Raw genomic sequence first — 57,671 nt, forward strand, 5'->3', positions numbered from 1 at the left:
AGTTTGAGATAGAAAATAAGGAAGTTTTTGATAGGATACATAACGATCCCAATAAAACTTTGCTGTTTTTAGGGTTTCATTTTCATGCTTTAGAGATTGCTGGTAGATATGTTGGTAGTCAATATAAACCTTTTACTTTAGTCTATCAAAAAAATAGAAATGAACTTCTTGAGGAAGTAATTACTTCTGCTAGAAAAAAAAATATTACAGAATGTTATGAAAGAAAGAGTTTGTTGCCAATTATAAGGAGTTTAAAAAAAAGGATAACTTTATGGTATGCTCCTGACCAAGATTTTGGTAATGAGCATACTGTTTTTGTTCCATTTTTTGGTAAAGAATGCTCTACTTTGGTAGTAACCCCTTGGTTGGTTAAGAAGACAGGAGCGACGGTTGTGCCTATTTATTACATAAGAAATGATGATTTATCAGGTTATAAGGTTATTATCTCTGATCCTATAGAAAATTTTCCCGAAGATGAGGTTGAGGGTGCCAGATTAACGAATGAGATTCTGGAAGGTTTTATTAAGAAATTTCCTGAACAGTATTTGTGGCAACATCGTCGTTATAAGACACGACCTAATGGTGTTAGAGATATTTATTAGGTTCTCTTGATTTAGCTTTTATGTTTTTTGTGAAAAAATTAAGTTATATGTGTTAAAATAGGTTTCAAGTTTTTTATAAAAATGATTTCGATGAATAAAAGGTATCTACTTCCTAGATATTGGACTACGTGGTTCGTTATTGGTTTAATGAGGTTTATTTCTATTTTTCCTTATAAATTTCAAATATATTTTACTTTAGTGATAGGCTTTTTTGTAAAACCTTTTTTGAAAAAGAGAAATCTAATAGCAAAAATTAACCTAAGAATAGCCTTTCCAGATAAAACAGAAAAAGAAATTGAAACGTTAGCTAACGAAAGCTATAGGTCTATGGTTTTAGCAGGTGCTGAGGCTATGATGGCTTGGTTTATGTCAAATAAAAAATTTAAAAAAATAAATTTTGAAAAAGAAAATTTTGAAGTTTTTGAAAAGCTTCATTTGGATCCAAATAAAACAGTGATAGTTCTTGGATTTCATTTCCACTGTATAGAGGTAGTAGGTCGTTATATTGGGCAGAATTATTATCCATTTACTGTGATGTATCAAAAAAATGATAATGAGCTTATAGAAGAGCTTATTAAAAAGTACAGAGAGAAATATATATATAAATGTTTAGATAGTAAGAATTTTATTTCTGTAATAAAAACCTTAAAAAAACATATTTCTATGTGGTATGCTCCTGATCAAGATTTTGGATTGGAAAGCTCAGGAGTAGAGAATTCTGTATTTGCACCATTTTTCGGTAAACTTTGTTCTACATTAACAGTAACTCCATGGCTTGCTGAAAAAACAGGTGCGATAGTTGTGCCAGCTTACTATGTTAGATTACCCAAGTATTCTGGGTATAAAATAGTTGTTGGAGATCCTTTGGAATTTACTGGTGATGATTATAAGGATGCTGAGATGACTAACAAGTTCCTAGAGGATGCAATAAAAAAATATCCAGAGCAATATCTGTGGCAACATAGAAGATACAGAACGAGACCTAATGGTGAGAGCCAAATTTATTAATTTATGGATTTTAATGAAAAAGCATACAGGATTTTCTTTAGTTGAACTTATGGTAGTAATAGCGATTGTTGCTATTTTAGCAACGGTAGCTGTACCCTTGTATAGTAATTATGTACAAAATAATAATAGAAGAGATGCTACCTCTGCCTTAATGGCAGCTTCTTTAGCTGAAGATAATTTTTTTATAAGGAATGATGAGTACTCTTCTGATTTGTCAGCAATATATAGAACTACAACAGATGGTAATTTTTACACTCTTTCAGTTTCTCTACCTAATTTAGAGGCAGATCCTCCAGAGAATTATGATTATAGGTTAACAGCAATAGCTATCGGCAGTCAGCAAAGCGATACAGAGTGTGCTACTATTAGTTTAGAGGTAGATGGGGCAATACAACGTAAAACACCAACAGCTTGTTGGGATACTTATTAAATTTAATATTATAGGACTAGATATGGCGAGTTATAGTACGAATGAATTTAAGGGTGGTTTAAAAATATTGATAGATGGTAACCCTATGACCATCGTTGAAAATGAATTTGTTAAGCCAGGGAAAGGCCAAGCTTTTAATAGAGTTAAGCTAAAGAACTTGATTAATGGTAGAGTGGTTGAAAAGACATTTAAATCTGGTGAGTCAGTAGATGCGGCAGATGTAGAGGAGTTAGAAGCTTCATATTCTTATTTTGATGGGGATAACTACGTTTTTATGCATCCTGAGACTTTTGAACAATATACTATTTCGGAAGAATCTCTTGGAGATGCTAAGAAATGGTTACAAGATCAAGATACATATCAGATAACTTTATTTAATGGTCAGCCAATTTCAGTTACTCCACCAAACTTTGTGAATCTTGAGATAGTTGAAACTGATCCTGGTTTGAAAGGCGATACTGCGGGTACAGGTGGTAAGCCAGCAACATTATCTACAGGAGCGGTTGTAAGAGTTCCTTTATTCGTGCAAACGGGTGAGATAATAAAAGTTGATACAAGAACAGCAACTTATGTTTCTAGAGTTAAATAATGCAATCTGAAAATAATCTCGTATGGCTTGACCTAGAAATGACGGGTTTAGAAGTGGATTCATGTCGTATTATAGAGATGGCAGTAATTATCACAGATAAAGATCTTGAAATTGTTGCTGAAATGGAGCCGATAGCTATTCATCAGTCCGAAGATGTTCTTAAAAACATGAATGAATGGTGTATTAAAACTCATGGAGATACAGGACTTACAGAGAGAGTAATTAATAGTCAAATATCTGAGGCTACAGCAGAGAACCAGGTCCTTGATTTTATAAAGCAGTATGTGCCTTATAAGAGTTCTCCATTATGTGGTAATTCTATTTGGCAGGATAGGAGATTTTTATCTAAATACATGCCAAAAATAGATGATTATTGTCATTATCGAGTTTTAGATGTTACAAGTATAAAACTTCTTAATGATTATTGGTCAAAAAATAAAAATTGTTTTGTAAAGAAAAACACCCATAAAGCTTTAGATGATATTAGGGAGTCCATTTCTGAATTAAAATATTATAAAGAAAAGCTTTTCTGCATGGCTTAATAATAAATTTGTTATTTACCTTAAAATATAATTCTATTGTTAATTTTATATGTTGTAATGGTTGGGAAAGTTATTACTCATAATATTAAAATTCTATAAATTTCTTTTACATGGATATATTTAATTGTGATAATATTGAGAATGATTTGCATGAGTGTGAATCATAAACATCAAAAGAAACTTTAAAATAAATAACTTGAGAGGAGTTGTAATGTCAAAGTTTGTCTATGCTTTTAGCGAAGGTAATAAAGAAATGAGAGATTTGCTTGGTGGGAAAGGAGCAAATCTAAGTGAAATGTTAAATAGTGGTTTACCTGTACCTGATGGTTTTACAGTTACAACAGAAGCTTGTCTTAAATATTATGATGATAAACAGAGGCTTTCTGAAAGCTTAAAAGAGGAAATATTTGTTAGTGTTGAGAAGTTGGAGCAAAGAACTGGTAAAAAATTTGGAGGTTCAGAAAATCCTTTATTAGTATCAGTCCGTTCAGGCGCTAGAGTTTCAATGCCAGGGATGATGGATACAGTTTTAAACCTTGGGCTAAATGATGATGTAGCTAAAGCGATGATAGCTAAGACAAATAACGAACAATTTGTTTATGATAGTTATAGAAGATTTATTATGATGTTTGCCGATGTTGTTATGGACTGTGAGAAGCATGGTTTTGACAAAATTTTAGAAGCAAAAAAAGCTGAAAGAAAAGTTGATTTAGATTGTGATCTAAATGGTGATGATTATAAGCAGATCGTTGATGATTATAAGAAGTTATATAAAAAGCTAGTTGGTAAAGATTTCCCATCTAATGCTAAAGAACAATTATTAGCAGCTGTTGAAGCTGTATTTAAATCATGGAATGCTGAAAGAGCAATTATTTATCGTGAAATTAATAATATTTCTAATAACTGGGGTACAGCTGTAAACGTTCAAGAAATGGTTTACGGAAACTCAGGTAATAATTCAGGTACTGGAGTCGCTTTTACAAGAAATCCATCTACTGGAGATAGTGAGCTTTTTGGAGAGTATTTAATTAATGCACAAGGTGAAGATGTTGTTGCTGGTGTTAGAACACCATCGCATATATCTACTCTTAAAGATGCGATGCCAGAAGTTTATGAAGAGTTTGTTAAAATCGCGACTAATTTAGAGAAAGTGTATAAAAACATGCAGGATATGGAGTTTACTATTGAAGATGGTAAGCTTTTTATGTTGCAAACAAGAAATGGTAAAAGAACTGCAAAGGCGGCTATTAAGATAGCTGTTGATATGGTAGAAGAAGGGTTGATAACAAATGAAGAAGCTGTGATGATGGTTGAGCCTCATTTGTTAGAGCAACTTCTTCATCCTAAATTTGATGAAAAAGCTTTGGCTTCTAAAAGAGCCTTAGGTTCAGGATTGGGAGCATCGCCTGGTGCTGCTAGTGGTAGAATATATTTTGATGTTGATTCTTTACTTGATGCTAAAGCTAGAGGTGAAGAAAAAACAATACTTGTTAGGATAGAAACTTCTCCAGAAGACATTGCAGGGATGAATGCTTGTAATGGTATTTTGACTTTACGTGGTGGTATGACTTCTCATGCAGCTGTTGTGGCACGTGGTATGGGTAAATGCTGTGTTTCTGGACTAGAAACAGCAAGAATCAATGAAGAAGAAAAAACCATTACTTTCGAAAGAGGCCAAGTTTTTGGAGAGGGTGATTATATTTCTTTAGATGGTACAAAAGGTAGTGTTTATAGAGGTATTATTAAAACAGTTGATCCAGAAGTTACAGCTGAATTTGAAGCTTTTATGAAGTTTGTAGATGAAGTAAGAAAGTTAAGAGTTAGATGTAATGCTGATACTAGATCTGATGCAGCTACAGCAAGAATGTTTGGCGCTGAAGGAATAGGTCTGTGCCGTACAGAGCATATGTTTTTTGAAGATACGCGTATTTCTTATGTAAGACAAATGATTCTTGCTAAAAATAAAGCAGAAAGACAGAAAGCTCTTGATAAGTTACTTCCTGTGCAGCAGCAAGACTTTGAAGAGCTTTTTGAGGTTATGGATGGCTTAGCTGTTACAGTTAGGTTTATAGATCCTCCACTTCATGAATTTTTGCCAAGAGAATATGAAGAAATTGAAGCTTTAGCAAGAGAACTTAAAGTAAGTGTAGAAGAACTTGAAGGTAGGATTGAGTCTTTATCTGAAGTAAACCCTATGATGGGTCATAGAGGATGTAGACTAGCAGTTTCTTATCCGGAAATTATAGTTATGCAAACAAAGGCAATCATTTACGCAGCTATTTCTGTTAAAAGAATGGGTATAGCAGTAAGTCCTGAATTAATGATTCCATTAGTAAGTACACTTGGTGAATTTAAGTTATTAAATGGAATCGTCAGAGAGACAGCAGATGCTATCTTAGCAAGAGAAAAAATGGATATTGACTATAAAGTTGGTGTTATGCTTGAGACTCCAAGAGGAGCTATAGGTGCTGGCATGCTTGCAGAAGCTGGAAGTGAATTTTTCTCTTTTGGTACTAATGATCTTACTCAGATGACATTTGGCTTTAGTAGAGATGATGCAAATAAATTCATTAAAGAATATCTAGAAAAGGGTATCTTAAGTTTTGATCCATTTGCTAGACTAGACCCTAAAGGTGTTGGTAAGCTTATGCAAATAGCTAAAGAAGGGGTTAAAGCAGTTAACCCTAAAGCTAAGATGGGTATTTGTGGTGAACATGGTGGAGAACCATATTCAGTAGCTTTTTGCCATGATCTAGGTTTAGATTATGTTTCTTGCTCACCATTTAGAGTGCCTGTAGCTAGATTGTCAGCAGCACAAGCTAAGATATATGCAGATAAGAATAATTAATTAACTTTTTATCTCTTATAAGTCTTGACAAAAATTACTTTAAATATATAATTTACCGCATGTCCCGTTCGTCTAGAGGCCTAGGACACTGCCCTTTCACGGCGGCAACAGGGGTTCGAATCCCCTACGGGATACCAAATTTAAATATCTATTCTTATTAATTCAAATTAATTTCATATATAATTCTTTGTTAAAACATTTAATTAATATTTTTATATGTTAGCTGTTGTACAAAGAGTTAGCTGTGCAAGTGTATCTGTAAATGATCAAGTAGTAGGATCTATAAATGAGGGCTTAATGGCTTTGGTTTGTATAGAGCCTGATGATTTACCAAATAATCTTCAAAAAATGGTTGATAAACTAATAAATTATCGTATTTTTGAAGATGAAAATAATAAGATGAATCTATCTGTATCTTCTATAAATGGAGGTATTCTAATTGTTCCCCAGTTTACTCTTGCTGCAGAAACTAAGAAGGGATTAAGGCCTAGCTTCAGTAACGCCTGTCCTCCAAGCAAAGCAGAAGAGCTATTTGAAAGGTTTGTTGAAATTATTAAGTCCAAATATTCAAAAATAGAGACAGGAGTTTTTGGAGCTGATATGAAAGTTTTTTTAGTTAACGATGGTCCTGTTACTTTCAATTTTAAGGTATAAAAATATGAGTAAAAAAATCTGTATAGTTGGTGGTAATGGTGAAATGGGTCAAATGACTCAAAAACTATTTTCAATGTATTTTCCTGATTATGAAGTGACTATTTTTGGAAGTAAGGATTGGGCGAATCCACAGCCTAAATTAGAAAATAAGGATTTAGTCATAATATCTGTACCTATTTATCTTACGAAAGAAATAATAGATAGAGTGGTTCCATTTTTGTCAGAAGGGTGTGTGTTAGCAGATTATACAAGTATTAAGCAAGAGCCTTTAGAGGCTATGTTAAGTGCATATCAAGGACCTGTGGTTGGACTACATCCAATATTTGGACCAACTGTTGAAATTCCTGATAAGCAAGTGATAACTGTTTGTGATGGGAGAAATGAAGAAAAATATAAGTGGCTATTAGATGATCTAGAAAGTATTGGCTTTAGTATAGAGCATATGTCAGCTAAAGATCATGATGATATCATGACGTTTGTGCAAGGTATTGAGCATTTCAGTGTTTATTGCTTAGGTCTTTTTCTTAAGAAAAAGAATATCGATATAGATAGAGTTCTAAAGTTAGCAAGTCCAGTTTATAAAATGGAATTAAATATTGTTGGAAGACTTTTTAGTCAAGGCCCTGGGCTATATGCCGATATAATAATGTCTGATGATAGTAGAAAAGAAATGGTAGCGGAGTTTGCAGAATTTGTTCAACAAAATGCAAAGGGTGTAGAAAAAGGTGATAAAGCAACCTTTATAGAAAACTTTAAACAAGTTAAGAGTTGGATGGGAGATTTTGCAGATAAAGCTTATAAAGAAAGCGATAAGCTATTATTGAAGAAATAAATAATAAATTATTTAGTGTTTGTATGTATAGTACCTACAGAGAATGGGACTAAAGAAGAATCAATACTATTTTCATCATATAATGTTTGTTCAGTATTGCAGTCATCTCCAGACCTTTCTCCAGTAATGCATTCTAAACCATACTCTTTTAAATATACTCTATTATTTTGTATATCATTTAAGCGTTGAGGATTTTGCATTACTGGTAAGTTACTATAACCTGGATCATTTGGGGTCTTTTCCATTTGGTCTGCTGCAATAGAGTAGTATAGACCTCCGTTAGATCTATAGCTTGCCCAGAAAAGACCAACACCTGGTATTGTTATTGAAGGCTGACCAGTCATGGAGCTAGATTGGCCAGAACTTAGAGTTTTCATTGTGCTACCTAAAGAATCTTGATAATAGCTGAAAATTTGGTTATCTCCAATTTCGAAATAATTAATACTATTGTCGCTTGTTGGGACTATTAAAGAGCTACGAGTAGTATCAGATCTGCTCGCCATATTATGCTCTGTTATGTCGGTTACAACAGGCCCTATTGATATAAGCTTTGTTATATATTTACTATTAGGATTACCTACTCGAGCATAGACATATTTCCCAGTATTGATACCTCCAGCAGGATTTGGAGCAAGTAAACTTATTTTATCTTTTGTAAACTGTTCATTATAAGTCGATGCATTTTTGTCGTTAAAAATAGCTGATATAGATGAATCAGATGGCGAAAAGCTATAGAAAACAAGAGTATCTTGAGTTTCACTTGGACCGCCATTAGAATCATTACTGCCGCCGTATATATCCCAAGCTTGTGACCAAGCTGATCCACTACCCGGAGCATAAGCCCATGCAGCACCTTTACACCAACCTGCAACTTTACAAGAATAAAGAGTTTCGTTATTTTTTACTACATCACCATTAGCATAATTTGTTCCTTCAACATATTGAGGGTAGCTTATTGGCTCAGATGGTTCGGGAGCATCGATGGTTTCTCCTCCTAGCGATTTACCAGCAATAAATAATTTAGGAGTTACATTTTCATCGGGTTGATACCATATTGTTTCTAGCACTAATGGAGATGATGGGAAGCTAGAGAAATCTACAGCATCTCCCCAGTTTGGTGAAATAGGTGCTGGAGTGGTTATATTAACTAAAGGAATATTTGTTGTGTAGATTTTACTATTATCATATATAGCTATATAAAGTGTCCATCTACCATGTATAAGATCCCAGCCGAGCGATGTTTTAAAGTCAGCACTTATTCCAGCTGGTGTTGAGATTGTTATATTTCCATTAGTTAATACTAGATTGTTACTTTCATCTTTTTTAAATGAATTAATATATCCTATCTCTGTATCAAGGATACTACCATCACTTAAACGATGGGCTTTCTCAGCATCATCCATATTATTAAAGTTTACTATGGGAACATTTATAGGAATAATATCATCAGTGTATTGATCATAAGAGTTTGGAGCTAGTGCATTGTATCTAACTGTCTTATTGAACATAGTCTTGCTACCTTCAGTATAGTTTTGCTCTATTACATACTGGATATAAGCTTTAGAATTGTAAAGCTCTGCACTATAGTATATAGGTTGAAAACTTGTTACTACTGAGTGAATTGTAATATCTCCCACAGATGAGTCTGGTATAGATTCATTTGAGTATGGGTTGGATAAGCTATTGCTGTCAATTTGGTTATTTAAATTTCCTTTTCTTAAAAGATCACTTTGTAGAGCTTCGTTTACACTCTTGCTTCTTAATAAATTAATTTTAAGAGTATATCCAACTCCAGCTAGAACAATACCTATCGTAGTTGCGAATATAAGAGTAAGGGCTAAGGAGCTACCTTTTTGCTTTCTGAACATGATAAATACCTCCCTTAATTAATTTTTACTGTTGTTGTTGATACATTGCCATTTATAGTTAAAGCTATTTTTATAGCATCAACTTCATTAAATAGTTTTTTTCTATACTGATTTTCATCTGGGTTTAATTGAGATGGAGTTAACCAATCATCATCAGTATTTCCTGTACCTATTTTATGTAGAGTTATTTGCATATCTGAAATACCGCTCATAATTTCTTGAGGCTCAGTCGCTACATTATTTTTTTCATAGCTAAATAAGGAAGATGTTGGAGATCCATCTGCATCTGTACTACTACCTATATAATATATGGTTGCTTGATACTTCCCTATGTAATCACCACTATATACACTCCATTTTAGATTATTAGTAAGTGTTATTGGGCTGATGAGCCTGCCATTTTCTGTAGCTGTTTGATCACTTACTTTTGCTAATGTATAAGCAATGGAGCTACATATAACGACATAATTGTTTGCCTCAAGCTGATTGGCAAAAGAGTTATTTACTTCTAAACTATTTGTTCCTGAAGTAGCATTTGACGTTAGAGTTGAGCTTGTGCTAGCACCTTGTATTAACAAGTAGTCAGTACCTGCTATAGCGTTATCAGGAAGATTTATTGTTGAACCATTTACATTGTCAACGTAAACATCGTGAATGCTTCTATAATTCTCATCACCAAATTCTGGGACATTGTCACCTGTTATATTTTCTATATCATGCCAAGAAAAGTGACCATACTTACAGTCAAATCCAGCATTTGTTACAGCATTAGATAGAGCTAGCCTTACCTCAGAGGCATCAGCAAGAGCTTTTGATTCCATTTCCTCCAGTTGAAAATCTTTTTTTACTGCTAAATAAACTTCTATAGAAATCCCTACAGTAATAATTGTTAGTAGAGAGGCTATTAATAATTCGACGATTGTGAAGCCTTTATTTTTTAAGAACATACATTCACCCCGCTTTCTGTTGTTGTTTGAGTATTTGTACTATTTGGTAACATAGAATCTGATATTGCAAGTAAATCTTTAGAAATATTCATTTCTGTATTTGTTGCTGTAAAAGTATAGATTCTATTATTACTTGAATCATCGCTAGTATTAGAGTAACAAAACTTTATTACGCCATGACGTCCGTCAATAAAATCATTTTCATTGAAGGTTCCTAAGGCATCAAATGTGATTACTCTATTATCCAGCTCATTTAATAATTCTGTTTGAGTATTTTGTAATGTTGCATTTGTAATAAAGTTAGACATTAGTGAAAAAGCAAAAAAAGAAACGAACATGATTATGACTAGTGAAATTAGCGTCTCAATTAGAGCAATTCCTTTTTGTTTACTTTTTCTTTTCATAAGTTTGGAACGATTTTATTATGGTGATTACATTATTGCATAATTTTTATTTTATTTACATGAATTTAAAATTAATTTTTATATTATTTGTAAATATTTTATTTATTCAAGTAGCTATTTTTTGGTAAAAATTATAAATTACTTGGAGGATTTAATTTTATTAAGCTTTAATTAATTAAGGGTTGTAAGTGCTTCATTCTGTGAGCAATAAATCTAAATTTAAAGGGGTTTCATTGATTGAGACTTTAATTGCATTAGCTATATTATTAGCTGTTTTATTTATGTTTTTCATTTTGTTCGATGCACTTATTGCTAAAGACTATAGTTTAAATAAGAAAATTCAAGAATCAGATAATTTACAACAAGCAGCAGCTGAGATGAAAATAGCTGGAGTAGCTAGTGCTGTGAATGTCGGAGCTACAGATAACGGTGATGGGACAAATACAATACAAATATCTTCAAAAGAAAATTCAAGTAATGCTTTATTAAATAGAGTTGTGATTATAGCAAATAAGCCACAAGCAAAATTAAACCTTATAAGTTGTAATAATAAAGAGTGTACTTTGAATGCAGAAGGTTCTATTGCAGATAGTGCATTATATAGTTATAGCTCTACAGGAAATAATGTCATTATTTCTCCTGAGACTACATCTAATGCTTCTCAAAATATAGAAATTCAATATTCAGATTATGGACAGTATGAGGTCACGCTTACTGTATCTGACAAATATGGTATAAAAGATAATAAAACTATCCCTGTTACTGTCTCACCACCACCGCTCCCAAATCCTGTTTTAAACTTTGGAGAGTGTAATGCTTCTAAATGTACGTTTAATGCATCTGGAACAACTATATATACGGATAAAGCTACTTATACTTATAGCTTTGATGGTGGAGCTGATGATATTGTTACTACAGAGATTAATCAGAATGTAGTGGCTCAATATACTTCTTATGGTAGTAAAACAGTTTCTTTAAAAGTTGTTGATGAAGCAGGTCAGGAAGCAATGGTAACTAAAGATATTGAAGTTTATCCTTTTGATATTGAGCTTAGATATCTACCAGACTATCTTAATGGAACTGGCTATGTTATAGATCTTATAGGTCAAGATATAGTGGATGGTACTCCAGTCACTGTTAATGTGATTAACAATGCAAATTCAGAGTATGCAATTGGAGTTCAGAAATGGGATGCTTATGCATCTGGGTGTCAATCTACCTTAGCTGTTAATTATAATTCTTTTATGGATGGGTATGGTAGTTATTACTGTAATGCACTAGGCGGAGAGTCTTCCTATAAAGGTGTGGGAATATTATATGCAGGCCAGAATCCAGTAACTATAGAAGTTTCCTATTTAGGTTATAGTATAACTCAGAGTTTTAATGTTGTGCTTTTTAATGAATAAATATCAGAAAGGAATAACTTTAGTAGAGTTATTAGTATCTATGACTATATCTGTGATAGTTATAGGTAGCTCTATAACAACATACGTTGGTGTTAAAAAGATTTACCAGAATATTAATCAACAGGCTAATGATAATGTAAAAGCTTTGATGGTAAAGCAAGCCTTTGAAAATATCTTAAGTAATATGGGTTTTGCATGTGTGTATGGTTCGCAGAATCAATCTTTTGAAGATAATACTGGAGATAATATGTTAAGTATCTTAGAAAAAGGCGTGGCTTCTGTAGGTAATATGCCTTTTCCTAATGATTATGGTCTGCCTGGTAGTATGGAGGGAGATTGTAGTGGAGAGTGTTTTCAGATTGGAACTGATTATTTAATGATTCAAAGAGATACGGAATACACAAACACGGTATCTGATAGTTCAGGACTAGTATTTACTGTGCCAAAAAACTCTATAAAAGAATTGGCAAGTGATGAGTATATTATTACTTGTACAGCCAATGCCTATAATCTTATGAAAATTTCAGATATATCAACTAATGGAGAGGAGACGAGTATAACGATATCTAATAATATAGATTCTTCTATAGGCAAAGGTGGTTATGTTGGTAAGTATGAGCTAGATATATATTATATACGCGATACAGGTAGACTTGATAAGTTAGGTAATAAAATTTATTCATTATATCTTTATATTAGAGATAGTTCTTCTAGAGGGATGTCATATGAGCTTATAGATGGAGTAAGCAATTTAAAAATAGCGTATGTAAAAACTGAAGATGTTTCACAGGGAAGTAATATAAACTGGAGTAGTATCAGTTCTGCAACTAGGCTGGATAAGAATGTTTCGGGTTTGAAGTTATCTTTTGATATTAATGGACAAACATATAATAGAATTATTCCGATAAATGTTAATTAAATATTCAAAAATACAAAAAGGTTCAGCCTTAACTTATGTGCTAATAATAGCTTTTGTTTTAATGATAGTTATTTCAGGAGCTTCTTATATAAGTAGATTAAATACTCTTTCGGGCTTAGGATTGGATGATTTACTTTCATCAAAATTTTCAGTTGATAGTTATTTAGAAAACTATCTAGGAAATAACTCTACAGTTCAAAATGTTGATGAAACAAAAGGTGGTTTTCGCTACCAGATAACCAAGATTGCGTCTGGTAGTACAATAGCTTTGGGGCCATTTATTAGTGGAGATGTTTATTCAGATGAGCCTGCGATAGCTAAAGTAGATAAGTTTGCATATAAGGTATTTAATGATGATTCAGATGCAAAACTTATTGGGTCTAGAGAGTTCTTGTATAGTACTTCAGTTTTTAAGGATATGACTAAATATTCTCAGTATGATAATAGTTTGATACCAGTTAATGTTCCTTTCATAAATACAAAATTTTTATCTAGCGATGAAAAGGATTTGAGATTAAGTAATAATTCTCTTATTGATTCTGAGGTTGGTTTTATAGGAGCTTTCGAGATTGATGGTACAACTATTAGTTTTAAGTCTAGAGTTGGAGGTTCGTTTGATCTGACTTTGCCTGAAGGAGTTAGTAATATTAGTTCACTGAGTGTGGGGTGGAATTTAGTTAATGGTAGCTGGACTATGTATATGGCTATTGTTATTAACGATGGGTTAGAGCTTTATACTTCATCAACAGCCTTAAGTACCTTGGTTCAAAATTCAGAGCAAGCAAAAACTGATTTATCAAATTGGATAATTAGAACTGACTTTACTAATAACTCAATAAGAAACTTAGCTTGGTCTAATACGCCGGCTCCAATATTATCAATTTTTAGTGAAAATTCTGCATCTCATTGGGAGTATTATCAAGTGAACCTTGAGAATAATTCTTTAGCGGAGAAAATAGGTGAATGCCCTAGTACTGTTTCAGAAAGCTATGGAATACAGACTTCTTCACAACGTACGATGGATTCATTAAATTCAGTAGCTATCATAATAAATAATGTAAATGCTTTAGCTAGTGACAATATGAATGGACTAACTATCAACGGCGTTAGTTATCCAGTTATTAGTAAATACCATTCATCAAACTATAATAAGCTACCATTAATAATGATGGTTGATGGTAGTAGTTATATATATGGAATGGTTAATTCTACTAATCTTGATCATGATGGGAATATTGATTTTTTCACTTATGATGTGTTTGCTGCTAATCAAGTTTTTGATTCTATAGATATCGCTACTGTAGGTTCTATAAACTATAATGGTGAAATCACAAAGTCAGTTATAGTAAGATTTGGATATATATTTTTAATAACAGATAAGAAAATATATATGATTGGTACTGATAGTAGTAATAATATTTCTTTGGCTGAAGATCCTATAAATATTGGGGTTGATGATCAAAATATACAAATATTGTTTGATGAAGATAGAAAACAAATTTATGCAATGCCAAATGCGATGGAGTGTGATTTAGGATTAGAAACTGAATGTGGTGTGGAAAAAAGGATATATTTCTCAAAAGATTTTTCAGACATATTAAATCCGGTTAGTGGACTTTTCTATATTAGAGACTCTGTAAACGTTTGATACTTAATAGTTATAGATACTTAATTTTATGTGGTAATATGAATTTTAAAGTTATTCCTAAACTTATTATTAATGTTTTCAAAATCTTTTGGTAGTGTATTGTTAATTATAGGTACAACTATAGGGGCTGGTATGCTTTCTTTACCTCTTATAGTTGCCTCATGTGGCTTTTTTACAGCAATAGTTTTATTGATAATGTCATGGAGTGTAATGTATTTAATGGCATTGAAGCTATTAAAAGTATGCTCTGAGTATCCATTAGGGGTTAATTTCACAACTATGATGGAATCGCGTTCTTCTAGAGCATATCAATTGTTTTTTACGATTGTATATATGCTACTTTTATATTCATTAATGTCGGCTTACACGACTCAGGGATCTAGCCTTATTGAAGCTATAGGACAAGCTGCTTCAAAAGATACTTCATCTGATATGAATACAGCAGTTAGTGCAATTATCTTTATTCTGATTTTTAGCTCATTTATGTATAGTTATAAGATTAGTGATTATGCAAATAGAACATTTGTATTTTTAAAACTGGTATTTTTTATTTTGTGTTTGGGATGGATGGTTGTATATATTAATCCAGACTATTTGAAAGTAACTCCATTATCTATACTGGCTTTAGTATTTGCGTGGCCAACTCTTTTACCATCATTTGGTTTTCAAAATATTATTCCGGTTTTATATGAATATCAGGAGGGTGATATAAATAGTATTCGTAAGAGTATACTTATAGGTAGCCTTAGTGTTCTATTCATATATATATTGTGGTTACTTTTATGTTTAGCCTTGATTCCTCAGGCTGGGGAGCATAGTTATCAAAGTATTTTTGGTAATGGTAATAGCTTAGGGGATTTTGTGGCTGAAATAAAAATGATAACTAGTTCGGCAACAATACAATTATTTTTAAATGTATTTGTTAACGTGGCGATTATTACATCATTTTTATGTGTTGGAATATCACTTATGCATTATATAAGAGATATTTTCTCAAGATTTAATAGGAAGATAAATCATATAAACGTTAGTTTATTGACTTTTATTCCACCATTGATATTTACAATATTCTATCCAAAAGGGTTTATCCTTGCTTTGCAATATGCAGCTATATTTGCAGTGATCGTATTTGTATTCACACCAATGCTTCTAGATAAAGAAAATAAAATAAGATTGCCAAATATGTATGCTGCAATATTAGGAGGATTGGTAATTGTTTGTCAAATTATCAGCTTAGCTTTTACAATAAATCCATTTGCGAACTTTTTTTAGGCGTTTCTTTTAATATAATGTTTAGAACTCTTCTTAAAGGCTCAGCAGCTCCCCAAAGTAGTTGATCACCAACTGTGAAACAATGAAATATATCATCAGCTATTAGAGATTGCTTGATACGACCTATAGCTATATCTAACGTTCCTGAAGTTGCTTGAGGAGTTAAGTTTTTTAAAGTGTCTTCTTTATTGTTTTCAACGACTTTAACCCATTCGTTACCTTTAGATATTTTTTCTTGGATCTCTTCAATAGTTAGTTTTTTCTTTAGTTTTATTGTAAGTGCTTGAGAGTGAGATCTTAGGCTAGGAACTCTTACACAAACTCCATCAACAGGGATATATGTTTTAGTAGCAAGTATTTTGTTAAGTTCAGTAGCAGCTTTATATTCTTCTTTAGTTTGTCCATTCTCCATAGCAACATCTATCCAAGGTAGTAGATTGTATGCTAGGGTTTGAACAGTTTTTTCCTGAGGAATTAGTGAAGCATTTTTTGACAATTCTCTTAGTGTCTTTTCTCTAGTTAAGATGTCTTTGTTTGCATCATCTTTTTCATTTAAAAGTTTAGTTTGTACCAGTAACTCTTGCATAGCCGCTGCACCAGATCCTGAGATAGCTTGGTAAGTGCTAGAGTTAACCCATTCAACTAAGTCTTCCTTTAATAGACCAGATATTGCTAATGACATTAAACTAACAGTACAGTTACTTCCAATAAAATCTTTCTTACCACTTTGTATAGCTTTTACAATTTGATCATGGTTAAGAGGATCTAAAACTAAAGTACTATCTTTCTCTAAGCGTAAAGCAGATGCAGCATCTATCCAAAACCCTTTCCAGCCAGAAGCTCTAAGTTTTGGATATATTTCTTTTGTGTACTCTCCACCTTGGCAACTTAGAAGAATATCCATCTTTCCTAATTGCTTAACATCATTAGCATCCTGTAATAGTCCATATTTTTCTATGAAACCTGAACCTTTTTGCCCTACTTGCGAAGTTGAAAAGAAAGTTGGTGCGATATTATCAAAATCTTTTGACTCAACCATTCTAGACATTAAAACAGAGCCGACCATTCCTCGCCAACCAATAAAACCTACTTTAAGCATAAAAATCCCCATAATTCTTAGTGATAAAATTTACTGTTAAAGTATAATACAAAACTAGCTAATTTTATATTTGTTAAACATAAGAGTGTGAGTATGATAGTACATAAGTTTGGTGGGAGTAGTCTTGCTACAGCAGAAAAAATAAAAAATGTTTCTAATATTGTAACTTGTAAAGATGAGGCTATAGTTGTTTCAGCATCTGCAAAAACAACTAGAAACCTGCAGAAAAGTATAGACCAAGCTATAGCTGGACAAGATTATGATGAAACTATTAATTTAATTTTTGATCACCATAATGAAATTATTAAAGAACTAATGCCAAATGATGAGGATTTAAGTTCATTAATACTTACAGACTTGCGTAATATAAAACATATTCTAAGTACAATGACTATTACAGGTTTTTGTGCAGACAGCTTAAGATTTTTCATTTTAGGCTTTGGAGAAATCTGGTCAGCTCAGATTTTAGCAGCATACTTAAAGTCAAAAGGTGAAAACTCATATTTTATTGATGCTTCAGAATGCTTGATTGTTAACGATAGCAATTATCCAGTTGCAGTTAATTGGCAGGTAAGTTTAGAGAAACTTGAAGCTATCATAGAAGCTAATCCAGCCGATGTGTATGTAATCACTGGTTTTATTGCTCAAAATAAGTATGGAAAGAGAACTATTCTAGGCTTAAATTGTAGTGATTATTCAGCAGCAATATTTGCAAGGCTTTTACAGTCAAGAAAGCTATATATTTGGACAGATGTTGCAGGTGTATATAGTGCTAACCCACAAGTAGTACCAGAAGCAAAACCTCTTACTAAATTAACATATAAAGAAGCTTTAGAGCTCGCGTATTTTGGAGCATCAGTTGTACATCCTCTTACTATTGCGCCTATGGCTTTAGAGAATACTCCTATATATATAAAGAGTAGTTATACACCAAATGAAGAAGGTACAAAAATAAGTGCTGAAAAAGATGAAGATCAAGGACTTATTAAAGGTTTAACAAGTGTGCCTAATGTTGCTATTGTTCGAGTCCAAGGTGCTGGCATGATAGGCGTTTCAGGTATTTCAGTTAAGGTTTTTGGAGCTTTAGAAAAAGCTAAAGTTTCTGTGATGATGATATCTCAGGCAAGCTCGGAATATTCAATATGTTTTGCAATTGATAGTTCTGATGCTGATAAAGCAACAGAAGCTTTAAGAACTGAGTTTGAAAGAGATATAAAAAGTAATCTTATCGAAGAGATAGTGGTTGAAAAGCATTATTCTTTAATTACAGCTGTTGGTGAAGGTATGAAAGCTAAGACTGGATCACTAGCAAAACTAGTTAATTCACTTAAATTGGCAAACATAAATATTCATGCTATTGCTCAGGGCTCATCTGAAAGAAGTGTGACTTTTGCAGTCAAAGCAGAAGATGAAAATCGTGGTGTTCAAGCTATGCACCGTCACTATAACACTGTAAGTGATGATATTGCTATTGCGATAATAGGAGCTGGAAAAATTGGTAAAGCTTTTATTAAGCAAATGAAACAAACTTATGAAAGTTGGTATGCTAAAGGTGTAAATTTAGTCCTTATTGGAGTAACTAACTCTAAAGGGATGAGAATTGTTTATGAAAATCTTTTATTCGATAATATAGATAATCTGTTAGTTGAAAAAACAGAACCAGTTAATTTAGAGAAATTGGCTGACTTTATGTCTCGTGCATCTGCTACTAAGAAAATTATTATAGATGCTACAGCTAGTGAAAATGTTTCTAAAAGCTATATTAAGTTTTTACAGAAAGGATTGAGCGTTGTAACTCCTAATAAGTATGCTAATTCAGGTAATTATGAATATTATCAAGAACTAAGAAAAGCAGCTAATTTAAATGGAGCAAGTTTTTTATATGAAACGAACGTTTGTGCAGGCTTACCACTTATAAACACATTGCAAAATATGGTTGAGAGTGGAGATGATGTTAAATCTATTAGAGGTATTTTTTCAGGAACATTAAGTTATTTATTCACGCAATTAAATAATGGTGTAGTTTTCTCTGATGCTGTTAAGATGGCATATGATGCAGGTTATACAGAACCAGATCCTAGACAAGACTTATCGGGTATGGATGTTGCAAGAAAAACTACAATCTTAGCAAGAGAAATAGGTTTAAATATAGGTTTAAATGATCTGGTTATAGAGAACTTAGTCCCAGAAGAACTAAGAGAGTGTAGTGTAGAAGAATTTTTTGAAAAACTTCCTACATTTAATAATCAGATAATGAAGCAGATTGAAAATAAAAAACAAAATCTTGCAGGAGTTCATTATGTTGGAACTATCGAAAATGGAAGTGCTAATGTAGGTATCCAAGCGTACGATGAAGGTAGTCCGTTTGCTAATGTAAAAGGCACTGACAATATAGTGATGATAACTACTGAAAGATATACTCAACCTATGGTTATCCAAGGTGCAGGTGCCGGTGTTCAAGTTACAGCAGCTGGTGTTTATGCAGATGTTATAACTGTAATAAGAGAAAAGTAATAATTTATGAAACTCGCTAACATAAGTTCATCTAAAGCTTTTGCTCCAGCAACTAGTGCAAACTTTGCAGTTGGATATGATCTTTTAGGTTTTGCTATAGATGGAGTGGGAGATACTATAGAGCTCAAAAAAAGAAATGATTCTAAGCTGGTTATAAAAGAAATAATAGGAGTAGCAGGGGCCGATAAACTTCCTTTTGACAGTGAAAAAAATGTTGCAACAGCCGTTATTAAAAAATTTCTTTCAGATAAAAGTATTGATATTGGTTTTGATGTTTATATTAACAAAGGTATAACGCTTGGTTCGGGTATGGGAGGTTCAGCGGCTTCTTCAGTTGCTGCGCTAGTAGCCATGAATGCATTCTTTGAAGAACCATATTCATATGATGATTTGATTGATTATGCTATATATGGTGAAAGCCTTATATCTGGGTCTTTTCATGGTGATAATGCTGTACCGTGTATGTTTGGTGGTTTAGTATTGTTACAAAGCTCAAAACCATGCAAAAAAATAGATCTACCAATTGTAGATTGTAATGTTGCTATTGTTTGCCCAGATCTTTCAATAGAAACAAAAAAAGCTAGAGAACTCTTAAAAGAACCATATGATTTGTCTACAATTGTTGAACATAGCTCTTGTTTGGCATCAGTTATAAGTGCTTTATATACTCATAATATAGATCTATTGGGCGAAAGCTTGAAGGATGTACTTATTGAGCCAAGAAGAGCAGGGTTGATAACTGGGTTTTATGATGTTCAGAAAGCTGCTAAAGATGCTGGAGCTATTGCATGTGGGATATCTGGCTCTGGACCGACTATGTTTGCTTTGGTTAAAAAAGAAGATAATGTTGATGCAGTTGTTAATGCTATGAGAAACAAATTTAATGAGTTTAGTTTAAGCGCTGATAGCTGGATTAGTGCTATGAGCAAGAAAGGCGCATACTTATTAGAGAAAAAATAATAAAGGTAGAAGAATGAATTTTATTAGTACTAGAGGTAATAATATCAAGGTTTCATTAAGTGAAGCTATGCAGTCTGGACTAGCTCCTGATGGAGGATTATTTGTTCCAGAAAGATTTCCTACAGTTGATTGGAAAAGCTTTGAGAAGGGTATGAGTTATCCAGAATTTGCTGCAAGTATGTTAAAAGAGTTCTTTGAAGGAGATGAATTAGAGCCTTTTTTACATAAAATTTGTCAAAATGCTTTTACATTTCCAGTACCAGTAAAAAGGCTAAATAAAAACACCTCTATTTTAGAACTATTTCATGGTCCAACTTTATCATTTAAAGATTTTGGAGCTAGATTCTTAGCAAATTGTTTAAGCTTCATTGAAAGTGATAAACCTTTTACTATACTTGTTGCTACTTCAGGAGATACTGGATCTGCTGTGGCAGCAGCGTTCTATGGGAAGAGGAATATTAGAGTAGTAGTTATGTTTCCTAGAGGAAAGATATCTAAAAGACAAGAAAGACAAATAACTTGCTGGGGTGATAATATTCAAGCTGTTGAAGTTGAAGGAGTATTTGATGATTGTCAGGCTTTAGTTAAAGAAGCTTTTAGAACACCCTGGTGGACAGAAAGAACAAAACTAAATACTTCAAATAGTATAAATATTGGACGTTTATTACCGCAATCAACTTATTATGCTTATACATCATGGCAGTATTATTTGGAAACAGGTAAAAAAGCAAATTATATAGTACCTTCTGGCAACGTTGGTAATATTACAGCAGCTTTTTGGGCTAAAGAGATGGGTTTCCCTATAGATGAAATATCTATGAGCTTAAATGCGAATGATACAATTGTAGATTATTTAGATACTGGTAAGTTTAGTCCAAGAGCAAGTGTTGAAACCTTAGCAAATGCAATGGATGTTGGTAATCCTAGTAATTTTGAAAGGCTACTGTATTTATTAGGAGACTATGAGAGTTTTAGAAAAAATGTAAAAGCTGTTTGTGTCTCTGATTTTGAGATTATAGAAGAAATAAAACAAGTATATGATCAATATGGTGAGATTATCTGTCCTCATACTGCGACAGGATTTGTTGCTAGAAGCCAATATGATAGTGATAAAGATTACATAGTTGTATCAACAGCACATCCTGCTAAATTTGAATCTGTTATTGAACCTATATTAAATATTAATGTACCTCCAACAGAAGCATTGCAAGAGCTTTTAGATAGAGAGCAACATAAGGTTACAATTACTAAATCTATGGATGAACTTTGTGAAGTTTATAGATTGCAAAAATAAACCCTAAGTGAATATTTATTTACCCTATATTCTAATTGTCTTATCTTTATTACTCTTATGGAAAAAAGAGCTTCGACCAGTAAGTATCATAATTTTTTCAGTTTCTATTGTGTTTGCTTTGAATGTGGGAATAGTTAAACCATTAGGTCTTATATCTATATTTCTAGTATTTATTTTTTCTTTTGGATTAAGAGAATCTTATACAAAAACTTTGATACATGTTCCTATCACGATATTAGCTTTTATATTTTTATTGCTTTTGTCTGCTCATGTAATACCAGGATTTAATAATCTAAAGTTATTAAATAATGTTTACATATCAAAAGATGCTATACCTTTTTCATTGTATCTTAATTATGATTCGATAGTGTCAGCATATGGTCTATTATTATTTTCTGTTCAAATAAAGCTAGCAAAATTTAAAGAGCTGCCTTTAATCATTAGATCAGGACTATTTTATGGTTTAATAAGTATAGTCATTTTAATTCCGATAATTTTTGCTCTTGGTTTTGTACATTGGGATGTTAAATTAACAAAGATAACTTTATTGTTTGCTATTGTTAATCTTATTTTTACATGTATATCAGAGGAGATATTCTGGAGAGGTTTTGTTCAAAATAGTATAGCTAAGTATAGTAGTAGCATCATTGCTGTGCTGATTACCTCTATTTTATTTGCAGTGATTCATATTGTTTTTGCAGGAGTAAACTTTGCTATATTAGCTTTTGTGGCAAGCTTAATTTATGGATTTAGTTATGTAAAAACCAAGAGATTAGAAGTGAGTATAATTTGTCATTATTTTGTTAATATGGCCCAATTTATATTTGTAACTTATCCTATATTAAAAAGTGCTTGGATAGTTTAATGTATGGTAAATAATTTCTGTGGATAGCTTTTTGGTGCTATTCTTATGGTTATATTTAAAAAATTAGCTTTATTAGTGGATAGTATAATTAAAACCACAGTCGCAATAATTGGAGCGGGGCCATCTGGCTCTGTAGCTGCAGCATTATTGGTAAAAAAAGGTTATCAGGTTGTAATTCTAGAAAGAAGTGTTTTTCCAAGATTTTCTATAGGAGAAAGCTTATTGCCTCAATCTATGGAATTCTTGGAAAAAGCGGGGATGTTTGATGAACTAGCCCAGGAACCAAGTTTTCAATATAAAGATGGTGCTGCATTTAATAATGATAAATTATCAACTGTAGTAGATTTCACTAAAAAGTTTAGTAAGGGTTATGGAACGACTTACCAAGTTCGCCGAGATAAGTTTGACAAGATTTTGGCCGATAAGTGTGAGAATCTTGGTGTGAAAATATATTATCAAACAGAAGTTAAAGAAGTAAAACAAAAACAAGAGTGTGTAGAATTAAAAGTCTTAAGCTTACCAGATTCAAAATATTTCACTATTAAAGCAGATTTTATATTAGATGCTAGCGGCTATGGGCGTGTATTACCTCGTCTTTTAAACTTAGAGTATCCTTCAGAATTTCCGGTAAGGAAAGCATGCTTTTGTCATATTCAAGACAATATTTTAGATAAAAAATATGATCGAGATAAGATTTTAATAAGCGTACACCCAGAGCATAAAGATATTTGGTATTGGCTAATACCTTTTGCTGATGGTAAAGCATCTATAGGAGTTGTTGCTAGAGAAGAGCAATTACAAAATTCTGATAATGATAATAATGAAATCTTATGGCGTCTAATTTCCGAGATGAAACATTTGAATCATTTATTAAAAAATGCAGAGGTTGTTAGTGAGGTGCAGAGTATTTCAGGCTATTCTGCTAATGTTAAATCATTGCATGGCGAGCGTTATGCTCTATTAGGCAATGCAGCAGAATTCTTAGATCCGGTGTTTTCATCAGGCGTGACTATCGCTGTTAAATCAGCGTACCTAGCTGTAGAGGTACTTGATAGACAGTTTCAAGGAGAAATTGTTGACTGGGAAGAGGAGTTTAGTGAACCTTTGTCTAAGGGAGTTGAAGTTTTTAAAACATTCGTTAGATTTTGGTATGATGGTGGTTTACAAGATGTTATATTTAAACAAAAAACAAGTGCTAAAATAAAAGCTATGATTAGCTCCATATTAGCAGGCTATGCTTGGGATGAAAGTAATCCCTTTGTTACTAATAAGGCAAGAAGGCTGCAAACCTTAATCGAGCTATGTCGAGAGTAGTCTTGACATAGCTGACTTTAAAGCATTCTTTCTAAAATTTTATCTTTGTTTATAAAATGATAAGTCGTCCCAATCATATGTAAAATTATACAAGTAATTAATACATAAATGGTCGTTGTATGGACATCCCATAAGAAATGAGAAACTGATTTTATTAGCGGAACTGGTAAGGATACGTTTAATCCCCAAAATGGTACAGGATAGTGTGCAAAAGAACTAGATAACCAGCCGGATAAAAGCATTGTGAAAACACTAGCATAAAGCATAAAGTGAATAAATTTAGCAAAAACAAGTTTAGGTAGAGCTATCTTAACTTCATAATCAGGCTTATGCATTTTTGTGAAACGCCAAATAAGACGAAAAGTCATTATTATCAAAAGAGTTATCCCAAAAGATTTATGAAACCATATCACGGAATAATTATCTGTGAAAGATGCAGTAAACCCTAAACAGATCATTGTAAATATAAGTATTACACTAATCCAGTGTAGGAGTTTTGAAGTTAAATCATATTTATACATTTTTTTAGAAAAATAAATTAATCATTAAAAATGAATTATGAATAATAATTTATATAAAGACAAATGAAAAAATACCAACTGATAATTTTTTTCCAAAGGTATATAATTAGACTTTATAAAATATATAAAATTTAAAATGTTCTTCTAATTATGAGATTTGTTGATGAAGTAGTAGTTAAATTACAGGCTGGCAAGGGCGGTAATGGATGCGTTAGCTTCCGTAGAGAAAAATATGTTCCCAGGGGTGGTCCAGATGGTGGCGACGGTGGACATGGAGGTAGCATTTATTTACAAGCAGATGAAGGTGTAAATACTCTTATAGACTATAGATACAAAAGAGAATATCAGGCAGAAAATGGACAGGCTGGTATGGGTAGAAATTGCTATGGAAAAGCAGGTGATGATTTATATCTTGTAGTTCCTGTAGGTACAAGCGTCTTTGATATCGAGACTGATATAAAGATGGGTGAAGTATTAAAGCATGGGGAAATCTTTAAAATAGTCTCTGGCGGGAAAAGGGGTATAGGAAACGTACATTTTAAGAGTAGTACAAACCAAGCGCCAAGAAAGTTTACTTTAGGTGAAGAGGGTGAGTATAAAGAAGTTAGGTTAGAGCTTAATTTATTAGCAGATGTTGCCCTTTTAGGTTTACCAAATGCAGGTAAATCAACCTTAATAAGATCAGTCTCGGCAGCTACTCCTAAAGTAGCAGACTATCCTTTTACAACAATGTATCCTCATTTAGGAGTCGTCAAAGTAGGCGTTGATAGTTTTGTAATGGCAGATATTCCTGGAGTTATAGAAGGTGCTGCAGAGGGTGCTGGGCTAGGTCTAAGATTTTTAAAGCATTTAACAAGAGCTAGATGTGTGTTGCATGTGGTAGATATTTCACCATTTGATAATTCTGACCCAGCAGAAAACTATTTTGCAGTTGAGAAAGAGTTAAAAAAATATAGTGAAGAACTTTACAATAAACCAAGACTTTTGGTTATGAATAAGATTGATCTATTGGCTGATGAAGTTGATTCTAAATGTCAGGAGTTTTTGGAAAAAATAGGTTGGCAAGGAAAACAATATTATAAAGTATCGGCTTATATGAAGAAAGGTACAGAAGAGTTGGCAAAAAGCTTAAATGAATTTTTAACTAAAGAAGAATAGCGTGTTATTCCTATGAAAATAAGAAATCTTTTATTTGGTTCGCCAATTCCTAGTGCAGACCAGCAAGAACAAAAATTAGGTTTATTTTCTGGTTTTGCAATACTTTCGTCTAATGCATTATCATCTATTGCATATGCAACAGCAGAAATTTTTATAGTACTTGCAGCAGCAGGTGCTACAGCTATAGCCCAGTATTCGTTAGAAGTTGGTTTAATGGTGGTATTGTTGATACTACTTATGGGATTTTCTTATGCTCAAGTAATAAGAACTCATCCAGAGGGTGGGGGATCTTATTCTGTTGTCAAAACTAATTTTGGTGAAAGAACCTTATTATTAACAGCGGCATCTCTAATTATTGACTATATATTAACAGTAGCTGTATCTGTATCGACAGCTACATTTGCAATAAGCTCGGCCTTTCCTATATTTCTTAAATACACGGTTGAGATTTCTCTAATTTTATTAGTAATCATTATGATAATAAACCTTAGAGGAGTTAGATCAACAGCTAAAGCTTTTGTATGGCCAACCTATATGTTTGTTATAGCTATATTAGTTATGATTTTGATAGGGATGTATAAGTACTATACAGGGACGCTGGAGTTTTTTAGTTATTCAGAGGCATATATAGAACATATTCAAAATACTTCTACAGTTTTAACAATTACATTGATACTTAGGGCTTTTTCATCAGGTAGTTCTGCTTTAACAGGTATTGAATCTTATGCCAATGGGATAGCAACTTATCAGTTTCCTATAATGAAAAAAGCAATTTTAGGTTTAACTCTTATGATTGTTTTATCTGTGGTAATGTTTTCAGGAGTTACATTCTTAGCAGCAAAGATGCAGATATTACCTCAGCAGGCGGAAAGTGCTTTATCTCAAGTTGGGCATATGATCTTTGGGGATGGAGTAGCATATTATTTTTTACAAGCTTCGACTTGTTTAATATTGCTTATGGCAGCAAACACTTGTTTTACTGGATTTCCTAGGCTTGCAGCTATTATAAGTAAGGATGGTTATTTGCCTGAGCAGTTACAAAAATTGGGTGATAGATTAGCATTTAAAAATGGAATTATTTTATTAACTATCTTATCAGGTATATTAATAATTGTTTTTAATGCGAATGTTACAGATCTTATACCATTATATGCTTTTGGTGTGTTTGTTGCTTTTACTCTTTGTCAGGCAGGCCTTATAAAGTTTTGGTACAACAATAAGAGATATTATAAAAGTTGGGGATTAAGAGCATTTCTAAATACTGTCGGGTGTATAGCAACATTCGCAGTTGTTATAACTATTGTAGAGAGTAAATTCTTTGAGGGTATTTGGATAGTTATTGCAGTAACTCCAATGATTATGTTTGTGCTTTATAGAACAAAGAAACACTATGATATAAGAGAAGCTAATTTAGCCTTAAGTATAGATGAGGCTGTGGTTGGAGCTTCAGTAAAAGGTTTAGTTAAGCCTAAAATAGTTTTATTAGTATCTAGAATACATAGAGGAACAATAGAGGCGCTTCAACTTGCTAGAAACTTATCTAATGATATTACACCAGTTTATGTATCTTCTGATGAAGAGAAAATTAGTCAAATTAAATATCAATGGAAGAACTTAGGTTTTGATGAAAAGCTTTTAGTTTTAAGACCCGTTTACAATTCATTTATAGCACCAGTATTACAGACATTACGTAAAAATGACTTGAGAGAGGCTGAAAGGGGTTATTCTGTAGTTATTATTCCTGAAGTTGTTAATACAAAGTGGTGGCACTTTTTATTACATAATCAGAACTCTAGGATGTTAAAAATGGCAATCGCAGCAATGGATAGGAAGGATAAGAAATCGGCAACAAGAGTCGTAATATCTGTACCTTATAAGGCTGATTAATGAAAGATTTTTTCAAAAATTATTGGCTTATCTCATCGCCTTTTTGGAAAACTAAAAGTGGCTTTATAGCTATTATCTTATTGATGATTTGTACTGTTTTTGAATTTTCTAGCGTTGGTTTAAGTGTTTATTTAAACAGCTGGAACGTTGATTTTTATAATGCTATTCAAGAGTATGACAAAGAACTTTTGATTCACCAGTTGATTATTTTTGTAGTAATAATTTTCTTTATGCTTCTTAATGGTTTTTTAGCATATTTTATTGGTCAGTATTTTACAATATTTATGAGAAAGCCTTTGACTGAATACTATGTTAAGAATTGGCTAGGTACAAAAAGTTATTTAAAGGACTCAAAATCATATGATAATCCAGAGGAGAGGATTAGTTATGATATTCAACAGTTTATAACTTTATCAAAATACTTTTTTCTAGGAACAATTCGTAGTATCTCATCATTTATTTCATTTTCAATAGTATTATGGGGTTTATCGGGAATTTTATCTTTTTCTTTACATGGTACTGAATTTAAAATTCATGGTTATTTATTTTGGATAGCGATTACCCTCGGTTTTACAAATATGTGGTTAGTTTTTAAGGTTGGTAGTCCTTTAAAACAGCTTTTATATAACCAACAAAAATATGAAGCAGATTTTAGATATAAATTATCTGTAGTTAGAAACAATAAGGCTTCTATTTATGATAATCAATCTGAAAAAAGGGAGTATTTAACTTCTAGAAGAAACTTTAGTTCTATCGTAAGAAACTTTTACAGTGTAACATTTAGACAAGCTAAAATAGACATTGTGTCAACTTTCTTTACTCAGATATATGCTATTTTAGGTAGTATATTAGCTCTTCCAAGATATTTTGCTAAAGAGCTTAGTTTGGGGCAGATGATGCAAGTGAATTCGGCTTTTATGCAAGCAATATTTCCAATGCTATTCTTTGTATATTCTTATGATAATTTAGCTGAATTAAGAGCTAATATTACCAGACTTTCTGAGCTTAAAAGATCTATGGATGAAGATGCTAAAGAAGAGCGATTAAGGATAATTAATCCTGAACAAAAAGAATTATTAAAACTGGATGATGTTTCAATAATAAGACAAGTAGATACTTTGCTGGAAGGATTAAGCTTTTCTTTATTTGAAGCAGATACTTTATTTATACATGGAAGAAATGGATTGGGTAAAACTAGTTTATTAAGGGTTATAAATGGACATAGTGACTTTTTTCATGGAGAGATTATCTTTAATAAATTTCCCAAAATTTTATTTTTAGCACAAAAGCCTTATTTCCCAGAGGATGATTTTAAAAGAGCTATTTTTTATCCATTTTTTACAAATATTCCATCAGATGAAGAATTTAAAGAGATTTTAGATACTTTAGAGTTAAGCTGTTTGAAAAAATTTATAGGTACGAAATATGATTGGAGAAATATTTTATCGACTGGTGAACAACAGAAATTACGCTTTTGTAAAATATTTATTAAGAAATATGATTTAGTTTTATTAGATGAGGCTACTTCAAATGTTGATGCAAAATCAGAAGAAAAAATATATCAATTAATGAAAGAAAAGCATATGGCATTTATTACAGTTAGTCATAATGAAAGAGCAAGAAAATTCCATTCTAAGATATTAGAGTTACAGCAGTTTAATTAATAAGTAAGTGAACTATGATACTTGCAAAATATCCGATAGCTATTACCCAAGTCCATTTTAAATGTCCCATGAATGTATATTTGCCTTTAGATTTACCCATAACAGCAACACCAGCAGCCGAACCTATGGATAATAAGCTTCCACCAACGCCAGCAGTTAGGGTTACTAATAGCCATTGAGAATGCTCCATAATAGGGTGCATACTCAATACAGCAAACATTACAGGGATATTATCAACTACAGCTGATAGTATTCCAATTATTGTGTTTGCTTGAGTGTGTGCTGAAAATAAATTTGGAGCTATTGATTGCATATCAGTATAAATATATTGAGAAGCAATTCCTAGATAACCTAGAGTTGCTAAACCTTGTACAGCAACTAGAATTCCATAGAAAAACAATAAAGTATCCCATTCAGCATTTTTTATATTTTGAAAAATATCAAAGGCATGAGGATGCATTTTATGTGCATGAGGTATATCTTTGTTTTCTCTTATTAGTTTTCTACCATATAAGTAGTCAAATATCATTACATATCCAAGGCCAGTCATCATTCCTAAAGCAGGAGGTAAGTGTAATAAATGTTCAAATGCTACAGCTGTTGCAATGGTTAGGATAAATAGAATTATTATAACTATAGCGCCTCTTTTAAACTCAACCTTTTCTTCGATAATGGTTTGAGCCTGCATTTTTGGTAAAAATATGCTCATTATAATTGCGGGCACTAAGAAATTTACAAGTGACGGAATAAAGATTGCAAAAAACTCTGTGAACTTAACTGCACCGGCTTGCCATACCATTAGTGTTGTTATATCTCCAAAAGGAGAGAAGGCACCACCTGCATTAGATGCTACAACAACGTTTACGCAAGCCATGGTTATAAATTTCGTATTATTTTTACCTATAGCAAGAACTACTGTACTCATTACTAGAGCTGTAGTTAAGTTATCAGCAACTGCCGATAGAAAAAATGAGATTATACCTGTTAGCCAAAAGATAGTGAGGTAACCACAACCAGACCGTAATAGAATGCTTTTTAATTTATCAAATACATTTCTATCTTCAAGAAGGTTTATGTATGCCATAGCAACTACTAAAAATAATAATAGCTCTCCATACTCAACCATGATGTGATTGAAGTTTTCATTAACAATATTGCTTGCACCTGATTCTTTGCCAACTAAAGCAACTAAGATCCAGATTATTCCAGCTCCTATAATTACTGGTTTTGATTTGTTTAAATGAGTTACATCCTCTGTCATTACTAGAAGATAAGCTATTATGAAAACTAATACCGCTATTATTGCTAAAGTATGAGTAGTTGCATTCATAGTATTAGTACTAGACTCTCCAGCGAAAGAGAATATAGGAAGTAGAAACGAGATTAATAAAAACAGTATTTTTCTAGACATTATTTATATAAAAATATTTATTTGGAAACAATTATAACATTAAGATATTAGATTCTAATTATTTGTGATGTTAAATATTTACTATTTTGGTACAATTACAGCCCAATATTTTCAAATTTAAAATAATAATAATATTTTTAAGGAGGTTTTATGTGGAAATATTCGCCTCTTAAGACAGTTCTAATTCTGGGGCCAATGGTCTTTGCTTTTGCTTTAGCAATGGATGTTTATATGCCAGTTTTACCGGATATGAAAGAGAGTTTAAATACGACTCAGTCTATGGTTCAAGTAACGCTATCATTATTTTTAATAGTTACCGGCGTTGGACAGTTGTTTTTAGGACCTTTGTCTGATCAGTTTGGTAGATTTAAAATAATGCTTTTATCTACATTATTGTTTTTACTAGGTTCATTGCTTTGTGCTCTTTCACCAAATATAGAATCTCTAATTGTATCAAGAGTGATTCAAGCATTTGGCTGTTGCGGAATGTCAGTAGTTGCTTTCGCAGTGGTTAGAGATGCGTATTCTGGTAAAAAAAGCTCAATGATCTATAGCTTTATAAACGCAATAATTTCTATTTCTCCTATTCTAGGCCCATTAATAGGAGTCATCTTGACCACATATTTTAGTTGGCAGTCAGCATTTGTGTTTTTGTCTATTTTGGCACTTTTTTCAGTCTTGATGACGGTTTTCTTCGTTAAAGAAAGCTTGCCTGCTGAGAGAAGGAAAAAAGTATCAATGACAATCTTTTCAAGATACCTAACTGTTACGAAATCATTACAGTTTTGGGCTTATTCTTTGACTGCAGTCTCGGGTATGTCTTCTTTCTTTATATTGTTTTCGATGACACCTTATATCATTAATTATCTTGGATACCCTATTTCGAAGATATATATAATGTTTGGTTTGGCTGGAGTGGCTTACTTAGTGGGTTCTATATTCTCTGGATTTATAGTAAATATACTTGGTGTCCGTCGAACAGCTCTTTTAGGTGTTGGATGTATTTTCTTTGCTGGAATATTATCATCTTTTGTATATTTCGTTTCTGGACTTAGTTTGTGGGGTTTTTTTGCACCATGTTTTTTTGCAACATTTGGCTGTGCTTTAACATCTGGTACAGGCGCTAGCGGAAGTATGGAGCCTTTTTTTGAAATAGCTGGAGTGGCTTCGGCTATGTTTGGCACATTAGAGTTTTCTATAAGTGGTCTAGTGGGAAGTGTTGCTATGCTATTTCCTGCAACAACAAATTTGCCTATAGCTATATCAATGTTAGTAATGTCTAGTCTGACTTTTATATTGTTACTAATATTAGGTAGGAGTGAAGAAAGTAGAGTATTAACTAAATAGTTGAGAGAATAGTATGTTTAGATCGTTTTGGGAATGGTATAAGGAAGGCTGGCAAAAAACAGTTGGAATGAGATACTTTGGAATATTTATTCTAGTTTTAATTATTATTTATCAAATGTTTTTTGCGGATTAAGCTCTTATTATTCTTGAGGAAGATTTCTAATTAATAAAGCAAATTTCATATCTTCAGGACTTACATCGTCAAACCTAATTTTTGCTTCATATCCGCTTCCTTTTGCTTCTTCCATATGATTTCCATCTTTATCAGTCATATTATCAAGAATAATTTCTCGACTACCAGAAGGAAGCATAAGCTCTATACTATCGCCTATTAATAGTTTGTTTCTAATATTGATAGATGCATAACCTGTATGTTCGTCAAAATTGGTAACTTCCCCAACAAATTGTTGAGTGATACTTCTAGAATCTGAATTGTCATATTTTTGATATTCATCATGTACATGACGACGGTAAAAACCTTCTGTATATCCACGGTGTGCAAGTCCTTCAAGCTTATCCATTAAAGTCATATCAAATGGTTTTCCAGCAATAGCATCTTTAATAGCTTGGTCATAAAGTTGAGCAGTTCTTGCAGCATAAAAGAAAGATTTTGTTCTACCTTCTATTTTAAAACAATCAATCCCCATTTTTGTTAGATACTCAACATGTTGAATAGCTCTTAGATCTTTTGAGTTCATGATATATGTTCCATGCTCATCTTCAAACATGGGATTATATTGACCAGGCTCTTTATCATTTTCTATTAACAGAACTTTATCTAAAGGCGTGCCAATACCAAGAGTAGGCTGTACAGGTTCATAATCACCCCAGTCATTTTGTTTTGCTTCAGCTATTTTGTAATTGTTTCTACAAGCATTATTGCAAACTCCTTGATTAGGATCTCTGTGACTATAATAGCCAGATAACAAACATCTACCAGAATATGCCATACATAAAGAGCCATGCACAAATGTTTCAATTTCTATTTCTGGGCAATGCTCTTTAATTTCAGCGATTTCTTCTAGGCTCAATTCTCTAGATAATACGACTCGCTTGATGCCCATTTTGTGCCAGAATTTTACAGTTTGATAATTTACAGCATTTGACTGTACAGAAAGATGTATTTCTTGATCAGGGAAATGTTCTCTTACTAGCATTATCATACCAGGATCAGACATTATCATAGCATCAGGCTTTAAAGCAATTACAGGAGCTATATCTTTTATGTATGTTTTAATTTTTGCATTATGTGGAGCAATATTATTTGCTAGCATAATTTTTTTGCCCATTGCATGAGCTTCAGTTATAGCTGTTTCCAGCACCTCTAGTTTAGAAAACTCATTATTTCTAGCTCGTAAGCTGTATCTAGGTTGTCCTACATATACAGCATCAGCACCATAAGCAAAAGCATACCTCATGGCTTTTAATGTTCCTGCAGGAGAGAGAAGTTCAGGTCTTTTCATACGTTTCCTCATTCTGTCTGAGATAATTTATTATAGTTATAACTAATTTAGCACTAATATTTTATACAGATGGATTCTATATATTTTTGCTTGCTTTTCCAACTGCTAAAGTGCACTAAGGTTTTCTTTGGCTAGCTATTATGTTATTATCTCGGCATAAAATTTGTTTTTAATATTTCAATCATTTTTCAAAGGATTTTTAGAATGGATTTTGAGTATGCAAAAGAGAATATGATTAAGCAACAAATTCTTCCTGAGGGTGTTCCATTAGGAAGATTAATAGATGCTATTCAAGATATTCCAAGAGAAAAATTTCTGCCAAAAGGGTTCGAAACTTTAGCTTATTCAGATTCAAATTTCACTATTGGTGGAAGGGAAATTAAGAATCCGATGGTTACAGCAAGGATATTAGATTCTTTAAATATTAAAGAAAATAGCTCAGTTTTGAAATTGGGATTAGAATGTGGCTATACTTTAGCTCTTATCGCAAAATTAGCCGAAACTGTTGATGTATTAGATTATAGTGAAGAAAGTTTAACTTTTATTAAAAGAAAACTTGCTTCTATCGGTCTTTATAATGTTGAGTTTAACAGTACAGAGTATTTAAAAGACATCCTTGATGAGGAAAGAACTTATGATTGTGTTTATATATCAAATACTGTTAGAGAGAAAGAGATAGATGAATCCTTGTTGAGGCTTTTAAAAGTTGGAGGCAGAATGTGTTTTATTGTTAAAACTGCTGTTTGTGATAAAGCTTTTTTAGTAACAAAAACATCAAAAGATGAATATAATAAAAAGTTCCTTTTTGATATTTACAATAAATAGATATATGAAAAAAACCTTATCATTCTTATTTTTAAGTTTTGTGTTTTCAAATGTTTTTGCAGCATATGAAAAGCCATTAGGCTCAGATGTTGCTAAAAATCCTTATAGTGTTGAAAAACAATATGCAAAAGCAGATGAAATAAGAGAGGGTAATAGTTTTTATAATTTAAAAAGTGTTGAGGATGTTGCTGTAGTAGATGATAAAGAAGAGAAGCAATATAGTTTAATAGAGATTTATAAACTTGCTGCAAAACATAATGCTGAATATCAATCAGCTCGCTCGACTTTTGCTGGAAATATGGAAACAGTACCAAAAGCTTTGGGTTATTTACTACCACAAATTGATTTTGGATATAACTTAAGAAGGGATAGGTATAATCAGTTTGGCGGTATAGTTAAAGATACATCGAATAACCTTATGATTAATGGTACACAAACACTTTTTGATTGGTCAAAATGGAAAACATTTACTCAAGCAATGTATTTACAGAAGTCTTATGCAATGATTTATGCAAAAGCTGAGCAAGATTTAATTATTAATACTGTTACAGCTTATTTTGAGCTTTTAAGAGCCCAGCAAGTATTGCAGTTTCAGTTTGCTAACGAAGCTTGGAATAAAAAGCTTTATATAAACCAAGAACAACAGTATCAGGCAGGAATAGTTTCATATGCGGATTTAAAAACAAGTGATGCTCAGTATAGAAAAGCTATTGCTAGTAGAGCAGATGCTCAAAAACAACTTATTCAAGCAAAAGCTACTTTGGCAAAACTAGTTGGTAAAAAGATTAATTCACTTTTATATGTTGCAAAAGGTACTGATTATTTTGGCCCTCCAGTTCCAAATGATGTTGAGTATTGGCTAGAAACCTCACAAAAGTATAATCTTGATATAGCTCAAAAAGCTTTTGCTTTCCAGGCAACAACTGAGGGTGTGGGGATAAAATGGGGTAACTTCTTTCCGAATGTTAATTTTGGGGGGGGATTAACTGCTTCATTTAATGACTATACAGGGTCTCCTCAAGAGTTAGTTCAGTTTCCAACAGACTATCAAATAGCAAATCTTCAAGGAAATGTTAATTGGAATTTATTAAGAGGTGGCTCTGATTATGCTCAATTGAAACAAGCTAGTTATGATAATCAAGCATCAAACTATACTCTTTTGCAAACTCAAAGGGAGGTTTATGCTGGAATTGTTGAATCTTTTGAAACAGTTAGGTTAGATGCAATAAGAATCCAAGCGTATGAAAAATCTGTTTATGCTGGTTTGGCGTCAGTAAAAGCTATTTTGGAAGGGTATCAGGCTGGAACGCAAACTATTGTGGATTTGTTGAACCGTCAAGCAATTTTAGTTGAAGCGCAGCTTGCTTTTGCAGGATCAATATTTAATTACGTTGAGCATTATGCTCAATTAAAACAACTGCAAGGTAGTCTTACTTATGAAGATGTTGAACAAATAAATACATCTTTAGGAAAAGAAAATATAATATCTGCAATAGCAGCCGAATAGTTGGATGGATAAAATTTATACTTTTATATTAAAAGTTAGTGACTTTGATATAGAAAAATCTTTTATTTATTTGCAAGAGCTTGATAAGTATAAAGACAGAAACATAATTTCACATCCGCAAAAACTTTTTTCTCAGTTAATTAGATATTTGGTTTTTAAGAGATTTTTTTCAATCTCTAACATAAAATTTAATCAATTAGAAAGTGGTAAACCAAATTTAGTAAATAGTAAATTAGATTTTAGTATTAGTCATACTACAAAATTCCTAATTATGTCTGTATCTGAAAGAAAGGTTGGGGTTGATATAGAACACATTAGAGATAGGAAAAATATAGAAAAAATAGCTGAACGCTTTTTTAGAGACGAAGAATATAGTCAATTAAAGAAAAGTGAAAATTTCATAAAAGATTTTTTTATGCTTTGGACATTGAAAGAAGCAGAAGTGAAAAGAAGTGGTTTAGGAATAGCAAAAGGATTTAATGAGGCTGCTTTTAAAAAAGATATAGATAATAAATGGATTAGTTGTAATTTTGAGCAAGATTTTTTTACTTTTAATTACGAAGATATTATTGGTTCAATCTGTTGTGAAAATGTTGAAAATTTACCTAGGGAATTTTTTAGGATAAATAATAATTTCGGTTTTGAAAAAATAAATATAGAAGAGGTTAAATAGTGGGATTACATCATAAGAAGTATGAGAGTTTTGATTTTGAGGAAACAAACGAAGAGCTTTCTTTGCTTAAAACAACTTTACCAAAAGCAAAAATTCCTCAGCAAATTAATGATGAGCAAGCTGTTTATCAGGCAATAAAAGATGAGTTAATGCTAGATGGTAATTCTAAACAAAATCTTGCTACTTTTTGCCAAACTCAAGTAGATGATTCTATACATAAGTTAATGAATGATTGTATAGATAAAAATATGATTGATAAAGATGAATATCCGCAGACTGCTGAGATTGAGGCAAGGTGTGTGAATATTTTAGCTAATCTATGGAATGCTTCATCAGAGAATGTGATAGGCTGTTCAACAACTGGTTCATCGGAAGCTGCTATGCTTGGGGGTATGGCGATGAAGTGGCGTTGGAGAGATCATAGGAAAGCTCAAGGTAAAGATTTTTCGAAGCCTAACTTAGTTACTGGTCCTGTACAGGTATGTTGGCATAAGTTTGCTAGATACTGGGATATTGAACTTAGAGAGATACCTATGTCGAATGATAGTTTTATAATGACGCCAGAGTCTGTGTTAGAGAGATGTGATGAGAATACAATAGGCGTTGTTCCAACGCTAGGTATAACATTTACGGGGCAGTATGAACCTGTGAAAGATGTATGTGAAGCGCTAGATAAGTTTCAAGAAGAGACAGGATTAGATATACCTGTGCATGTTGACGGTGCATCTGGTGGTTTCTTGGCGCCATTTATAAATCCCGAGTTAGAATGGGATTTTAGATTACCTAGGGTTAAATCAATTAATGCCTCTGGTCATAAATTTGGTCTTTCTCCACTCGGGGTTGGCTGGGTAGTATGGTCAGATAAGAAATACTTGCCAGAAGATCTGATATTCAATGTTAATTATCTTGGTGGGGATATGCCAACTTTTGCACTTAATTTCTCACGCCCTGGAGGTCAAATAGTGGCTCAATATTATAATTTTATCAGATTAGGTTTTGAGGGTTATAAAAGCATACATGGTAAGTGTTATGATGTTGCAAAATACATAGCTCGGAAATTAGAAAGCTTTAATATATTTGATATGATTTATGATGGAAATGGTGGAATCCCAGCTGTTAGTTGGTCATTGAAAAATGCTCAATCTAAATCATATTCTCTTTTTGATTTATCTGAAAAAATTAGAGCTAGAGGTTGGCAAATAGCAGCATACTCTATGCCAGCTAATAGAGAAGATCTTGTGGTTATGAGAGTGTTGGTAAGAAATGGCTTTGGTTTTGATTTAGCAGAACTAATGTTAAAAGACTTAAAAACTGCAATTGATGATCTAGAAAATAGAAATACTAATGCTGAGCATAGCAGTTTTGCCCATTAAGAAATAAGTATATTTATACATTTACTATACTTTGATTATAGTTTGGAGATAAGACAAAATTTAGAAATCTACCAGTACCAGAAATATAAGAATAGCTGTGATAAATGTTTACAGGAATATAAACCGAAGCTGGACTATCAATTATTTTTGTTTCCTGATTGTCACCTTCTCCAAACGTTACACTAACTTTTAGTCCTGTACCATCTTTATTATTTCCCATGAAAACAAACATACTGTCGCAGTTATGAGCATGAGAATCTACATGAGGCTGATAAGTTTCGGAATAATCAATATCGAAAGTTCTTTCAATAACATATATGTGACTTCTTTCATCAACTCGACTGTCCATAAAAACCCATCTAGAGCCTACCCCATCACGATGATGTAATAATTCAGATGCGCCTTTTACAAAAGGTATCTTAACTTCTAAATTAGAATTAATTCGTTGAATATTTTTTCTATCTAAATTATTTACTAGAATTGCTCGATCACGATTTAAAGAGGCTGGATCTATTGCTTCGTAAGCTTCTGGATTATTTCTTGTGGCTTTTATATGATATTTGGAGGCATGAGTGAATACGTTTTTGCCAGTTAAAGGATGGTGTGGTTCAATATTAAAACATCCTATTCTTGATATTGCAGAAGCTAAATCTTGAGAAAGTTTAAAATTGAAGTCATCTCTGTTATAGAATATTTCTAATGCTTTAGCCAAAGGTATTAAATCACAGATACCAGCTCTTTCTCCAATTCCTAGTATAGAGGTGTCTATAATAGTAGCTCCAGCATTTATAGCTGAAATAGCATTTGCTTGAGCAAGTCCTAGATCATTATGTAGATGAACTTCTATTTCACAATTAAACTTTTCTTTAGCAGATTTAACAATAGCGTAGCATTGGTTTGGGTGCCAAATTCCTACAGTATCTGCAAGACTTATTCTATCTGCTCCAGCATTTATAGCAACCGTTCCTAAATTATGTATAAGATCTAAAGGTGTTCTTGAAGCATCTTCAATACTAAATCTAACTTTAAAACCAAGCTCTTTAGCTAATTTAATCGATTCAATAACTTTTTGCTCAATCCATTCTCTAGATTTATTAGTATATTTAGTAGAGAGAGATATGTCATTATATGATGCCCATATGCCTATCCACGGAGCTTTTGTCTCACTAGCGGCTAATACATCTTCAGCAGTAGCTCTTGAATGTACTAAGATATCAATATTTTTAACTTGTTTAACTATTTCTGTACAGATTTTTTTTTCAGTTTCAGAAATACCTGGATGTCCAACTTCTATTATGTTGACACCAAAGTCACGAAGTTTGTTGGCAAGTATTATTTTCTCCTCAACAGAGAAACAAATGTTATGGGTTTGTTCGCCTTCTCTTAATGTACTATCTAATATTAGGATTCGACTCATTATTGTTTCCTATTTAAGAAATTAATTACATCATCAATGAATTCTTGACGGGTTTTTTCATAGATAAGCCAATGTGTTGCATGTTTTATCTCTTTTAGTTGTTTGTATTTTGTATTGGTCAGCTTTTCATATAAATATTGGTCTGCAAAAAAGTCTTGATCCCCATAAATAACTAAAGTTGGTGTTTTTAGTTTGCTTATGTCATAGATTGGTTCTCCATTCCAGATAGAGTATAAATCTTTCATAGGCCCCATTGGTCTACGTAATGAATTTTTTACATGAGGATTTGGGTTTGGATCTATTTTTATATATACATTGCCAACTTTATTTATAACGTTGTTACTGACAATATCCTCATTTTCACCAATCATCATTTCTCCATGATGATCAATATTTTTCCAAGGAATACCAAGCATCATCTTCCAATGGTTTTCAACCATTTTCCAGGGAACATTTTGATAAGCTGGAAGGTTGTTACTAAACTGGCCATCTTTTCCTGCGTAAGGTTTAATAAAAAGTGGCTCAAGAGACTTTTTTAGATGAGATGAGTACATTGATCCGTATAATACTAGATGATCTACCTTTTGTGGATATTCAATAGAATACATTGCTGCAACAACTGATCCCCAGGACCATCCTAGTAAATCTAGATTTTTTTGTTTATTTTTTTCCAAAATGAAATCAATAGCTACATTTAATTCTTTAACAGCTTCTTTAGCTTGTAGTGGGTATACGCCTTTTTGAGTTGGATAAAATCCAATAGGGGTATTAAATTTTGTCATTGATTCAGGATAGGAAGATGTTCCTTCACCAATAAAATCTATAGCCCAAACATCATAGCCATTTTCTGCTAAGCTATCCATTAATGAATATCCAGGAATGTCAAAAGCTGAAAGAGAAGGGATGCTTAATGGATTTAAAAGCATAATTGTGCCTTTCAAATCTTTTTCATAAATTCTTTTTTCTTTTAGATGAATTTTTTGATCATTATATTTAATATAATAATCTGATGAATCTATATCTTTTGCATATACACTAGATATAAAAATACTTATGAAAAGTATTATAAGAAATTTATAATTCTTCATTGTTCCAACTTCCATTTTCTGGGGATAATACTTGAACAGAGCTTGCTTGACTCATATCTATTTTTAATAGTTTTGGTGCGTAAGTTGGTTGTAGATTTACTCTGTTTAGAATAACTTTAAAAACTTCAAAACTAGCAAAAATTCCAACTATATTTGCTACGGGACAGACAACTGTCCAAGGTGCTTCACCCTTAATATAAGACTCTGCCCACTCTTTTGAAACCCCATGTTTTACAGATTCTCTAGCTCTACCATCTTTAATTGAGGTAATTTCTTTTCTTACTTCATCTGTTAGTTTTTTCCCATAAGAAGGGTGTCTCAGAACTAACTCATAAGCTGGAGTTTTATCAGAAAAAGTTATAACTCCTCCTCTAAAAGGGGGGGTGACTGCTATCCAAACAGATGGAATTTTTAATTTTTGAGCAGTACGATGAATAATTACACGAGCTATTAAGTTGTCTGTGGCATCTACTACAATATCAGAATCGGAGATTATTTCTTCGGCATTTTCTTCAGATAGCATTTCTTTTTTTACAATGACTTTAATATTTGGGTTTATATCATTTATAGTTTCTTTTGCACATTCAGCTTTGCTTTTGCCAACCCTTGATATAGCTGATAACATTTGGCGATTTATATTACTGTAGTCAAATTCATCCATGTCAACAACTTTAATATTTCCTATACCCATGCGAGCAAGACTGATTAAGGTTATACCGCCAACTCCTCCAGCACCTATTACTGTAACTTTAGCATTTTTTAATTTAGCTTGTTCTTCGTGAGTTAATATTCCAAAATTACGAAGGTATATTTCTTGTTCTATATTTTGCATGATCTTATCCTTTCTAATCCTTATATCTTGTATGCTTCCCAGTGTCCTTCTTTAGGGTCTATAACACTGACAGGACTAGTTAAATTATCCATATCTATGTATATACCCTTTGGTGCAGGTGCAAGAGGTTTCTGTCCTATAAGAATTTGTATAGCTTCATGACAACTAAATGATGCTAAAAGAGAGGCTCTTATTGGTGTTATGATCCATCCGGCTTTTCCATTACAAAAATCATCTGCCCAAGCTTGAGGGGCTCCCTTGGTAACAGAATATTGAGCTCGCTTTTTCTTAATGCTATGCACAAATTCAGTAACCTCGGGGTCAGATATTGACTTACCTTGAGTTGGGATATTTAAAGCATCTTCATAAGAGATTCCATTTGGGTAGAATGATGAGACAAAACCACGATGAGGAGGGCTGCCAGACATTGATACACTTGGGATACCAAGTTTTTTTGCTGCACGATGAACTACTATTCGAGAAGGCATATCATCTAAAGCTTCTAGCACTAAGTCATGTCCTTCCATTAGTTCAAAAACATTATTTTCGGTTACTTTTACATTATGGAAATCAGTGCTAAGAAAGGGGTTTATATCTTTTAAATATTTTTCTGTAGACTCACTTTTATATTTATTCATTGTTGATGTCATAGCGATCATTTGACGATTTATATTTGATAGTTCAAAAATATCAGGATCAACCCCGCTGATATGACCTATACCACTTCTAGCACATAATATTGCTTCCATTCCACCAACACCACCTAATCCAAAGATTATTATTCGACTATTGCGTAGTTTCGCTTGTTCTTCTTCGGTATAAACTCCAATATTTTTTTTGGTAACCTCGTTATAGAATTGGTCTGGAGATATATTGCTTATCATATTTATTCCTTTTTGTTTTCAGACTAAAAAGTAGCTTTTGAAAGTCAGATATTTTAAAAATGACTATATGAAACATAATTTGATGCGATTTTAACAGATAAATAGATAATATTTAATATTTTAAAGCAAGATGAATATTTATTGATCTAATTAATAAAGCTACATCATTAACTAGAAGAGTTTTATCAACTATTGAGTAAAATATTGTTATAATTATTGGGTTGCTAATTATAAATCTTTAATGTTATAGGTTCTTATGTGTGGAGTTATTGGCGTAGTAGGCCATGGTCAAGTTAGTTATACGCTCTTTGATGGGTTAAGTCTTTTACAGCATAGAGGTCAAGATGCTGCTGGTATTGCTACTTTAGATGAAGGAAGATTTTTTATTCGTAAGAATACGGGATTAGTTAATGATATCTTCTCAGATGATAAGTTGGCAAAGTCAAAAGGCTCTGTTGGTATTGGTCATGTTAGATACCCTACAGCAGGTAGCTTGGGAGCAGCGGATAGTCAGCCATTTTATGTAAATAACCCTCATGGCATAGTCTTTGCGCATAATGGAAATCTTACAAATGTTAAAGAACTTCAAAAAATACTTCACGATATAGAAAGAAGACATTTGAATACTAATTCAGACTCTGAACTTTTATTGAATTTTTTTGCTTGTGGAATGAATAAATCACGTGGTTGTCCAACTCCAGAAGCTGTTTTTAAAGCAACAAGTTTTGTATTTAAACATGCAAAAGGTGGTTATGCTTGTACTGCTATGGTAGCTAATCTTGGGTTAGTAGCTTTCAGAGATCCATATGGAATTAGACCGCTGATCTTAGGAGTTAAAGAGATTGGTCGAGGCAAAAAAGAATATATGGTTGCTAGTGAAAGTGTGGCTTTAGATATTTCAGGTTTTCGAATTTTAAGAGATGTTGAGCCTGGAGAGGTTATAGTTATTACAGAAGATCATAAGATACACACAAAAATATGTGCGAAAAATCCAGAACTTTATCCATGCTTATTTGAGTATGTTTATTTTGCAAGACCAGATAGTATTATGAATGGTGTAAGTGTTTATCAAAGTCGAGTTGACTCAGGAAAGATCTTGAGTAAAAGGATTCTAGAGCTTTGGAAAAATAAGGGTATAGATATTGTTATACCTGTTCCAGAGACTGGTAGAGCATCAGCTCAAGAGATTGCTACAGCATTAGGAGTTGAGTATAGAGAAGGTTTTGTCAAAAATCGCTATGTAGGTAGAACTTTTATAATGCCAGAGTCAGTAGATAGAAAAAATTATGTTAGAAGAAAATTAAATCCTATTCCAGCTGAGTTTAAAGATAAAAATGTTTTATTGGTTGATGATTCAATTGTTAGGGGTACGACTTCAAAAAGAATTATTGAGATGATAAGAGATTTTGGGGCTAAAAGTGTTTATCTAGCTTCAGTTTCACCAGCAGTGTGCTATCCAAATGTATATGGTATTGATATGCCAACTAAGTCAGAACTTATAGCTCATGGTAGGTCTGTGGAAGATATCCGTCAATGGATAGGTGTAGACGGTTTGATTTATTTATCTTTAAGTGACTTGAAAGATGCTATCCAAAAGCAAAATCCTAAAATTAAACATTTTGAGGATAGTGTTTTTTCTGGGCATTATGTCACTGGTGATGTTAATGATAAATATTTAGAAGAGCTAGAAAAAGAAAGAAAAGCTCTAAAAAAGAAGAATAAATAGGGAGCTTTATTTGAATATGGTTAGAATCTTTGATGGCTTAAGTGCACTTTCACCATTTAGAAAGAAAAAACTTTTAAAAGATATAAGAAAAATAGCTCCTAATGTTTTAGCGATAAATGCTAAATTCTTACATGTGTTAGATCTTCATAGTGATTTAACAGAGAAAGATCAAGAAATTGTAAAATCTTTGCTTAGTTATAATAAAGAATATGGTGTAGCTCATCCAGCAGGTGAACTTTTTATTATAGCACCAAGAATAGGGACAATTTCCCCATGGTCATCTAAAGCAACAGATATTGTTCATAATATTGGTATAACAAAAATTAAAAGAGTCGAAAGAGCTACTTTATATGGGGTAGAGGGGAATATATCTGCCACTGAGTTAGAGTCTATAAAAAAACTAGTTTTTGATAGAATGGTTGAAGAAGTTTTATCTAGCCAAGCTGAGTTGGAAAAACTATTTAAGAAGGGTGAGCCTAAGCCTCTAGAATATGTAAATGTTTTAGAAGAGGGTGAGAAAGCTATACAAGATGCTGACAAGAAATTAGGTTTAGCATTGAGTACTCAAGAAATCGCTTATTTAGCTGAGCAATATAAAAACCTTCAAAGAAATCCGACTGATACGGAATTATATATGTTTGCTCAAGCAAACTCAGAACACTGTCGTCATAAAATCTTTAATGCTAAATGGACAATAGATAATAAAGAGCAAGATTTATCGCTTTTTAAGATGATAAAAAACACTACTAATAAAGCTCCTAAAGGGGTCTTGTCTGCATATAAAGATAATGCTGCTGTGATAGAGGGTGTAACGGCTCAGAGGTTCTATTCTAATACAAAAACAGGGGTGTATGGATATCACCAGGAAGAGGTTGATATCTTGATGAAAGTTGAGACTCATAACCATCCTACAGCTATAGCTCCGTTTAGTGGTGCTGCTACTGGAGTAGGTGGTGAGATTCGTGATGAGGGTGCTACAGGACTTGGAGCAAAACCAAAAGCAGGGCTTACAGGTTTTACAGTTTCAAACTTAAATATTCCTAATTTTGAACAAGCTTGGGAAATGAAAAAGTATGGTAAACCAAGCCATATGGCTAGTCCTTTACAAATTATGATAGAGGCTCCTATTGGTGGGGCGCATTATGCAAATGAATTTGGACGTCCTAATTTGAATGGATATTTTCGTACTTATGAGCAGGCTGGTAACTCATCGACTGGTGAGCAAGTATTTGGTTATCATAAGCCAATTATGATTGCTGGTGGTATGGGTAACATCAAAAGAATGCATGTTGAAAAGGGTGATATTAAAGTTGGTTCTAAGCTTATCTGTTTAGGTGGGCCAGCTATGAGAATTGGTTTAGGTGGTGGAGCAGCTTCATCTGTAGTGTCATCAGGTGCTAATTCTGAACTTGATTTTGCCTCTGTTCAGCGTGGTAATGCTGAGATGGAGAGAAGATGCCAAGAGGTTATAGATAAGTGTTGGCAGCTTGGTGAGAAAAACCCTATAACATTTATACATGATGTTGGAGCTGGTGGTATCTCTAATGCTTTCCCAGAACTTGTTAAAGATGGTAATGTTGGTGGTGATTTTGAACTTAGAAAAGTTGTTATAGGCGAAGATGGATTATCGCCTTTAGAAATATGGTCAAATGAATCACAAGAAAGATATGTATTGTCTGTTTCTCCAGAAAATTTAGAATTCTTTGAGCAGCTTTGTAAAAGAGAAAGATGCCCATTTGCTGTTGTTGGGGAAGCAATTAGTGAAAAGCATATTACATTAAATGATGAGCATTTTAATAATAAGCCTGTTGATCTTCCTATGGGGGTATTGTTTGGAAATACTCCACAAATGCATATTGAAGTTACTACAGCTAAAGCTCAACAAAAAGTATTTGATACATCTGATCTAGAGTTAGAGGATGCTATAGAGAGAATATTAAAAGTTCCAGCAGTAGCTTCTAAATCATTTCTTATAACAATAGGTGATAGAAGTATCACAGGAATGGTTGCACGTGATCAGATGGTTGGTCCTTGGCAGGTGCCAGTGGCAGATTGTGCTGTAACGACAGCTACGGTAGATAGTCAAGCAGGTGAGGCTATGGCAATGGGTGAAAGAACTCCATTAGCTGTAATAAATGCACCAGCTTCAGGTAAAATGGCAGTTGCTGAAACTATTACAAATTTATTAGCTGCAGATATTAAAAATATTTCAGATATTAGACTTTCTGCAAACTGGATGGCTGCAGCTAATCATACTGATGAAAATCAAAAACTTTATGAAACTGTGAAAGCTGTAGGTATGGAATTTTGTCCAGAGCTTGGAATAGCTATTCCAGTTGGTAAAGATTCTATGTCTATGAGAACAAAATGGACAGATGATGCAGAAGCTAAATCTGTTACATCGCCACTTTCTTTAATTATTTCTGGTTTTGCACCAGTTGAAAATGCTAGAAGAACGCTTATCCCAATAATTCATGAGCGTAATGACACGGTTTTAATACACTTAGATGTCTCTAACCACACTGGTAGATTAGGCGGTTCTTGTTTAGCGCAAGCTTATAATCAAGTTGGCGATGAAGCTCCGGATGTTTGCGCTAAGAAGTTGAAAATTTTCTTTGAAAAAGTTACTGAACTTAAGCAGCAAGAAAAAATCTTAGCCTATCATGATATTTCTGATGGTGGATTATTTGTAACTTTAGTTGAGATGGCTTTTGCTGGTAATATAGGCGTTGATATTTCCTTAGATGCTAAAAACTTATTTGGTAAGTTGTTTGCTGAAGAGGTAGGCGCTGTACTTCAAGTTAAAGAGAAAGATATTGAGTTTATCGGAGCTTTATTTGCTGATACAGGGATAACAGTAGAAGTTGTAGCTAAGCAGAATACTACTGATACAATTGGTATCTTCAATTTCGGTGAAGAAATTTACTCTAATGATAGAGTTACTTTACAAAGATGGTGGGCTGAAACTTCTTATAATATTCAGACTCTTAGAGATAATAGTGAATGTGCTAAGCAAGAGTTTGATAATATTTTAGAGACTGAAGATAAGGGTTTGCATTTACATACTACTTTTAATCTTGAGGAAGATATTACAGCACCATTTATAAATATGCGTAAGCCAAAGATTGCTGTACTTAGAGAGCAGGGTGTAAATGGTCATGTGGAAATGGGGGCAGCATTTACAACAGCTGGTTTTGAGGCTGTGGATGTGCATATGTCAGATTTACACACTGGTAGAGTGAACTTGGATGAGTTTAAAGCTTTAGTTGCTTGTGGTGGTTTCTCTTACGGGGATGTTCTTGGAGCTGGCGGTGGCTGGGCTAAGAATGTTTTATTTAGTGAAAAGCTGAAAGCAGATTTTAGTAAATTCTTTAATAGAAATGACACAGTTGCTCTAGGTGTTTGTAATGGATGCCAGATGTTTGCTCAGTTGAAGCCTCTTATTAAAGGAGCTGAAAATTGGCCAATATTTATTAAAAATGAATCTGAACAGTTTGAAGCTAGAACATCTATGGTTGAAATCCAAAAATCTGATTCTATCTGGTTTGACGGAATGGCTGGCACTAGAGCTCCTATTGCTATTGCTCATGGTGAGGGTCGTCCATTATTTGAAAATGTTGCACAAGAAAGAGCATTGTTATCAAGTAATCAGATAGCTCTAAAATATGTAGATGGTAACGGGAAAGCTACTGAAAGATACCCTCAAAACCCAAATGGTGCGAAGGGTGGGATCACAGCGCTTACTGCTTTAAATGGCCGTGTGCAAATTATGATGCCACATCCAGAGCGTGTATATAGAGCTATTACAAACTCATGGATTCCAGCAGAGTATGATGAGTATTCAGTTTGGATGAGAATGTTTAGAAATGCTAGGAAGTGGGTTGGGTAATTATGGAAATTTCTAATTTTAAGGAACTTATAAAAAATCTTCCTTATAAAAATCACTCTTTTGATGTGAAAAAAAGTAATTGGAATAATAAGTTACCTGAACGATTTAAAAATATCATATTTAATGAGAATGAAACAGTAACAATCAGTAGACAAGATCTTTTTTTTGAAGCTGAGGAAAATTTAGAGCTTTTTATAATTAAAACATTGATGTGGGGATACCCAACTGGAGGTAGAGGAAATCATATCAAAAGTCTTCTGAGTGAAGATGAAAAGAATTTTGAACAATTAGTAGGATGTCTTAGAGGATGGCGTAAGAAAAATATTGACCTCAATTGTATGAAAGATCTAATTGAAAAAATTAAAGGTTTGGGTCTTTCTACAATAACTAAGTTTACACAATTTCTATCCACTACTATCAATGGAAATAGGGCAATAATATTAGATGATCAGATTATTAGTGCTATAAATAGTTCAAGGTTTAAAGACTTCGAAAATTTATCATCTATTAATTATGATAATGCAATTAAAAATTATGATGAGTATATACAAATAGTGAGTAAGATATCTGATAAAATAAAAGCTGATCCAGACCAGATTGAAATGTTCTTATTTGTATTTGGTAAAAATTTAAAATGAGCTAATAAATATAAGAAGTAAATTATGATAATAAAAAATAATTACTTACAAGTCGAAATCAATCTATTAGGCGCAGAAGTCCAGAGTGTAAGGAATGTTGCTAGTAATTATGAGTATATGTGGTGTGGCGATGGTCTAATATGGGCTGGAGTTTCACCTGTGCTATTTCCAGTAGTTGGCAAATCACACAATAATAAAATCAAGTATCAAGGCAAAGAATACCCTATGGGTAATCATGGACTTGCTCGTCATACTATATTTGATATTGTTTTTCATAGTGAAAACAGTGTTGTACTAGCAATGGAGACTACAGCTGAGAACTATCCATTTAAGTTAAGGTTCGAAATTACATATACTCTTGAGGCTAATAAACTTATCACAGAATACAATATTATAAATCTTGATAAAGGCGTTGCATCCTGTGGCTTTGGAGCTCATCCAGCGTTTGCTTGCCCTTTTGATGGTAAGCATCAGTTTAGTGATTATGAAATTACCTTTACAGAACAGAAATTAGATTTTCATCCAATTACACCAGAGGCTTTTTATACAGGAGAAACGAAACACTCTAAAATATCTAAAATAGAATTGGATAATCATACTTTTGATAATGATGCTTTAGTGTATAGTGGTTTCTCAGATAAGAAAGTTCGATTAGCTGAAAAAGATTCAGAGCGATATATAGAAGTTACTTTTGATGGCTTTGAATATTTAGGTTTATGGTCAAAACCCAAAGCTAATGCTCCGTATGTATGTATCGAGCCATGGTGTGGCAGAAGTGATACACTAGGTATGGATGTTGATATTGAGTATCGTATTGGTAATATTGATATCCAGTCACAAGAAAAATTCAGTCGTAGTTATTCTATTGAATTTGGTTATTAGATTTTAGTTTTATAGACCTTATTTATCATGAGTAATTTCTTGTAAAGTATCTAAATATGTTTGATAAAGTGTGAAATTATTATCATTTATATCTCGGTTAAGACGGACACGATAGAGTATCGCTAATTCTTTCTTCACAGCACCAATATTTTTACAAGAGATTTGATTTGTAATTACTTTTAAATCTTTTGATTCAGTTGGCGTGACTGTTTCAAATATTATGTTGATACAATTTTTATACTCATTATTGTTAACTTTGATACTAGGTATTTCTTTAGTAATAACTAATTTTTCTGGAACCTCTCCGTATTCTTCTTGGTTAATTAGATTTACTTCTTTACCAAGTTCTAGTTTTGCGGGCAATAATAGCGAGCCTTGTTTATATATTTTATCAACTATATGCACAGAGCCATTTTTTATTATATAGTCCATGTTGTATTTACCTTCTAACTTATCATTAGCGTTAAATATCTTAGTAGAGTAAGTACATAGAGTTTTATCTTTATTACAGTTTTCTATTTTTATCTCTAATAAGATCTCACTATTATCCTCTAGGGTGACTCTTTTATAATGGTATGTGGTGCCAACATCTGTCGATACATAGTCACTACCATTAAATATTGGACCCTTATGTGATGTCATGAAAGTAGAGCAACTTGATAGGGTGATTGTAATAATTAAGATCAATAATTTTTTCATATGATTTTATTAAAACTCCAGATCTAATATTTTTATTAATAAGTTTCAATATGCTTTCTAGAGATAGTATAATTATTATTAATTTTTTAAAAGCTCTTAGTTAAATAAATAGGAATTAGGAAATGATAAAGAGATATGATGTAGCAGAGATTTCAAAGATTTGGGATGATGAAAATAAATATCGCAAGATGCTTGAAGTTGAGTTAGCTATTTTAGAAGCGTTAGAAGATAAAATGGTACCAAAAGGTACAGCTGCTAAAATTCGTGAAAAAGCTGAAGTTAGACCAGAAAGAGTAGATGAGATTGAGAAAGTTACAAAGCATGATATTATCGCGTTTTGTACATCTATAGCAGAGCAATTTACTGCTGAAACTGGGAAGTTCTTTCACTTTGGTGTTACATCATCAGATATTATAGATTCAGCTCTTAGTTTACAGATTCGTGAATCTTTGGAGCATGTGGTTGAAGACTTAGAAGCTCTTTGTGATTCATTATTAGCAAAAGCAGAGCAGACTAAGAGAATTATCACAATGGGTAGAAGTCATGGTATGTTTGCTGAGCCTATGAGTTTTGGTCAAAAGTTCCTTGGCTCATATGTTGAGTTTAAGCGTAGACTAAAAGATTTAAAAGATTTCCAAAAAGATGGCTTAACAGTGCAGTTCTCTGGAGCAGTTGGTAACTACTGTATCTTAACTACAGAGGATGAAAAGAAAGCAGCAGATATTCTAGGCTTACCTGTTGAGAATGTTTCTACTCAAGTTATCCCAAGAGATAGAATAGCTAAGCTTATCTCTATCCATGGTCTTATTGCATCAGCTATTGAAAGATTAGCTGTGGAAATTAGACACTTACACAGAAGTGATGTTTTTGAAGTTTATGAAGGTTTTTCTAAAGGCCAAAAAGGTTCTTCAACTATGCCACATAAGAAAAACCCAATCTCTACAGAGAACTTAACTGGTATGGCTAGAATGCTTAGGTCACATGTTTCTATCGCGTTAGAAAATTGTGTATTGTGGCATGAAAGAGATATTTCTCACTCTTCAGCAGAACGTTTTTATCTTCCAGATAACTTTGGAATAATGGTTTATGCACTTAGAAGAATGAGAAATACTATTGATAATCTTGTTATCCAAGAGGACATTATTGAAGATAGAGTAAGAAACAATAGCGCTTATCTATCTAGTTTTTATTTACATTTCTTAATTGCGAATACGCCATTTATGCGTGAAGATTGTTATAAAATAGTCCAGCAAGTGGCTTTTGACCTTAAACAAGGTGAATCATTCTCTAAGAAATTAGAGAAAATAATGAAAGATGAGCATGGTACAGATTTAACTGTTCCAGAAATGGATTTTGAAGGTATTAAAAAGACATATCTTAAAGAAATAGATAATGTTTTTGCTCGATCTATCAATAACTAGCTAAAATATATTCCTAAAAGATATTCTGATTGCTATAATTTTCTTAAAATTCATAAAAAAATCGTTATATGAGAATTCTAATTATTAGACTTTCTGCTATAGGTGATATTTTTCACGCATTTACTGTGGCTAGGGATCTAAGAGAGAAATTTCCAAAGGCGACTATAGATTGGCTCGTTGATGAGAAATTTGAAAATATAGTTAAATTATGTACGGATATTGATAATGTTATATCTATTCCCTTTAAAAAGTGGAAAAAAAAGCCATTAAGCTTAATTCAAAACCTTTTAGAATTTAAAAGAAACTTGAAGCAGAAAGGAAATAGGTATGATTTTATTTTAGAGGCTCATGGCCTTTTGAAACCAGCTTTATTTGCCAAGTTTTTATTTAAAGGTGAGATTTATGGGCTTGATAGTAAATCTGCAAATGATGGTTTTTTTGCTTCTGTTTTTTATGATAAGAAATTTAAAGTTTCGAGAGATAATGTAGCTATTGTTAGATTTAGAGAGTTAGCATCAAAGGCTTTTAATACAAATATAAAGAAGCCGTATCAAATATCAATAAGTTCAGAAGTTAAAGATATTGATATAAAGGATTATATTTTATTGCTACATGGCACTTCAAAAGATAGTAAAAAACTAAGTCAAGAAAATTGGCAAGCTATTACAAGGTATATTTTAAAAAATACCAATAAAAATATATTAGTTACATATACAAATGAAGAAGAAAAACAGTTGTGTGATTCCTTGAAGGTGTTTTTAAATGATTCTAGGTTTGTAGTTCTAGATACTTTAGAGTTTAAAGATTTTATAAGTGTTGTTGAAAAAGCGGATTTGGTTTTAGGAGTTGATACTGGTTTTGTACACTTAGCTAATTTATTTAATAAAAGAGTAATAGGGGTTTATAAAGATAGTAATCCAAATTATGGAGGTCTTCTTGAGTCGAAGATTGCTAAAAATTTAGACTACAGATGCAAAGCTGTAAATATTGAAGAAATTAATGAAAATGTTGCTGAGCTTATAAAAGTAAGTGACTAAATTATTTTTAATAATTATTTTGGATATTTTGTAACATGGATAAACAATTAGTAGAACATATAGCGAAACTTTCTAGTTTTAAATTAACTAGTGATGAGCTTGAAAAGTTTACGAAAGATTTGACAAATATATGTGAAATTTTAGATGCGGTTAAAAAAGTTGATACTCAGGGAGTTAAGCCAATGATATCTCCTTTAAGTGTTGATTTTAAATTTAGAGAAGATGTTCCGACAGATCAGGATAATAGAAAGAGTTTTGAAAAATTTGCTTGTGAAATTGTTGATGATTATTTTATGGTTCCACAGGTTATTAAGTAGAGGGTAGCATGTCATATATTAAAAAATTACGAGAAAGGCTAGACTCAGGGAGTGTTACAGCAGTTGGACTGGTAAAAGAATACTTAAGTAAGATTAAGTTAGAAGATAAAAAGTTGAATTCAGTTATCACTCTTTGTGAAAAAGAGGCATTAGCTGAAGCTGAGACTGCTGATAAAATTATATCTGAAGGAAAACAGGGGTTACTTACTGGTATCCCAATATTACATAAAGATTTATTTTGTACAAAAGATATAAAAACAACAAGTGCATCTAGAATTTTAGATGACTTTATATCTCCATATGATTCTACAGTAACTAGAAAATGTAAAGAAGCAGGAATGATAACTCTTGGTAAGCTTAATATGGATGAGTTTGCTATGGGCTCAACTAATGAAAATAGTTATTATGGGGCTGTTAGTAATCCTTGGGATTTAGATAGAGTTCCTGGAGGGTCTTCAGGTGGGCCAGCTGCAGCTGTTGCTGCAGGTTTTGCACCAGTTGCTACAGGTTCTGATACTGGTGGTTCTGTTAGACAGCCGGCAAGTTTTTGTGGTTTAACTGCAATGAAGCCAACATATGGAAGCACTTCCAGATATGGAATGATAGCTTTCTCCTCATCATTTGATCAGGCTGGAATATTTGGGCATTATGCTGAAGATGTGGCTATTATGCTTGATACTATTTCAGGCGACTGTGAGTTTGATTCAACTTGTGTAGGCATTCCGGAGAATCACTTTACAAAAGATATCGATAAATCTATTGCTGGCAAAGTAGTAGGTGTAGATGAGAGTCTAATGAAAGATTTAAACCCTGATTTGGCCGCTCAAATGAAAAAAGCTTTAGAAAATTTAAAAGCTATAGGAGTCACAATTAAGAGTGTTACTATTCCAGACTTAAAAGAAGCACTATCTACTTATTATATTATTACACCAGCAGAGGCGGCAGCAAATTTGGCTCGATTTGATGGGGTTAGATATGGTCATAGAAGTGATAAAGCAACTGATTTAGAAAGTTTATATCAACTATCTAGATCAGAAGGTTTTGGTGCTGAGGTTAAGCGTAGAATTATGATAGGTAATTATGTATTGGCATCAAGCCAGTATGATTCTTATTATAATAAAGCTCAGCAAATTCGTAGAATTATGACAGATCAAATGAATAAGATTTTTGAAGAAGTTGATGCTGTATTTATGCCGGCTTCTCCTAGTGAGGCATTTAGAAAGGGAGATAAGTTAGATCCTGTATCTGCATATCTTTCTGATATATACACTATTCCAGCGAATATTTCTGGTCTTCCAGCAATATCGTTTCCAGTTGGTTTTGTTAATAATTTACCTGTAGGTGCTCAATTAATTGGTAAAGCTTTTAATGATAATGTTTTAACTCAACTAGTTGTACAGTATCAAAAACATAATTCTGTAGAAGAATTTATATTAGAGCAAGCGAGGATTTAGTAATGAAATGGGAGATGGTGATAGGGCTTGAAGTCCATATTCAGTTAAATACTAATTCTAAGTTATTTTCAAGTGCTGCTAATAAATATGGTCAGCATCAAAATACGCAAGCAGCGTTTTTAGATTTAGGATTGCCAGGGACTTTGCCTGTAGTAAATAAAGAAGCAATTCGTAAGGCTGTGATTTTTGGATTAGCAGTAGATGCTACTATTTCAAAAGATAGTTTTTTTGCGCGTAAGAATTATTTTTATCCAGATTTACCTAAAGGTTATCAGATTAGTCAGTCTAATAATCCAATCGTGCAAGAAGGTAAGTTAGAGATTGAAACATCTAAAGGCAACAAGATTATTCGTATAGAAAGAGCGCATTTAGAAGAGGATGCAGGAAAGTCTGTACATGGCTATGTTGGCGATGAGACAGGTCTTGACTATAATAGGGCAGGTACGCCTCTTTTAGAGATAGTAACATATCCAGATTTTAGATCTGCTGAAGAAGTGGTTGTTTATCTTAAGAAATTACACCAATTAGTTAAGCATCTAAATATTTGTGATGGAAATATGCAAGAAGGTTCTTTTAGATGTGATGTTAACCTTTCAATTCGTCCTGAAGGTGAGAAAGAATTTGGAACTCGTGCAGAGTTAAAAAATATAAATTCTTTTAGATTTATTGAATCAGCAATAGCATATGAATTTTCTCGCCAAGTAGCTGTTCTTGAGAAGGGTGGGAAAGTGGTTCAAGAAACTAGATTATATGATGCAGATGCTAATGAAACTAGATCTATGAGAGCAAAAGAAAATGCTTTTGATTATAGATACTTTCCAGATCCAGATTTATTGCCGCTTATTATCACTGAGGAGTATATTCAAGATATTAAGGCTAGTATGCCTCTTAAGCCTGAGCAAAGAGAAACTATATATAGAGAACATTTAGGAGAACAAGAGGTTGATTTCTTGTTATCAAACCTTGAGATTGCTGACTATTATGATCAAGTAGCTAAATCTGTTGGTTACAAAATAGCATATAACTGGATTACAGTAGATCTAATTTCTATACTAAATAGGTTAGAAAAAGAATTTTCTGGAGATATTGTGCCAGCTAATATTCTTGAAGAGATTATTACAAAAACACAAAGCGATGTAATATCGCAGAAAGCGGCTAAACAAGTTATAGGGGCATATATAGAGTCTCCTAAAAATATAGACACTCTTATCGAAGAGCTTGGCTTAAAGCAAGTTTCTGATGAAGGAGCTATCCGTGAGCTTGTACAAGGAATAATTAGAGATAATCCTGAACAAGCGGCAGACTTTAAAGCGGGTAAGGATAAGCTCATGGGGTTCTTTGTTGGTCAAGCAATGAAGGCTAGTAAAGGAAAGGCGAATCCAAAACAAGTAAACCAAATAGTGCAAGAAGAGTTGAGTAAATAAGGGTGGAATGATGAATACAGGTAAAATTTATTTTAGTTTGATGAAATTGAATGTTTTAAGTAGTAATTATGTTGATGACAGTTATAAGATAGCTTGGGAAAATAATATTTATCCATTTTTCCATGATAGCAGATATGAATATCATCAAGAACTATCAAAATATTTTGATAGAGCTGAAGAAAAAACTTTAGATAAGCTTTGTTTGTATTTAGATAATTATTTAGATGATAGAGTAGATTTTTCTAAGTTTGAAGAGGGTGTAGAAAAGATACTCGGTAAAGGTAATGTTTTCCCTGTTTTACATTACTTTTTTCAAGCTGGACAGTACCCTGATTTATTAAGTAACTTAAGAATGAATTTGTCTAATTTAAGTACGCATTTTGTTAATCGCTTTGAGACTAAAGGTTACTGGAAGTAATCGGATATTTAGATAGTGAAAGGATATTTATCTATTTGTAGGCTATTTGTTGCTGCATTAGCTTTGTTTGGGATGGGTATTTCCCTTATTAAATCGATATATCTTGTTGAAAGTTTTGGTTCTCTTTTTCATATATTTGCACAATTTACATATGTGAGCAATTTTATAGTTGCTATGGTGCTTATACTTGTTTCTTTAGGTAAGCTTGAAGATAAATATATTTTAATTCCATTACCATCTATAGTTATTACATATATAGTTTTTTCATTGTTTATATCTAAAGGTTTGGATAGTGAACCACTCTACAACATTATTGAACATTATTTAACGGCATTTTATTTAATGTTTGACTATATATTTTTTGTAAGTGGTAGAACTACTTTTTTAAGATCCTTTATTTTTGCTATATCTATAGTTCTTATATATTTAATATATGTTTTTATTTACGGCTTTATAGTTGGCTATTATCCATATCATTTTTTTGACTTAAATAAAGAAACGATTGAAAATGTGGTGTTGCTGGTCTTATTTATAAATATTGCCGTTATAATTTTATTTACTGCCTTTTTTGTTTTTAAAGTTTTACAGCTAGCTTTGTATGAGAAAATTGGTATAAATCCTTTTTCTAATAAAAAAGAAGCTATAAATTTACAAAAGAATTAATTTATTATTTACTTTGATTATCCTCTTTGACTAGTTAAAATTATATTTAAATTTTTATTACTAAAGCATATTTAATGAGTCAAACGCTGCATGAAGCTTTTTTTGAGCAAGTAAAAAGAACACCAAATAATATTTGTATAATAGATAATGATTTTTCTTTAACATATCAGCAAGTAAAAAATCTAATAACTCGCTTAAGTCATGATTTATATCACCAGGGAGTAAGAGAAGGAGATGTTGTTGGAATATATTGTGATAAGCGTTATGAAATAATAGTAGCTTTTTTAGCAATATCTTTAGTGGGCGGGCGATGCTTGCAGTTAGATAAGGCTTTCCCTATACCATTACTGAGAGATATAGTAGATGAGACTAATGCTAAAATTCTATTATGTGATAGCTATTTTGATGAATTAAAAGGAGTTAAAACTCTAAATATTGTAGATATTTGTAGCCAAGATAAGTTTTTAGCTGAAACTTCTTTAGCAATAAATGTTGACCCAGATAAGCCTGTTTGGATGGTTTATTCATCTGGTACAACAGGTAAGCATAAGGGGCTTTCGATTTCTCATAAAGCTATTTTAGCTTCGTATGAAACAAGATATAGAATTAAAGATTACGATGATAAGTCTAAGGTTGCATGTAATATTTATTATTTGTGGGAAGTCTTTAGGCCTATATTAAGAGGTGGTACTACATATATTGTTAGAGATGAAGTGTTGCATGATTTTTATGAACTAGCAGAATATTTTGTGAAACATAATATAAATGAAAGCTTATTTACACCTTCCTACCTCGAGACACTATTACATACTTCGCCAGATCAGGCTGATATTATTTTAAATCAATTAAAAGTCTGTTGGTTAAATGGAGAGGTGGTCTCAAGTTCCTTATATCATAAGATTTTGCCATACCTTGATACAGTGAAAATATATAATTTATATTCTATTTCAGAATGCCATGATGTAGCAGTATACCAATTATGTAGAGATGATAAACATGTCCAAGAGAAAGAGATAGTTCCTGTAGGTTATCTGCTAG

Annotated in this window: 49 protein-coding genes, 1 tRNA gene and 1 pseudogene (2 of these 51 running past the window's edge); 39 read left to right on the forward strand and 12 right to left on the reverse strand. The window is 32.5% G+C overall.

Features of this window, described 5'->3' with window-relative positions; translation table 11 throughout:
• From DNK87_RS04565 to tyrA, 10 genes and pseudogenes are all read left to right on the forward strand, one after another.
• A protein-coding gene (locus DNK87_RS04565) for a lysophospholipid acyltransferase family protein (RefSeq protein ID WP_119329728.1) crosses the window boundary here: on the forward strand, window positions 1-602 show its 3' portion. The gene continues 304 nt to the left of window position 1, outside the view; only the last 602 of its 906 coding nucleotides appear in the window; its start codon lies off the left edge, out of view; it ends in the stop codon at window positions 600-602.
• A 90-nt stretch (window positions 603-692) separates the two neighbouring features.
• Window positions 693-1,610, forward strand: coding sequence for a lysophospholipid acyltransferase family protein (locus tag DNK87_RS04570; RefSeq protein WP_119329729.1), 918 nt, complete (start codon window positions 693-695; stop codon window positions 1,608-1,610).
• A gap of 13 nt (window positions 1,611-1,623) precedes the next feature.
• Window positions 1,624-1,729 (forward strand): annotated as a pseudogene (locus DNK87_RS09070) (type IV pilin protein); the annotation flags it as partial.
• Window positions 1,708-2,040, forward strand: a complete 333-nt coding sequence (locus DNK87_RS04575; protein ID WP_417714981.1) for a type IV pilin protein — start codon at window positions 1,708-1,710, stop codon at window positions 2,038-2,040. The pseudogene DNK87_RS09070 and the gene DNK87_RS04575, both read left to right, overlap by 22 nt.
• Before the next feature lie 22 nt (window positions 2,041-2,062).
• Window positions 2,063-2,629, forward strand: a complete 567-nt coding sequence (gene efp, locus DNK87_RS04580) for an elongation factor P (RefSeq protein WP_119329730.1) — start codon at window positions 2,063-2,065, stop codon at window positions 2,627-2,629.
• Window positions 2,629-3,171 (forward strand): oligoribonuclease, encoded by a 543-nt coding sequence (gene orn / locus DNK87_RS04585; protein WP_119329731.1) that lies wholly within the window; start codon window positions 2,629-2,631, stop codon window positions 3,169-3,171. Before efp ends, orn begins: the two co-directional genes overlap by 1 nt.
• Window positions 3,172-3,382: 211 nt before the next feature.
• Window positions 3,383-6,019, forward strand: coding sequence for a pyruvate, phosphate dikinase (ppdK, locus tag DNK87_RS04590; protein ID WP_119329732.1), 2,637 nt, complete (start codon window positions 3,383-3,385; stop codon window positions 6,017-6,019).
• 61 nt (window positions 6,020-6,080) lie between these two features.
• Window positions 6,081-6,156, forward strand: a tRNA-Glu gene (locus DNK87_RS04595).
• 79 nt (window positions 6,157-6,235) lie between these two features.
• Window positions 6,236-6,673 carry a D-aminoacyl-tRNA deacylase gene (gene dtd, locus DNK87_RS04600; protein ID WP_119329733.1) on the forward strand — a complete coding sequence of 146 codons (438 nt, stop codon included), beginning with the start codon at window positions 6,236-6,238 and terminating at the stop codon, window positions 6,671-6,673.
• Between the two features lie 4 nt (window positions 6,674-6,677).
• Complete coding sequence (gene tyrA, locus DNK87_RS04605; RefSeq protein ID WP_119329734.1) at window positions 6,678-7,505, forward strand: bifunctional chorismate mutase/prephenate dehydrogenase; 828 nt, start codon at window positions 6,678-6,680, stop codon at window positions 7,503-7,505.
• Between the two features lie 8 nt (window positions 7,506-7,513).
• On the opposite strand, the gene DNK87_RS04610 is transcribed toward tyrA, so the two are convergent.
• Genes DNK87_RS04610 through DNK87_RS04620 form a run of 3 tightly spaced genes read right to left on the reverse strand, consistent with a single transcriptional unit; the run spans window position 7,514 to window position 10,724 of the window.
• Window positions 7,514-9,373, reverse strand: a complete 1,860-nt coding sequence (locus DNK87_RS04610; RefSeq protein ID WP_119329735.1) for a hypothetical protein — start codon at window positions 9,371-9,373, stop codon at window positions 7,514-7,516.
• A 14-nt stretch (window positions 9,374-9,387) separates the two neighbouring features.
• A complete protein-coding gene (locus tag DNK87_RS04615) occupies window positions 9,388-10,320 on the reverse strand; it encodes a PilW family protein (protein WP_119329736.1) in 933 nt (310 codons plus the stop codon).
• Complete coding sequence (locus tag DNK87_RS04620) at window positions 10,311-10,724, reverse strand: pilus assembly FimT family protein (RefSeq protein WP_119329737.1); 414 nt, start codon at window positions 10,722-10,724, stop codon at window positions 10,311-10,313. The genes DNK87_RS04615 and DNK87_RS04620 overlap by 10 nt, the downstream gene beginning before the upstream one ends.
• Before the next feature lie 188 nt (window positions 10,725-10,912).
• Here DNK87_RS04620 and DNK87_RS04625 point away from each other — a divergent pair, with 188 nt between their 5' ends.
• The 4 genes from DNK87_RS04625 to DNK87_RS04640 all read left to right on the forward strand — a co-directional run bounded on the left by DNK87_RS04625 (window position 10,913) and on the right by DNK87_RS04640 (window position 15,969).
• Window positions 10,913-12,130, forward strand: coding sequence for a PulJ/GspJ family protein (locus DNK87_RS04625; protein WP_154401823.1), 1,218 nt, complete (start codon window positions 10,913-10,915; stop codon window positions 12,128-12,130).
• Entirely contained in the window at window positions 12,123-13,049 is a 927-nt protein-coding gene (locus DNK87_RS04630) for a PilW family protein (protein ID WP_159240218.1), read from the forward strand. The genes DNK87_RS04625 and DNK87_RS04630 overlap by 8 nt, the downstream gene beginning before the upstream one ends.
• A complete protein-coding gene (locus tag DNK87_RS04635; protein ID WP_119329740.1) occupies window positions 13,039-14,697 on the forward strand; it encodes a hypothetical protein in 1,659 nt (552 codons plus the stop codon). Before DNK87_RS04630 ends, DNK87_RS04635 begins: the two co-directional genes overlap by 11 nt.
• Before the next feature lie 72 nt (window positions 14,698-14,769).
• Window positions 14,770-15,969: an amino acid permease gene (locus DNK87_RS04640; protein ID WP_119329741.1), complete on the forward strand. Its 1,200-nt coding sequence runs from the start codon at window positions 14,770-14,772 to the stop codon at window positions 15,967-15,969.
• On the opposite strand, the gene asd is transcribed toward DNK87_RS04640, so the two are convergent.
• Window positions 15,938-17,068, reverse strand: coding sequence for an aspartate-semialdehyde dehydrogenase (gene asd, locus DNK87_RS04645; protein WP_119330134.1), 1,131 nt, complete (start codon window positions 17,066-17,068; stop codon window positions 15,938-15,940). The two genes, DNK87_RS04640 and asd, sit on opposite strands and share 32 nt — an antisense overlap.
• A gap of 93 nt (window positions 17,069-17,161) precedes the next feature.
• Between asd and thrA the strand changes: the two genes are divergently transcribed.
• The 5 genes from thrA (at window position 17,162) to DNK87_RS04670 (ending at window position 24,015) form a co-directional block, all read left to right on the forward strand.
• Window positions 17,162-19,582 carry a bifunctional aspartate kinase/homoserine dehydrogenase I gene (gene thrA / locus DNK87_RS04650; RefSeq protein WP_119329742.1) on the forward strand — a complete coding sequence of 807 codons (2,421 nt, stop codon included), beginning with the start codon at window positions 17,162-17,164 and terminating at the stop codon, window positions 19,580-19,582.
• A gap of 6 nt (window positions 19,583-19,588) precedes the next feature.
• Window positions 19,589-20,542 carry a homoserine kinase gene (locus DNK87_RS04655; RefSeq protein WP_119329743.1) on the forward strand — a complete coding sequence of 318 codons (954 nt, stop codon included), beginning with the start codon at window positions 19,589-19,591 and terminating at the stop codon, window positions 20,540-20,542.
• A 13-nt stretch (window positions 20,543-20,555) separates the two neighbouring features.
• Window positions 20,556-21,836, forward strand: a complete 1,281-nt coding sequence (gene thrC, locus DNK87_RS04660; protein WP_119329744.1) for a threonine synthase — start codon at window positions 20,556-20,558, stop codon at window positions 21,834-21,836.
• Between the two features lie 124 nt (window positions 21,837-21,960).
• Window positions 21,961-22,701, forward strand: coding sequence for a CPBP family intramembrane glutamic endopeptidase (locus DNK87_RS04665; protein ID WP_244614618.1), 741 nt, complete (start codon window positions 21,961-21,963; stop codon window positions 22,699-22,701).
• A gap of 45 nt (window positions 22,702-22,746) precedes the next feature.
• The gene (locus tag DNK87_RS04670) at window positions 22,747-24,015 is read left to right on the forward strand and encodes an NAD(P)/FAD-dependent oxidoreductase (protein ID WP_119329746.1); all 1,269 of its coding nucleotides are present in this window, start codon (window positions 22,747-22,749) and stop codon (window positions 24,013-24,015) included.
• A 17-nt stretch (window positions 24,016-24,032) separates the two neighbouring features.
• On the opposite strand, the gene DNK87_RS04675 is transcribed toward DNK87_RS04670, so the two are convergent.
• Entirely contained in the window at window positions 24,033-24,536 is a 504-nt protein-coding gene (locus DNK87_RS04675) for a cytochrome b (protein ID WP_119329747.1), read from the reverse strand.
• Between the two features lie 150 nt (window positions 24,537-24,686).
• Here DNK87_RS04675 and cgtA point away from each other — a divergent pair, with 150 nt between their 5' ends.
• From cgtA to DNK87_RS04690, 3 genes are read left to right on the forward strand one after another with little or no spacing between them, the layout of a single operon-like run.
• A complete protein-coding gene (gene cgtA / locus DNK87_RS04680) occupies window positions 24,687-25,694 on the forward strand; it encodes an Obg family GTPase CgtA (RefSeq protein WP_119329748.1) in 1,008 nt (335 codons plus the stop codon).
• Window positions 25,695-25,706: 12 nt separating this feature from the next.
• Window positions 25,707-27,581, forward strand: a complete 1,875-nt coding sequence (locus DNK87_RS04685) for an APC family permease (RefSeq protein WP_119329749.1) — start codon at window positions 25,707-25,709, stop codon at window positions 27,579-27,581.
• On the forward strand, window positions 27,581-29,245 hold the full coding sequence (locus DNK87_RS04690) for an ABC transporter ATP-binding protein/permease (protein ID WP_119329750.1): 1,665 nt from the start codon (window positions 27,581-27,583) through the stop codon (window positions 29,243-29,245). The genes DNK87_RS04685 and DNK87_RS04690 overlap by 1 nt, the downstream gene beginning before the upstream one ends.
• On the opposite strand, the gene nhaD is transcribed toward DNK87_RS04690, so the two are convergent.
• A complete protein-coding gene (gene nhaD / locus DNK87_RS04695) occupies window positions 29,238-30,656 on the reverse strand; it encodes a sodium:proton antiporter NhaD (RefSeq protein ID WP_119329751.1) in 1,419 nt (472 codons plus the stop codon). The two genes, DNK87_RS04690 and nhaD, sit on opposite strands and share 8 nt — an antisense overlap.
• A gap of 150 nt (window positions 30,657-30,806) precedes the next feature.
• On the opposite strand from nhaD, the gene DNK87_RS04700 reads away from it, so the two are divergent.
• Entirely contained in the window at window positions 30,807-32,003 is a 1,197-nt protein-coding gene (locus DNK87_RS04700; RefSeq protein ID WP_119329752.1) for a multidrug effflux MFS transporter, read from the forward strand.
• A gap of 140 nt (window positions 32,004-32,143) precedes the next feature.
• Here DNK87_RS04700 and trhP read toward each other — a convergent pair whose 3' ends face one another.
• The gene (trhP, locus tag DNK87_RS04705; RefSeq protein WP_119329753.1) at window positions 32,144-33,466 is read right to left on the reverse strand and encodes a prephenate-dependent tRNA uridine(34) hydroxylase TrhP; all 1,323 of its coding nucleotides are present in this window, start codon (window positions 33,464-33,466) and stop codon (window positions 32,144-32,146) included.
• A gap of 204 nt (window positions 33,467-33,670) precedes the next feature.
• On the opposite strand from trhP, the gene DNK87_RS04710 reads away from it, so the two are divergent.
• Genes DNK87_RS04710 through gad form a run of 4 tightly spaced genes read left to right on the forward strand, consistent with a single transcriptional unit; the run spans window position 33,671 to window position 37,844 of the window.
• Window positions 33,671-34,291 (forward strand): protein-L-isoaspartate O-methyltransferase family protein, encoded by a 621-nt coding sequence (locus DNK87_RS04710; RefSeq protein WP_119329754.1) that lies wholly within the window; start codon window positions 33,671-33,673, stop codon window positions 34,289-34,291.
• Between the two features lie 4 nt (window positions 34,292-34,295).
• Window positions 34,296-35,798: a TolC family protein gene (locus DNK87_RS04715; protein WP_119330135.1), complete on the forward strand. Its 1,503-nt coding sequence runs from the start codon at window positions 34,296-34,298 to the stop codon at window positions 35,796-35,798.
• Window positions 35,799-35,802: 4 nt separating this feature from the next.
• Entirely contained in the window at window positions 35,803-36,471 is a 669-nt protein-coding gene (locus DNK87_RS04720) for a 4'-phosphopantetheinyl transferase family protein (protein WP_119329755.1), read from the forward strand.
• Window positions 36,471-37,844 (forward strand): glutamate decarboxylase, encoded by a 1,374-nt coding sequence (gene gad, locus DNK87_RS04725; protein WP_159240220.1) that lies wholly within the window; start codon window positions 36,471-36,473, stop codon window positions 37,842-37,844. The genes DNK87_RS04720 and gad overlap by 1 nt, the downstream gene beginning before the upstream one ends.
• A 13-nt stretch (window positions 37,845-37,857) precedes the next feature.
• Here gad and DNK87_RS04730 read toward each other — a convergent pair whose 3' ends face one another.
• Genes DNK87_RS04730 through DNK87_RS04745 form a run of 4 tightly spaced genes read right to left on the reverse strand, consistent with a single transcriptional unit; the run spans window position 37,858 to window position 42,065 of the window.
• Window positions 37,858-39,261 carry a LeuA family protein gene (locus DNK87_RS04730; protein WP_211360949.1) on the reverse strand — a complete coding sequence of 468 codons (1,404 nt, stop codon included), beginning with the start codon at window positions 39,259-39,261 and terminating at the stop codon, window positions 37,858-37,860.
• The gene (locus DNK87_RS04735) at window positions 39,261-40,349 is read right to left on the reverse strand and encodes an alpha/beta fold hydrolase (protein WP_159240222.1); all 1,089 of its coding nucleotides are present in this window, start codon (window positions 40,347-40,349) and stop codon (window positions 39,261-39,263) included. The genes DNK87_RS04730 and DNK87_RS04735 overlap by 1 nt, the downstream gene beginning before the upstream one ends.
• Entirely contained in the window at window positions 40,336-41,181 is an 846-nt protein-coding gene (locus DNK87_RS04740) for a HesA/MoeB/ThiF family protein (RefSeq protein WP_119329758.1), read from the reverse strand. The genes DNK87_RS04735 and DNK87_RS04740 overlap by 14 nt, the downstream gene beginning before the upstream one ends.
• A gap of 20 nt (window positions 41,182-41,201) precedes the next feature.
• Window positions 41,202-42,065, reverse strand: coding sequence for a HesA/MoeB/ThiF family protein (locus DNK87_RS04745; RefSeq protein WP_211360950.1), 864 nt, complete (start codon window positions 42,063-42,065; stop codon window positions 41,202-41,204).
• A 256-nt stretch (window positions 42,066-42,321) separates the two neighbouring features.
• On the opposite strand from DNK87_RS04745, the gene purF reads away from it, so the two are divergent.
• The 4 genes from purF to DNK87_RS04765 are packed head-to-tail and all read left to right on the forward strand — an operon-like array spanning window position 42,322 to window position 49,200.
• Entirely contained in the window at window positions 42,322-43,791 is a 1,470-nt protein-coding gene (purF, locus tag DNK87_RS04750; protein WP_119329759.1) for an amidophosphoribosyltransferase, read from the forward strand.
• Window positions 43,792-43,807: 16 nt separating this feature from the next.
• A complete protein-coding gene (gene purL, locus DNK87_RS04755; RefSeq protein WP_119329760.1) occupies window positions 43,808-47,680 on the forward strand; it encodes a phosphoribosylformylglycinamidine synthase in 3,873 nt (1,290 codons plus the stop codon).
• A 2-nt stretch (window positions 47,681-47,682) separates the two neighbouring features.
• Entirely contained in the window at window positions 47,683-48,318 is a 636-nt protein-coding gene (locus DNK87_RS04760) for an 8-oxoguanine DNA glycosylase OGG fold protein (RefSeq protein ID WP_119329761.1), read from the forward strand.
• 21 nt (window positions 48,319-48,339) lie between these two features.
• Window positions 48,340-49,200, forward strand: a complete 861-nt coding sequence (locus DNK87_RS04765; RefSeq protein WP_119329762.1) for an aldose 1-epimerase family protein — start codon at window positions 48,340-48,342, stop codon at window positions 49,198-49,200.
• An 18-nt stretch (window positions 49,201-49,218) separates the two neighbouring features.
• Here the strand turns inward: DNK87_RS04765 and DNK87_RS04770 are convergent, their stop codons facing one another.
• The gene (locus tag DNK87_RS04770; protein ID WP_119329763.1) at window positions 49,219-49,842 is read right to left on the reverse strand and encodes a hypothetical protein; all 624 of its coding nucleotides are present in this window, start codon (window positions 49,840-49,842) and stop codon (window positions 49,219-49,221) included.
• 179 nt (window positions 49,843-50,021) lie between these two features.
• Here DNK87_RS04770 and purB point away from each other — a divergent pair, with 179 nt between their 5' ends.
• From purB to DNK87_RS04810, 8 genes are all read left to right on the forward strand, one after another.
• Window positions 50,022-51,320 carry an adenylosuccinate lyase gene (purB, locus tag DNK87_RS04775; protein WP_119329764.1) on the forward strand — a complete coding sequence of 433 codons (1,299 nt, stop codon included), beginning with the start codon at window positions 50,022-50,024 and terminating at the stop codon, window positions 51,318-51,320.
• Between the two features lie 68 nt (window positions 51,321-51,388).
• Entirely contained in the window at window positions 51,389-52,357 is a 969-nt protein-coding gene (waaC, locus tag DNK87_RS04780) for a lipopolysaccharide heptosyltransferase I (protein WP_119329765.1), read from the forward strand.
• Between the two features lie 35 nt (window positions 52,358-52,392).
• On the forward strand, window positions 52,393-52,674 hold the full coding sequence (gatC, locus tag DNK87_RS04785; protein ID WP_071663221.1) for an Asp-tRNA(Asn)/Glu-tRNA(Gln) amidotransferase subunit GatC: 282 nt from the start codon (window positions 52,393-52,395) through the stop codon (window positions 52,672-52,674).
• Between the two features lie 8 nt (window positions 52,675-52,682).
• Window positions 52,683-54,128 carry an Asp-tRNA(Asn)/Glu-tRNA(Gln) amidotransferase subunit GatA gene (gatA, locus tag DNK87_RS04790; protein ID WP_119329766.1) on the forward strand — a complete coding sequence of 482 codons (1,446 nt, stop codon included), beginning with the start codon at window positions 52,683-52,685 and terminating at the stop codon, window positions 54,126-54,128.
• A 2-nt stretch (window positions 54,129-54,130) separates the two neighbouring features.
• The gene (gene gatB / locus DNK87_RS04795; protein WP_119329767.1) at window positions 54,131-55,552 is read left to right on the forward strand and encodes an Asp-tRNA(Asn)/Glu-tRNA(Gln) amidotransferase subunit GatB; all 1,422 of its coding nucleotides are present in this window, start codon (window positions 54,131-54,133) and stop codon (window positions 55,550-55,552) included.
• A gap of 10 nt (window positions 55,553-55,562) precedes the next feature.
• A complete protein-coding gene (locus DNK87_RS04800) occupies window positions 55,563-55,970 on the forward strand; it encodes a hypothetical protein (protein ID WP_119329768.1) in 408 nt (135 codons plus the stop codon).
• A 15-nt stretch (window positions 55,971-55,985) separates the two neighbouring features.
• Window positions 55,986-56,633 carry a hypothetical protein gene (locus DNK87_RS04805; protein WP_119329769.1) on the forward strand — a complete coding sequence of 216 codons (648 nt, stop codon included), beginning with the start codon at window positions 55,986-55,988 and terminating at the stop codon, window positions 56,631-56,633.
• A gap of 74 nt (window positions 56,634-56,707) precedes the next feature.
• Window positions 56,708-57,671, forward strand: partial view of a non-ribosomal peptide synthetase gene (locus DNK87_RS04810; RefSeq protein ID WP_119329770.1) — the start only. The gene runs 1,964 nt beyond the window's last position; the window shows 964 of its 2,928 coding nt (coding positions 1-964); it begins with the start codon at window positions 56,708-56,710; its stop codon lies beyond the right edge, outside the window.

This window comes from Pseudofrancisella aestuarii (assembly GCF_003574475.2).
Taxonomy (GTDB): Bacteria; Pseudomonadota; Gammaproteobacteria; order Francisellales; family Francisellaceae; genus Francisella; species Francisella aestuarii.

Bases quoted from the DNA above. Each gene is read 5' to 3' on its own strand.
- DNK87_RS04570 (WP_119329729.1), top strand. From the start codon at position 693: ATGAATAAAAGGTATCTACTTCCTAGATATTGGACTACGTGGTTCGTT.
- efp (WP_119329730.1), top strand. From the start codon at position 2,063: ATGGCGAGTTATAGTACGAATGAATTTAAGGGTGGTTTAAAAATATTG.
- orn (WP_119329731.1), top strand. From the start codon at position 2,629: ATGCAATCTGAAAATAATCTCGTATGGCTTGACCTAGAAATGACGGGT.
- ppdK (WP_119329732.1), top strand. From the start codon at position 3,383: ATGTCAAAGTTTGTCTATGCTTTTAGCGAAGGTAATAAAGAAATGAGA.
- dtd (WP_119329733.1), top strand. From the start codon at position 6,236: ATGTTAGCTGTTGTACAAAGAGTTAGCTGTGCAAGTGTATCTGTAAAT.
- tyrA (WP_119329734.1), top strand. From the start codon at position 6,678: ATGAGTAAAAAAATCTGTATAGTTGGTGGTAATGGTGAAATGGGTCAA.
- DNK87_RS04610 (WP_119329735.1), bottom strand. From the start codon at position 9,373: ATGTTCAGAAAGCAAAAAGGTAGCTCCTTAGCCCTTACTCTTATATTC.
- DNK87_RS04615 (WP_119329736.1), bottom strand. From the start codon at position 10,320: ATGTTCTTAAAAAATAAAGGCTTCACAATCGTCGAATTATTAATAGCC.
- DNK87_RS04620 (WP_119329737.1), bottom strand. From the start codon at position 10,724: ATGAAAAGAAAAAGTAAACAAAAAGGAATTGCTCTAATTGAGACGCTA.
- DNK87_RS04630 (WP_159240218.1), top strand. From the start codon at position 12,123: ATGAATAAATATCAGAAAGGAATAACTTTAGTAGAGTTATTAGTATCT.
- DNK87_RS04635 (WP_119329740.1), top strand. From the start codon at position 13,039: ATGTTAATTAAATATTCAAAAATACAAAAAGGTTCAGCCTTAACTTAT.
- DNK87_RS04640 (WP_119329741.1), top strand. From the start codon at position 14,770: ATGTTTTCAAAATCTTTTGGTAGTGTATTGTTAATTATAGGTACAACT.
- asd (WP_119330134.1), bottom strand. From the start codon at position 17,068: ATGCTTAAAGTAGGTTTTATTGGTTGGCGAGGAATGGTCGGCTCTGTT.
- thrA (WP_119329742.1), top strand. From the start codon at position 17,162: ATGATAGTACATAAGTTTGGTGGGAGTAGTCTTGCTACAGCAGAAAAA.
- DNK87_RS04655 (WP_119329743.1), top strand. From the start codon at position 19,589: ATGAAACTCGCTAACATAAGTTCATCTAAAGCTTTTGCTCCAGCAACT.
- thrC (WP_119329744.1), top strand. From the start codon at position 20,556: ATGAATTTTATTAGTACTAGAGGTAATAATATCAAGGTTTCATTAAGT.
- DNK87_RS04670 (WP_119329746.1), top strand. From the start codon at position 22,747: ATGGTTATATTTAAAAAATTAGCTTTATTAGTGGATAGTATAATTAAA.
- DNK87_RS04675 (WP_119329747.1), bottom strand. From the start codon at position 24,536: ATGTATAAATATGATTTAACTTCAAAACTCCTACACTGGATTAGTGTA.
- cgtA (WP_119329748.1), top strand. From the start codon at position 24,687: ATGAGATTTGTTGATGAAGTAGTAGTTAAATTACAGGCTGGCAAGGGC.
- DNK87_RS04685 (WP_119329749.1), top strand. From the start codon at position 25,707: ATGAAAATAAGAAATCTTTTATTTGGTTCGCCAATTCCTAGTGCAGAC.
- DNK87_RS04690 (WP_119329750.1), top strand. From the start codon at position 27,581: ATGAAAGATTTTTTCAAAAATTATTGGCTTATCTCATCGCCTTTTTGG.
- nhaD (WP_119329751.1), bottom strand. From the start codon at position 30,656: ATGTCTAGAAAAATACTGTTTTTATTAATCTCGTTTCTACTTCCTATA.
- DNK87_RS04700 (WP_119329752.1), top strand. From the start codon at position 30,807: ATGTGGAAATATTCGCCTCTTAAGACAGTTCTAATTCTGGGGCCAATG.
- trhP (WP_119329753.1), bottom strand. From the start codon at position 33,466: ATGAAAAGACCTGAACTTCTCTCTCCTGCAGGAACATTAAAAGCCATG.
- DNK87_RS04710 (WP_119329754.1), top strand. From the start codon at position 33,671: ATGGATTTTGAGTATGCAAAAGAGAATATGATTAAGCAACAAATTCTT.
- DNK87_RS04715 (WP_119330135.1), top strand. From the start codon at position 34,296: ATGAAAAAAACCTTATCATTCTTATTTTTAAGTTTTGTGTTTTCAAAT.
- DNK87_RS04720 (WP_119329755.1), top strand. From the start codon at position 35,803: ATGGATAAAATTTATACTTTTATATTAAAAGTTAGTGACTTTGATATA.
- DNK87_RS04730 (WP_211360949.1), bottom strand. From the start codon at position 39,261: ATGAGTCGAATCCTAATATTAGATAGTACATTAAGAGAAGGCGAACAA.
- DNK87_RS04735 (WP_159240222.1), bottom strand. From the start codon at position 40,349: ATGAAGAATTATAAATTTCTTATAATACTTTTCATAAGTATTTTTATA.
- DNK87_RS04740 (WP_119329758.1), bottom strand. From the start codon at position 41,181: ATGCAAAATATAGAACAAGAAATATACCTTCGTAATTTTGGAATATTA.
- DNK87_RS04745 (WP_211360950.1), bottom strand. From the start codon at position 42,065: ATGATAAGCAATATATCTCCAGACCAATTCTATAACGAGGTTACCAAA.
- purF (WP_119329759.1), top strand. From the start codon at position 42,322: ATGTGTGGAGTTATTGGCGTAGTAGGCCATGGTCAAGTTAGTTATACG.
- purL (WP_119329760.1), top strand. From the start codon at position 43,808: ATGGTTAGAATCTTTGATGGCTTAAGTGCACTTTCACCATTTAGAAAG.
- DNK87_RS04760 (WP_119329761.1), top strand. From the start codon at position 47,683: ATGGAAATTTCTAATTTTAAGGAACTTATAAAAAATCTTCCTTATAAA.
- DNK87_RS04770 (WP_119329763.1), bottom strand. From the start codon at position 49,842: ATGACATCACATAAGGGTCCAATATTTAATGGTAGTGACTATGTATCG.
- purB (WP_119329764.1), top strand. From the start codon at position 50,022: ATGATAAAGAGATATGATGTAGCAGAGATTTCAAAGATTTGGGATGAT.
- waaC (WP_119329765.1), top strand. From the start codon at position 51,389: ATGAGAATTCTAATTATTAGACTTTCTGCTATAGGTGATATTTTTCAC.
- gatC (WP_071663221.1), top strand. From the start codon at position 52,393: ATGGATAAACAATTAGTAGAACATATAGCGAAACTTTCTAGTTTTAAA.
- gatA (WP_119329766.1), top strand. From the start codon at position 52,683: ATGTCATATATTAAAAAATTACGAGAAAGGCTAGACTCAGGGAGTGTT.
- gatB (WP_119329767.1), top strand. From the start codon at position 54,131: ATGAAATGGGAGATGGTGATAGGGCTTGAAGTCCATATTCAGTTAAAT.
- DNK87_RS04800 (WP_119329768.1), top strand. From the start codon at position 55,563: ATGAATACAGGTAAAATTTATTTTAGTTTGATGAAATTGAATGTTTTA.